The following is a 57,444-nucleotide window of genomic DNA, read 5'->3' as shown; positions in this document are numbered from 1 at the left end:
ATAGCCGGCTGGCCAAGCGATTGCGTCATCATGGCCTGACACGGTTCAGCGACTATCTGGCGCGGCTGTCTCGCCAGCCCGAGGCCCGGGAGTGGGAAGCCTTCACCAACGCGCTGACCACCAACCTCACGGCCTTCTTCCGCGAGATGCACCACTTTCCCCTGCTGGCGGAGCACATACGCAAGGCCAGCGGGCCGGTCAAGGTATGGAGCGCGGCAGCGTCCACGGGCGAGGAACCCTATTCCCTCGCCATGACGCTGCTTGAGAATCTGGGTGCCCGAGCCTCCGAGGCCCGAGTGGTGGCGACCGATATCGATACCGAAGCGCTGACTCGGGCGCGTGCGGGCGTCTATCCGGTAGAGCAAGTCCGCAAGCTCGAAGACGAGCGAGTGAGGCGCTTCTTCCAGAAGGGCAAGGGGACGCACGAAGGGCTGGCGCGAATACGCCCCGAAGTCTCTTCGCTGGTGGAGTTCCTGCCGATGAATTTACTGGCGCCGCAGTGGCCGGTAAAAGGTCCTTTCGATGCCATCTTCTGTCGCAATGTCATGATCTATTTCGACAAGGAGACCCAGGCGCGAATTCTCCAGCGTTTTGCACCACTGCTCAAGCCGGATGGCCTGCTGTTCGCCGGTCATTCGGAGAACTTCTCCTATATCAGCAAGGTATTCCGGCTGCGCGGCCAGACCGTCTATACCCTGGCTTGAGCCCGGGTTGGAGGCCACACGAGGCGATACGAGTCGCTGGCGACAGCGGCTCGTATCGCCTCGTGATTTCGACCGCTCAGTGCATCGATCCCGGCGCAATTCACGATGTTCGTAACGCCAGGATCGGTGTCGTCGGCCGGCAAGCCAAGCCTAAAGTTTTCCTTCGCTTTGTCGATATAGAAGTACATGTTTGCCTGAGCCGATGCGGCTCTCGTTACAGGAGGCCTGGCCTTGGGATCGAACAGGATCAAGGTGCTATGCGTTGACGATTCGGCGCTGATTCGTGATCTGCTCAGCGAGATCATCAACTCGCAGCCGGACATGGAAGTGGTGGCGGTAGCGCCGGACCCTCTCGTCGCACGCGACCTGATCAAGCGCCACAACCCCGATGTGCTGACGCTCGATGTCGAGATGCCGCGCATGGACGGGCTCGATTTTCTCGAGCGGCTCATGCGCCTTCGTCCGATGCCGGTGCTCATGGTCTCGTCACTGACCCAGGCCGGCTCCGAGGTCACATTGCGGGCGCTGGAGCTGGGGGCGTTGGACTTCGTTGCCAAGCCTTCGCTCGGCATACGCAACGGCATGATGGAGTACGCCAACGACATCGCCGAGAAGATCCGTGCCGCCGCCAAGTCTCGCCCGCGTCAGGCGCGGCGGGCGGAGACGCCTGCGCGGGCAACGCTCAAGGCACCGCTGGTGTCGAGCGAGAAGCTGATCATCATCGGGGCTTCCACCGGTGGGACGGAGGCAATTCGCGCGGTGCTCGAGCCGTTGCCGGCCAACAGCCCGGCGATTCTGATCACTCAGCACATGCCTGGCGGTTTCACGCGCTCCTTCGCTGAGCGATTGAACCGGCTCTGCAGCATCACCGTGAAGGAAGCGACCGACGGCGAGCGTGTGCTGCCGGGGCACGCCTACATCGCTCCGGGCGATGCGCATCTCAAGCTGGCGCGTAGTGGGGCAAACTATGTGGCCAAGCTCGACGACGGTCCTCCCGTCAATCGCCATCGCCCCTCGGTCGACGTCCTGTTCCATTCCGCTGCCACCCAGGCGGGTCGCAATGCCATTGGCGTGATACTTACCGGCATGGGCAAGGATGGCGCGGCCGGGCTGCTGGAAATGCGTCAGGCCGGATCGGCCACGCTGGCGCAGGACGAAGCCAGCTGCGTGGTCTTCGGCATGCCGCGTGAAGCCATCGCCGTCGGGGGCGCCGGCGAAGTGATTGGGCTGGACGATATACCGGAGCGTCTGATGGAACTGATCGCGGCCTCCGGCCGGGCGCAGCGAGTCTGACAGGACATCGACAAACGATAACAACCGTCTCCAAACGCGAGGAACGCCACAATGAGCCGGGTCTTACGCAACATCAGCATCCACGCATCCGTGATATCCGCACTGGTCAGTTTCGCCGTGCTGATTGGCGTGGTGTCGCTGCTGTCTGCCATGTCGGAGCGGCAGGCGGGCCGCATCATGGCCGATCTGGACCGTATCAACGTTCAGCAGCTCAACGAGATCAACCGCGCCGATGCGCTGCTCAATGTGGCGCGTGTCAGCCTGGAAATTGCCTCCAATCAGATAATGCTGGGTCGCATGCGCGACGCCAATGGGCAACTCGATATCGCGGCCGACCGGATGGATCGCGCCGAGGCGCGTTTCAACAATTTCGTCGCCGCCCCCAAGTCGGAGCGGGCCCAGGAAATGGCCGATGCACTGGAGCGGGATTTTTCCGCCGTACTGACGCTGGTGCGAGAACAGCACCAGGCGCTCGATCAGCTCGATACGCCGGGATTCGGTCGGCTGCGTGACGCTCTGATCGAGCCCAGCGCGGCGCTGTCGGACAGCATGGCCACGTTCGTCACCTATGGCTTCGACAGCGCCAAGGCCATGACCGCGGACTTCCGTACCCAGGCAGATCGCTTCGAACTCGTGCGTTACGGCGCCCTGGCCTTTGCCGTCGTCGTGCTGCTGCTGGTCTACGTCGGTTTGCGCGCGACCGTGATTCGTCCGCTCAATTCCGCCGTCAAGCACCTCCAGACCATTGCCAAGGCCGACCTGACCGGGCGTATCCCGGAAGGTAGCCGCAACGAGATCGGCAAGCTGTTCAATGCCATGCGCAACATGCAACAGAGCCTGGTGCGCATCGTCGGCCAGGTACGCGACAGCAGTGGCTCGATCCATATCGGCACGCGCGAGATCGCCAGCGGCAATGCCGATCTATCCTCGCGCACCGAGCAGCAAGCGGCTTCGCTGGAAGAGACGGCCTCCAGCATGGAGGAAATCACCGCCACGGTGCGGCAGAACGCCGACAATGCCCGTCAGGCCAGTGGCTTGGCGCTGGACGCCTCCGCCACGGCCGAGCGCGGCGGCGAAGTGGTCGATCGCGTGGTGAAGACCATGGGCGACATCTCGACCAGCTCGCAGAAGATCAGCGATATCACCAGCGTGATCGATTCGATCGCTTTCCAGACCAATATCCTGGCGCTGAACGCCTCGGTGGAGGCGGCGCGTGCCGGCGAGCAGGGGCGTGGCTTCGCTGTGGTGGCCGGTGAGGTACGCAATCTTGCCAGCCGCAGCGCCACCGCCGCCAAGGAGATCAAGGCGCTGATCGATGGTTCCGTGTCGCAAGTAAAGGAAGGGTCGACGCTGGCCGAGCAAGCCGGCGAGACCATGGACGACGTGGTTAAGGCGGTACGGCGGGTCACCGACATCATGGACGAGATCGCCGCGGCCTCGCAGGAGCAGAGCGACGGCATCGAGCAGGTGAGCCAGGCAGTCGGCCAGATGGATCAGGTGACCCAGCAGAACGCCTCCCTGGTGCAGCAGGCGACGGTGGCTGCGGCCTCGCTCGAAGAACAGGCCCGTCGTCTCGAGCAGGCCGTTGCGGTATTCCGCCTGGCGGGGGATGCCGGCCGTGCGACAGCCGTGGACAAACCCACGACGATAACCAAGTCGTCCAAAGGCGCCGTGGCATTGGTCAAGCACAGTGGGGCATCCGCCTCGGCGAAGCCGAACATGTCGGCTACCTCCCCATCGCGTGAGGTGGCCCAGGTCGATCCCAAGCCTCGCCCCAAGCCGCAGCGTGAGCCTGTGGCGGAAGGCGACTGGGAAGAATTTTAAACCATGACGGCAACCGGTTTGCCGTCAGATGAATCATTGCCTGAGAGAGAAGAGGAATCCTGATGGCTGACAAGAACATGAGCTTTCTGGTGGTCGACGATTTTCCCACCATGCGCCGCATCGTGCGAAGCCTGCTCAAGGAACTGGGGTACACCAACGTCGAGGAAGCCGAGGATGGTCAGGAAGCGCTGACCAAGCTGCGCTCCGGTTCCTTCGAATTCGTGGTGTCCGACTGGAACATGCCCAACCTCGACGGCTTGGAGATGCTCAAGCAGATTCGCGCCGATGCCGCACTCAAGGAGTTGCCGGTGCTGATGGTCACGGCCGAGGCCAAGAAGGAGAACATCATCGCGGCCGCCCAGGCGGGCGCCAGCGGTTATGTGGTGAAGCCTTTCACCGCTGCCACGCTGGAAGAGAAGCTCAACAAGATTTTCGAGAAACTGGGCAAGTGACGCAGGCAGGCGAGATCCGCTTGCGGAGGAGATAACAAGATGAGCGCAAATGAGCAGTCCGGCGAGGCTCAGCCGGCCAATGCCGCTGGCGAAGAACTGGTCCAGCGTATCGGTCAGCTGACGCGCATGCTGAGGGAGAGCATGCGCGAACTCGGCCTGGACAAGGAGATCGAGAAGGCGGCGGAGGCGATTCCCGATGCACGGGATCGTCTCAGCTATGTGGCGAGCATGACCGAGCAGGCCGCCGAGCGGGCGCTCAACGCCATCGATCGCGCCCAGCCGCTTCAAGACTCCATCAGCAGCGGCGCCGAGTCGCTGGATAAGCGATGGGCCGAGTGGTTCGCCGAACCCAAGGAGCTCGACGAGGCGCGGGAGCTGGTCAAGGAGACCCGCACCTACCTGGCCGGCGTCCCCGACAAGACTCAAGCAACTCAGAAAGAGCTGCTCGAGATCATGATGGCCCAGGACTTCCAGGACCTGACGGGCCAGGTGATCAAGAAGATGATGGACGTGATCCGCGAGATCGAGCATCAACTGGTGCAGGTGCTGATCGACAACGTCCCCGAAGAGGTCGCGCGCGAGAGCATGCAGCGCAAGGCCAACGATCAGTGGGAGACCGAAGCGCGCCGCCGCGAGGAAAGCCTGCTCAACGGTCCCCAGATCAAGCCGGGAGCCGATGTCATGACGAATCAGGATCAGGTCGATGATCTACTGGATCAGCTCGGCTTCTGAGAAAGGTGGAAGTCCAGACAGGGCCTGCCTGCCTGGGCTCGCCAACTAGTCGATTGCTCTCTTAACGCTTCGCGTCCCTCATTGCTATCTTCTTCCGCGCCGTGGGTCGTGGCCGATAAGGCCACGATCATCGGCGCTTTTTGGCGTATCGCCTCCTCACCGTTGACGCCACAATGGCCACCGTGCAGAAGAGTGTCTGGTAGCCATGGCCGACGAAAGCAGCGATCAGGAAAAGACCGAAGAGGCCACGCCCCGACGGCAGGAGAAGGCACGCGAAGAGGGCCAGGTGGCCCGCTCCCGCGAGCTGACTACCTTCATGCTGTTGTTGGGCGGCGTGGTCGGCATGTGGTCGATGGGAGCATTGCTCTACGATCAGCTCGGCCTGGTCATGGAGCAGGCTTTCCTGTTCGAGAGACGCCAGGCGTTCGAGACCGGCCCCATGCTGATGAACGTGCTCGATCTGGCGAACCACACGTTGCTGACGATGCTGCCGCTGTTTCTGTTGCTGACACTGGTGGCCCTGGTGGCGCCCGCCCTGCTGGGCGGATGGCTGATCTCCGCCAAGTCGCTCAAGCCCCAGCTCTCGAAGCTCAACCCGGCCAAGGGGCTGAAGCGTATGTTCGGCACCCAGGCGCTGGTGGAGTTGTTCAAGGCGGTAGCCAAGTCGATTCTGATCGGCGGCGTCGGTTTGGCCTATCTCTACTTCCACATCGGCGAGTATCTGTCGTTGATGGATCAGCCGACCCGCCAGGCCCTGGCACGCGCCTTGATGATGGCAGCTGAAGCCTGCGGTCTGATGGTGCTGACGCTGCTGGTCGTCATTCTGATCGATGTGCCGTACCAATTGTATAGCCACGCCAAGAAGCTGCGTATGTCCAAGGAAGAGGTCAAGCGCGAGCACAAGGAATCGGAAGGGGACCCGCACGTCAAGGCGCGCATCCGTTCCCAGCAGCAGGCGATGGCGCGTGGCCGAATGATGAGCAAGGTACCCGAGGCCGACGTGATCATTACCAACCCGACCCACTACGCGGTGGCACTGCAGTACGACGAAACGCGCATGGGGGCACCCAGGGTAGTGGCCAAGGGAGCCGACCTGGTGGCGGCCCGCATCCGCGAGCTCGGCCAGGAAGCCGGCGTGCCGTTGCTGCAGGCAGCACCCCTGGCGCGTGCTCTTTATCATCACGTGGATCTCGAAAGCGAGATTCCGTTGGATCTGTATACCGCTGTGGCGGAGGTGCTGGCCTGGGCCTTCCGTCTCAAGCATGTCTCACTAGAGGGGGGAGAGGTGCCGCCAACACCCGAGAACTTGCCCATCCCGCCGGAGCTGGAAGTACCGGCGGCCGATGAGGCCCGTCAATCCGAAGAGCGGGGCCAGACGGCGCCCGGCGGGGCGAGCGAATGAAATCACTGAGCCACTTCATCGGCCGCCGCGACTGGCTGGGCGATGCGCGAATGAAACTGCTGGCCGGTCCGGTCCTGATCATCATGATCCTGGCCATGATGATCGTGCCGTTGCCGCCGTTCGCCCTGGATCTGCTGTTCACCTTCAACATCGCCCTGGCCGTGATGGTGCTGCTGGTCAGCATGTTCACGCAAAAGCCGTTGGATTTCGCCGCCTTCCCGGCGGTCCTGCTCTTTACCACGCTGCTGCGGCTGTCGCTCAACGTGGCATCCACCCGGGTCATCCTGATGGAAGGCCATGCGGGTGGAGACTCCGCGGGCAAGGTGATCGAGGCGTTCGGCGAATTCCTCATCGGTGGCAACTTCGCCGTCGGCCTGGTGGTGTTCCTGATTCTCGTCATCATCAACTTCATGGTCATCACCAAGGGCGCCGGGCGTATCGCCGAAGTGGGGGCGCGCTTCATGCTCGATGCCATGCCGGGCAAGCAGATGGCCATCGATGCCGATCTCAACGCCGGCTTGATCGGCGAAGAGGACGCGCGCCGTCGGCGGAGCGAGGTCGCCCAGGAAGCCGATTTCTACGGCTCGATGGACGGTGCCAGCAAATTCGTTCGCGGCGATGCCATGGCCGGCCTGGTAATCATGGTCGTCAACGTCATCGGCGGCTTGTTGATCGGCATGCTCCAGCACAACATGGGCTTCGGCGATGCCGCCCGCACCTACACGCTGATGACCATCGGTGATGGTCTGGTGGCCCAGATTCCCGCGCTGGTGATCTCCACCGCTGCCGGCGTGACCGTATCCCGAGTCAACACCGACCAGGATGTGGGCCAGCAGATGATCAGTCAGCTGTTCGTCAACCCGCAGGTGCTGGTACTCGCGGCAGTGGTGATGGGGCTGCTGGGCCTGGTGCCCGGCATGCCCAACGTAGTCTTCCTGCTCTTCACTGTGGTGCTGGCGGGACTGGCCTGGATGCTTACGCGCCAGCAGGAGCGTCGCCTGGTGGAAGAGGAGATCAGTGCCGAGCCGACACCTCAGCCAGAAGCGCCCGAGGCGAGCTGGGACGACGTGCAACTGGTGGACACCCTGGGTCTCGAAGTGGGCCATCGTTTGATCCCGCTGGTCGATCAACGTCAAGAGGGTGAGCTGCTGGGTCGCATCAAGAGCGTGCGCAAGAAATTCGCCCAAGAGGTCGGTTTCCTGCCGGCCGTGGTACACATTCGCGACAATCTCGAGCTCGGCGCCAACACCTACGTGATCACACTCAAGGGGGCCGAGATTGGGCGGGCCGAAGCCTTCCCCGGGCAGTGGCTCGCCATCGACCCCGGCCAGGTGACCGGCCAGTTGCAGGGGACGCCGACCTCCGATCCGGCCTTCGGCCTGCCGGCGATCTGGATCGACGCCGGCCAGCGCGAGCATGCCCAGGTCTATGGCTATACGGTGGTCGATGCCGGTACCGTCATCGCCACGCACCTCAATCATCTGCTGCATCGCCACGCCCCCGAGATGCTGGGCCGCCAGGAAGTGCAGAAGCTGCTCGACAAGTTGGGCGACGAACAGAAGTCGCTGGTCGAGGAGGTGGTGCCCAAGGCCATCAGCCTGACCGCCCTGCAGCGCATCCTGCAGAACCTGCTCGATGAGGACGTGTCGATTCGCGACATGCGCACCATTCTGGATACACTGGCCGAGTACGCGCCGCAGCAACAGGATGCCAACGAGCTGACCGCGCTGGTACGCATCGCCCTGGGGCGTGCCATCACCCAGCAGTGGTTCCCCGGCCGCGATTCGCTCCACGTGCTTGGCCTGGATGCGCAGTTGGAACAGGTGTTGCTGCAGGCAATGAACGGTAACGGTGCGCTGGAGCCGGGCCTGGCGGAGACGTTGATGAGCCAGGCGGAGCAGGCCGTGGCTCGCCACGAGGCGAGCGGCGAGCCCCCGGTGATGGTGGTGCAGCACAGCCTACGGCCGCTGCTGGCGCGCTTCCTGCGCCGGCGCATGCGCCACCTGGTGGTCATGTCGCAGGCGGAAGTTCCCGACGATCGCACGCTACGCGTCACGACGCTGGTGGGAGGCCGATAAACGATGAGTGTCATGCGTTTCCTGGGAGTCAACAGTCGTGAAGCCATGCGACAGGTGCGTGAGGCACTGGGCGACGAGGCGTTGATTCTGGCCAACCGACGCACCGATCAGGGGGTCGAGATTCTGGCCATGGCCGAGTCGGCCGCCCCCGCTGCCGGCGAGATGCTTGCAGCACCGCCGCCGGAACCTCCGGCACCGCGAAGGCCAGCGACACCCGACAGCGCCCAGGCCTTCGAGACGATGAGCGCCCAACTGCTCGAAGAGATGCGCGACATGCGCGCGCTGCTTTCGCGTGAGCAAGTGTCCCGCGAGCAGCACCAGCGGCAGGCTCCCGCCGGTACCGGCGACCAGCTGGCCCAAGTGATGCTCGAGGCCGGCTTCGGTGCGGCACTGACCGATGAGGTCGTCGCTGCGCTGCCCGAGGAGCTGGCTACGGCCGGACAAGTGGATGAGCGAGCCATGGCGTGGCTGGAGCGACAGTTGGCCGGTCGCCTCCAGGGCCTCGAGGACGAGGCCGCCTTCATGGACCGCACCGGTATCGTGGCGCTGATCGGACCTACCGGGGTGGGCAAGACGACCACCACCGCCAAGCTGGCGGCGCGCTACGTCATGCGCCACGGCACTCGTCCGGTGGCCCTGGTTACCACCGACAGCTTCCGTATCGGCGCCCATGAGCAGTTGCGCATCTACTCGCGCCTGCTCGACGTGCCGATGTATGCCATGAACGCCGACCAGCCGGTCTCCGACCTGCTCGAGCGAATGCGCGGCAAGTCCTGGATCATCATCGACACGGTCGGTATGAGCCAGCGTGACCATCGCGTGATCGAGCAAGTCGGCCACCTGCGTGGGGAGGACTCGCCGGTTCGGCTGGTGCTGCTGCTCAACGCCGCCAGTCAGCCCGAGACACTGGAAGAGGTGGTAATTCGCTATCGCCAGGCGGCCCAGGCCGCGGGCGGCGAACTGCGTGACTGCATCATCAGCAAGCAGGACGAGGCGGGCCGCCTGGCGCCGGTACTGGATATCGTCATGCGCCATGGCCTGCGCTTGCTTTTCGTCTCCCATGGCCAGCGCGTGCCGGAGGACATGTCGTTGTCCGATCCGGCGACGCTGGTGCATCAAGCGCTTGCCACCCGCGTCGCGTTGCCGGCGGCGCGGCAGGCGACCGAGCCCGCCGGTCGCACGGGCGGCAACCTGCTGGGGCAGGGGCGACGCCTGGCGACAACGCTTCAGGCTCTGCGGCGGCGTCTCGCCGGCTTCGACCGACTCGAGGCGGTATGGGACCTGCTGGGGTTGCCGGACCCGGTCCAGCAGCAGCGGCTGGAGGACTTGCTGGTCGACTACCCCGTGCCCGGCCAAGCCCTGGGCATGCTATGGAGCGAGCGACGCCGTGTCCCCGGCGAGCGCTGGTCGATGCCCGACGTGGCCCTGAGCCCCGAAGGCACCTGGCTGGCGTTACCGCTGCTACAGCACCGTCAGGTGGCGGGGCAGCAGGCTCGGTTGCAGGTGGCGTTGGAGCGACATGACATCAGCGTGCATTTGATGAACGGCCTGCCCGATAGCGAGGCCGGCGAGTGGCTGGAAGAACGCGAAATGACGTGGTGCAGCCAGGTGCGCGGCAGTCAACGCGTGATTCACGGTGGCGAGCGACAGCCTTTGGCCGCGCTGGCGCCGGTCGCGGAAGCGCTGGGTGAAGTGGGGTGTCGCTTCCGCGGCGCGCCCGGCCGACTCAGCCTGGCATCGCTGCCGGTGAGCTTGGTGCTCAAAGGCAGCCCGCGCGAGAGCGAAGGACTATCCGCCCGGGCCTGGTTGGGGCAGGTGCGCGATAGCGAGAGCGGCCGGCCACTGGCCAGGCGCTACTGGCTCGCGCCGGCGCGACTGGGGCGCGAACCGAAGCCTTTGCTGCTGTCCTTGTTGCAGGGCGACGTGCTGGCGCCGCTGACTCGACGTGCCTGGCAACGCCTCGATCCGGCCGACATCGGCGAGCTGCGCCCCGACGTGCGCCTGAGCATGGCCAGCGGACTGGCCACGGTGGCGGCACATCTGGACCTCTCTGAGGACGAAGCGGCCATGGATCTTCGAGCCGAGTTGCTGGGGCTGGGAGGTGGGCGTCGTCGCCGTCGCGATGTCGCCCTGCTGGAGGCGTTAATACAACTGTTCTTGGTGCGCGATGCCATTCGCCACCTTGGCCTTGGCGAAAGGGAGACAGGCTAGATGGGAAGGGATCAGGCTGCTGGCCTGCGCCAGTGGGCATCCGCCACCTCGCAGGAATGCCCCACACACGTAGCCGAAATGCTGATCAAGCTGGCCGGCGAACGGGATACCGGCGAGCGCTCGCCCCGCGAGTCGCGCGAGGTCGCCAAGTCGGTACCGCCCCGGCCCGCGACGACACGGGATATGGGCAAGCCGCCTTCCTCACGGCGTACCCACCAGGGCGTTACGTTGATGGTACTGGGGCTGCCCGGAACGGCCGAGCGCCACACCCTGAAGGTCAGCGAACTGCTGCAGAGCTGGGCTCGCCAGGGCCGGCGCTGGGTGGGCGACCCAGGTGGCTGGCGAGTCGTAGCGCTATCGGTCACGAGTCCGCATCTGGCGGTGCTGGCGACGCAGCAGGCGCACTGGGCGCTGTGGGTCGACGACGATCTCGAAGCGTTCCGACGTGCCTATCGCATTCTCAAGCAGATCGACGAGAGCGGCGGGCCGCGCCGTCTATTGGCGGTTCACCCGCCGGGCGTGGGCCGGCAGGGCCTGTTGGCCAACCTGCAGCACGTGGCGGCGAGCTACTTCGGCATCGAGCTGTTGGTACTGTCGAAATGAAGGTGCTGTCGAGATGAGACGAGCAGCGATCCGGATCTTTCGCATGCTGGGGGCGGGCGCCTGCCTGCTGACCACGATGGCGCATGGCGCCGGCAGTTGGGTAGCGACGGCCCCAGCGCTACAGGCAGCGCTGGTGGAACGGCCGGTAGCATCGGCACCCCTGGCGCCGCCCGATCCCGCGCTAGCCCGCGGGCAAATGATGGGCCAGGTCAGTTGGCAATTCCAGCCGCCCAGCGGCGTCGAGGTCAACGCCGCGCTCTGCCACTTGGGAGGGTGCGTGCGCCTGCCGGCGCCGCGCGGTCATACCGAGGCGTTGGCCGGGCTACCGGCCGATACGACGCTTCATTTTGAATTCTCCCTGCTCGATCGACGCCAGCGCGTCGTAACCCTGCAGGGGTTGCAGGTCATCGTCAATCACGCGCACGATGAAACGCTCCGGAACCGTTGAGCGTGTTCACGTCGGGAAGGGCGCCAGCCGCGAGAGCATGAGCATGTACACAGCACGAGGCAAGATTGAACAGACAGACCTGCTGGAGGAGTACCTGCCGCTGGTGAGGCGACAGGCGCTTTCCATGCAGGTACGCCTCCCGGCCAGCATCGAGCTGGATGACCTCATCCAGGCCGGTACGGTGGGGCTACTCGAAGCCATGGGGCGCTTCGATTCGACTCAGGGGGCTAGTTTTGCCACCTTCGCCAGTCAGCGTATCCGCGGCGCCATGCTCGACGAGCTACGCAGCCGCGACTGGTTGCCGCGTAGCGTCAGACGCAACGCTCGCGCGGTAGACGAGGCCGTCAGACGCCTCGAGCAGCGCCTGGGGCGTTCCGCCGAAGAGCACGAAATAGCCATCGAGTTGGATATCGGACTCGACGAATACCGTCAATTGCTCAACGATACCAACAGCGGCCACCTCCTGCCGTTCGAGGCGCTGATGGACGAGGGGATCGAGCCGGGCATCGAGGATGCAACGCTCGATACGCCCTATCACCAGCTCATCGATGAGCAGAAGCGGCAGCAGCTGGTGGAAGGTATCGAGGCGTTGCCCGAGCGCGAGAAGCTGCTGATGGCGCTGTACTACCAGGAGGAGCTCAACCTGAAGGAGATCGGCGTCGTGCTCGGGGTCACCGAGTCACGGGTGTGCCAGCTGCACAGCCAGGCGGTGAGTCGACTGCGGGCCCGCCTGGCCGAGCAGGAGGAGTGATGTCGCGCATCGCCCTGTAGGTGTCGTCCAGCTATGCAGCCCGGCCTTGTGCCGGGCTGCTTGCGTTTGGGTCTCCACAGGGTGTCGCGTCTGCTCCTGACTACTGCGCTGGGGTTGGAAGGAAATGTCCGAATGTGAATGACTTGGTTTGTCGGGAGGAGTTGATTTTTCAGTCGTAAGTTTCATATCTCTCATCTTGTACCGTTTCTGCATACGGTCTAAAAAGGTAAATCCGTGTATTCTTCCGTAACTTTTGAGGGGGCTTGAAGATGCGGGAGGGAGTGCTGAAATACAGAAGAGAAATCGATGGTCTCAGAGCTGTAGCGGTTATCCCCGTTATTTTATTTCATGCCGGATTTTCCTGGTTTTCCGGTGGCTATATTGGCGTAGATGTTTTCTTTGTCATCAGTGGGTACCTGATCACTTCGCTCATTATTGCTGACTTGGAGAAGGGTGTCTTTTCCATTGCTAGATTTTACGAACGCCGCGCACGTCGTATCCTTCCGGCACTCTTCTTCGTGATGCTATGCTGCATTCCTTTTGCCTGGTTGTGGATGCTTCCCTCGCAGTTTCGGGACTTTTCTCAATCTTTCGTCGCGATCAGTTTTTTTTCTTCAAATATACTGTTCTGGATAAAGTCGGGCTATTTTTCAGCCGCTTCGGAGGAGAAGCCATTGCTTCATACATGGAGCCTGGCGGTCGAGGAGCAGTTTTACCTCTTTTTTCCTCTGCTGCTTCTCGTTGTGTGGCGCCTTGGACGAAATCCCGTTTACTATTTGGTAATCATCATTTCTTCTCTCAGCCTGCTATTGACCGAGTGGGGCTGGCGTTACCAACCCTCAGCCAACTTCTATCTACTTCCATTTCGCGCTTGGGAATTGGGAGCGGGGGCGCTGTGCGCTTTATGGCTCAACGGTCGTTCCCAAGCTTCCAGTTCGGTGCTTTCCATTCTGGGGCTTGGGATGGTCATCTTTCCCGTTTTCTTTTATGACAAGTACGTTCCATTTCCTTCGTTATATGCATTGGTCCCGGTAGTGGGAACGGTTCTGATCATTCTGTTTGGCTCCTCTTCGACTCTCGTGGGGAAATGGCTATCCATGAAGTTTATGGTGGGAGTCGGCCTGATCAGCTTCAGTGCTTATCTTTGGCACCAGCCCCTGCTGGCATTTGCAAGAATTCGCAGTCTGACCCCGCCATCATGGGAAATGATGGCCATCCTCTGCATAGCATCCCTAGGGCTGGCATACATTACCTGGCGCTTCGTCGAGAATCCGTTCAGAAATGGAAGCGTCAGATTCATGAGATCTCGTGCCAAAGTGTTTGCCTTCTCCATAGTGGCGTCTACCGTGTTCTTTGCCTCCGGTGTCTTTGGGCACCTTAGCGGGGGTATACCGCAGCGAGTCCCCGAACAAGCTGCGTTCCTGGCGGCTGAAACGAGCAATACAAACCCTAGAAGGGCGGAATGCCATGCCGAACCCTTGCAGACGGTTCCTGAGTGCACCTATGGAGGACGAGAGTTGGGGGCCATTGTAATTGGCGACAGCCACGCCGCGGCAGTTATCCGCTCAATTCAGTACGCAATGGACGATCCAGACAAGCATGTTCTGGATTGGACACTGGCGAGCTGTCCGACCATTTCAGGCATCAGGAGCCTGGAATCCGGCAATCCGCGGTGTGGCGAGTTTGTTGAGTATGCACTGAACAAAAGTCGGGAGCTGGACCGGGATGTACCCATCTTTATCGTCAACCGCTTATCTTCCTATTTGCTGGGGCCCAATGAACCCTACCTGGCAGATAAGGCAGCGTATCCCGAATATTATCTCAGCCAGCACTTCGAAAGTCGCAGCCAGGCCTATCTCGACGACATGGCTCGAGGAGTTGTCGACACGGCCTGCGAACTGGCCGAGGAGCGCGAAGTGTTCATGTTCCGCCCCTTCCCCGAACTGAAAGTGCACGTGCCGATGCATATGGCCAGATCGTTGTTGTTTTCGGGGCAAGTGCAGAGAGTGCACATTGCAAAGGCTGAGTATCTTGAGCGACATCGAATTGCTCTCGATATCCAGGATCGGGCCGCCGAGGAGTGCGGCATCAAGATCATAGATCCATTGCCTTACCTTTGCACCCAAGAAGGCTGCTGGGGCGATATCGATGGGCAGCCGATTTATTATGACGATGACCACCTCAGCGAATCCGGCGGCAGATCCATCATTCCCGCGATTCGCGTCGCATTTGAAGAAAAAGAAGGTATCGGAAGGCCTGAGCCAAACTCTCCTGCGTCACGGATCATGTCATCCTTTCAGTTGCATTGACAAAAATACAACTTGAACGCAGTAGCCCGCTTGTACCATGGCAAAAAGGAGAGGGCGATGGAGCCCCTCTCCCTTCGAATGCTACCGGAGCTGGCCAACATCGTTCCCGTGACGGCTGTGTCGCTCCCGTCCCACACGATGTGTGTCAAAGGTCGGACATCAACCCCTTGGTGCTCCCCAGCGCCGCCATGTAACAGTTGTGGAGTTGGTCGGCGGGTACCTCGTCGATCGCTTCTTCGACTTGCCGTTCATGGTTCTCGCAAAGCGTCAGCACGGCCCCCAGCGGGCCTTCGCGAAACTTCAGCGCCCGTATGATCGCCAGGCCCAGCGGAAGATGCTCCAGCAGCGTGCTGCGGTCCTCCTCGAGCAGCGCGTCCATCATCGAGAACAGTCCGGTGGTGAAGGCATCCTCGGGATCGAGCGTGGGAAAGGGGGCGGCCAGGTTGCGGCACATGAAAGCGCGAATCAGCGCCATGCGAAGAATGATGCGCGACGAGGGCTGGAGACTGGCCAGAGTCAGGGTCAGAATCAATCGGCGCAGCTCCAGCAGGCCGAGTATCTGTACGGCACGATGCAGGTCGACCACCTTGCCGCCGCGGTTGAAGTAGTTGGAGTTGGCACGCCGCAGTATCGCCACGTGCAGGTGGGGCACCTGAACGACCAGTTCGTGCATGCGGTTGAGGTCGCTATTGTCTTCGTAGAGCGCACGAATCAGGCGAAGCTGAGCGGCACGGTTGCCGTGGCGGCCGCGCGGCGGGGAAGTGATGAAGCTGGGCTTGGCCAGGTAGCGTCCATGGTAATAATCGCAGCCCATCGCCTGGAAGCTTGCCAGTTCTTCGCGGTTGCCGATGTTCTCGACCAGCAACTTGATGTTGCGTGCCGGCAGCCTCTCGAGAGTGGCGTCGTCGAAGTCGTTCGGCGAGTCGAGCAGGATGATGTCGACGCGTCCCAGCATCGCTTCGTGATCCTGTTTGACCAGTTGGCTGGGGGCGATGACCCGATACCCGCGTTCGCGGATGTCGTCCAGCCGCGTCAGCAGGGCCAGGTCTACGGTGCGTGCATCGGCAATACCGAGAGCCAGGCGTGGCGCCGGGGTCGGCAGCAGCTCCGGGCGGTCGAGCCACTCGAGCGGCAAATCGACGAACAGCGACCTATCGCCGAGCAGCCCCCCATCGCCGAGTTCGTAGATGGCGCTGGTCAATGCCCGGGCGGTGGCGGCCATGATGTCCTCGACTTCCGCAGCGCCATCATGGCGGTACACTAGGCGATCCGCGACGTGATGATGGCTGGCGTCATGGATCGGATGTAGGGCGACGGTACAAGGATCGTGATCGACTTGCTCTGACATGCGGTTTGGCTCCCTGCTGGGTGTCGACGCACCCTCTGTGGCTCTTTGCCGAATGATTTTTTCTGAGTAACGTGCCGGGGTGGCCGGGTACGCTTCACAATGCCTGATGCAGCGTATCGAGTGCCGGCTCCAGGCCCGGCGTCAAGCGTTCGAGGCCGGGACGGGCGAGGTCGACGATCGGCTGGAAGGCCATGGTGAACACGAATAGCCCGAGCGGCTATCATGGTACGGCCCATGTCAGGACGTTGTCGTCTTGCTGCGCTTGGCTCAGGCGCTTATCTACGTATCGGCAATATACTCAGGAACTTGAGCGCTCGGTCGCTCTCGATTTGCGAGGTAAAGCCTCGTATTGGTTGATCTGGATCAACTAACGTCCGGCGTCTGTCAGGCACGACTAAAGTGTCGCGTCCCGGCCGCCGATAACCCTGTTAGCCTACGCATGTTTCCGCCCCGAGCGGCCTACTGCGAGGCGAGACTCGACGCCCCGTATCACCAGGAGCCCGAATGAATCCCTCAACCCTTATCGGTATGTTTGCCAGCGTCGTCCTGTTGGTTAGCGTGCTGTTCTTCACCGCCGAGTCACCCCAGAGCTTCATCAACTTGCCTGGGCTTGCCATCGTGCTGGCCGGCACCATGGCGGCGACCTTCATTAGCTATCCGCTCAAGGAAGTGCTGCGTGTGGTACGCCTGGTGGGGCTGGTCTTCCGCCGCGAGAACACCTATACCCGCGACGACATCAAGGAGCTGGTGGATATTTCCCGGCTGTGGTTCAAGGGCGATGTGCGGGCCGTGGAGCGAGCGCTGGAGAAGGCGCGCAACCCCTTCCTGCGCACCGGCATTCAGCTGGTAATAGCGAACACCAAGGAAGAAGAGATCTTCGATCTGCTGCGCTGGCGCATTGCCCGGCTCAAGGCGCGCGAGCACGCCGAAGCCCAGATCTTTCGCACCATGGCGACCTACGCCCCGGCTTTCGGCATGATCGGTACGCTGGTGGGGCTCGTCAATATGCTCGAGGTGATGGAGTCTGGCGACCTGCATGTCATCGGACCGCGTATGGCCGTCGCACTGTTGACCACCTTCTACGGCATCCTGCTCGCCAACCTGGTGTTCAAGCCGATCGCGGTGAAGCTGGAACGGCGTACCGAGGAGCGCCTGATCGCCATGAACATGGTGCTGGAGGGGATTTCTCTGATCACCAAGCGGCGCCTGCCTTCCTTCATCGAGGAAACGCTGCACTCCTTTGTCGCCAATTACCACGACGAGATTCGCGATCCTGAGGTCGTCCCCCGCTCAGTCCCGGGAGGAGAAGAGCAGAATGCTTGATCGCAGCACGCGCGACATGCTGCATCCGCTGGCCTCCCCCGAGGTCGACGGCGAAGGGTGGCTGGTGAGCTACCTCGATGTGCTGACGCTGCTTATCACGCTGTTCGTGCTGTTGCTATCGCTGTCGGGCAACGGGCTGACTCCCCATGGCGAACGACAAGGCGGCACGGCGAGCCAGATCATCACGCCACAGGCCGAGGCAGCGGCGCGTCTGGTCGCCTCGAGCGGGCTCAAGCCTCGCCACGACGGCTTGCAGCCACGCTTCGCAGGGCTCGACATCGAAGGCGTCAGCGTGGCCGAGGGGCAACAGGGCATCACCCTGCGCATCGACGACAACCTGCTGTTCGCCAGCGGGCAGGCGGCGCTGACCGGGCAGGGACGTGAGGTGCTCGGGCATCTGCTCGAGATCCTGCAATCTTTCGATGGGGAGATCTCCGTCGAGGGGCATACCGACGACATTCCGATCGCCACGACGCGTTTTCCTTCCAACTGGGAGCTCTCTTCGGCCCGCGCTATCGCGGTGTTGCGCTACCTGACCGAACTCGGGCTTGGTGCGGAAAGACTCCGTGCCGTGGGCTACGCCGAGACTCGTCCGCTGGAGAGCAATGCGACTGTGCAGGGCCGCGCCTCCAATCGGCGCGTCGAGCTGATGCTACGGCAGCCTCTTGCCGAGGGCTGACGGCTGCCTGCGCAGTCGCCGACGCTGGCATCATCGTGGAAAGTGGCGTCCTCGGCGCAAGGAATTCTCGCCGATCGCAGGATCGGCGGCCTGGTTCAGTGGTCGACTCGGCCCAGCAGAAGGAACTCGATCAGTGCCTTCTGGGCGTGCAGGCGATTGCCGGCTTCCTGCCAGACCACGGCGCGTGGGTCGTCGAGCAGCGTCTCGCTGATCTCCTCGCCGCGGTGGGCCGGCAGGCAATGCAGGAACAGCACGTCTGACTTGGCCCGGTCCAGCATGGTCTCGGTAACCTGGAAATCGGCGAAATCCGCTTCGCGCTTGGCCTGCTCCTCCTCCTGGCCCATCGAGGCCCAGACGTCGGTCGTTACCAGGTCGGCATCGACGACGGCTTCGCTCGGGTCGCGCAGCAGGACGATCCGGTCGCCGGCGGCATCCATGATGTCCTGGCGGGGTTCGTAACCCTCGGGGCAGCAGATATGCAATTGGAAGTCGAACTGGCGGGCGGCGTTGATCCACGAGTGACACATGTTGTTGCCATCGCCGATCCAGACCGCGGTGCGCCCGCGTACGCTGCCGCGCAGCTCGGTCCAGGTCATCACATCGGCAAGCAATTGGCAGGGGTGGTAGTCGTCGGTCAGCGCATTGATCACCGGCACGCCGCTGGCGGCGGCAAAGGTCTCCAGGCCGGCGTGAGAGAAGGTCCGGATCATCACGATGTCGACCATCTCAGAGAGTACGCGTGCGGTATCCCCGATCGGCTCGCCGCGACCGAGCTGGGTGTCCCGCGCGGAGAGAAAAAGTGCGTGACCGCCGAACTGAGCCATGGCCGTCTCGAACGAGACCCGTGTGCGTGTCGAGGATTTCTCGAAGATCATCGCCAGCGTGCGATTGGTGAACGGGGCGTAGGTCGGCCCCTGGGCGCGCAGGCGGTTCTTGATCGTGATGGCGCGTTGGATCAGGTAGTGGAGCTCTTCGGGGCTCAGGTCCAACAGGGTCAGGAAATGGCGTGTCGCCATGGCGATCTCTCCGCGCGAAAAAACCCCCATCCTAGCCAGCCCACGGGGGATGCGCAATGCGCTCGTCATCAGTAGAATGAGGGCATGAGTAAAGGCTGAGCGTCGCGCTCAGGTATTCCGTCCGACGCCCTCGGCACCTACGATCCAACAGGGAGCGCATATGAGCACTACCATCGAGAACATTCAGCGCCAGATCGGTGAAAACCCGATCCTGATCTACATGAAGGGCACGCCTCAACTGCCGCAATGCGGTTTCTCCGCCCAGACCGTGCAGGCCCTGATGTCCTGTGGCGAGCGCTTTGCCTTCGTCAACGTCCTGGACAATCCGGACATTCGCGCCGAACTGCCCAAGTATGCCAACTGGCCGACCTTCCCACAGCTGTGGGTCGAAGGCGAGCTGGTCGGCGGTTGCGATATCGTCACCGAGATGTACCAGAACGGTGAGTTGGAGAAGCTGGTCAAGGAAGCGGCGGCTCGTGCCAAGGCCGACGAGGAGCAGGGCGGCGACGCCTGAGTCCGATTCGTGCAGTGCGGCAAGAAGGCCCGCGGGGATCTTACCCTGCGGGCCTTTTGCCGTCTCGTACCAGAAAATTAGTACTTACGCAGGGTAACCAAATGTGCCACTGGCCCGATTGAAATCGCCTTCTCCTGCTACCACGCTGAACAAGAGGGCGGTAAAGGATGCCCAAGGGTTCGCTAACCAGGGAGGTAGCATGCAGACACCATTGGAAATCAATTATCAACACGTCTCCCGCTCCGAGTGGATCGACGATTACGTGAGATCGCGCGTCGCCAAGCTCGAGCATTTCAACCGCGATATCGTTTCCTGTCGCGTGGTCATCGAACAGACCCAGAATCCGCATCGCACGGGCAACCCCTACCGTGCACTGGTCGAAGTCAACTTGCCCGCCAAGGGCGAACTGGTGGCCGAAAAGAGCGACAAGGTTACCGACCCCCAGATCCAGCTGCGCCCCATCATCCGTGGCGCTTTCGAAGCCATGGAGAAGCAGCTGAAAAAGCAGACGGCCAAGCGTGATGGCAAGGTCAAGCAGCGCTATCATGACGAGCCGATCCCGCCGGTGGCGACGGTAGTGCGTCTATTCGAAACGGACGGCTACGGCTTCATCAAGAGCCTGAGCGGAGAAGAGTTCTACTTCCACAAGAATTCCGTGCTGCACCATGACTTCGACCGGCTGACCGTGGGCACCCGGGTGCGCTTCGAGCCCGAAGAGGGCGAGGAGGGGTTGCAAGCCAGCACGGTGCAGATCATCGACAAGCCGGGGGTCGGCGGGGCGGCCGACGGCGAGGACGATCTCGACATGCCCGCCGGTTGGGAGCAGGACACCAGCCGCTGATCCCGTGCCGTACGCGATGAGTCCAGCAGGGCCTCACAGCTCTTCGAGGCCCTGCTCTCGTTGTGCCAGCGCCCAGCCGCCCAGGTCCTTGTAGCGGTTGACGATGGCGCAGAAGAGTTCGGCAGTGCGCTCGGTGTCGTAGCGTGCCGAGTGCGCCTCCTGATTGTCGAACGGAATGCCCGCGGCCCGACAGGCCCGGGCCAATACCGTCTGGCCGTAGATCAGCCCCGACAGGCTGGCGGTATCGAAGCTGGAGAAGGGGTGGAAGGGGTTGCGCTTGATCCCGCAGCGATTCACGGCGGCATTAAGGAAACCATGGTCGAAGGCGGCATTGTGCCCGACCAGAACCGCTCGGGTGCAGCCATGTGACTTGATCGCCTTGCGCACCGGGCGGAAGATCTCACCCAGCGCTTCCGCCTCGCTGAGCGCGATGCGCTGACGTAGCGGGTCGTCGAGCTTGATACCGGTGAAATCCAGCGCCGACTGTTCCACGTTGGCCCCCGAGAAGGGCTGGACGTGGTAGGCGTAGGTTGCCTCGGGCATCAGGTTGCCTTCGGAATCCATTGTCAACGTCACGGCGGCGATCTCGAGTATGGCGTCACGCTCGGGGTTGAATCCGCCGGTTTCAAGGTCCACCACCACGGGCAAGAAGCTGCGGAATCGCTGGGCCATCATCTCGCGGGCAATCGCCTCGCTCATGCGCCTCTCCTCATAGCGTGCTTCTCCCTCATTGCATATCCCTTCTTGCATAGGTCTTGCATAGGGGCGCCGGCTCGGCTGCGGCAAGCGCAGCCGGGTCGCGCTCTCGTTTTGCAAAAAGTCTAACAGTTTGACCGCGACTCGTCCCGCCGCCGGTATTCGCCGGACGGCAGCCACGCTATACTGCTCGCCTTGTGACGTTTACCTGAGAGGAGCCTCCAATGTCCGATGTCAAGAAGGTCGTGCTTGCCTATTCCGGCGGCCTGGACACGTCCGTCATCGTCAAGTGGTTACAGGAAACCTACCACTGCGAGGTGGTGACCTTTACCGCCGACATCGGTCAGGGCGAGGAAGTCGAGCCGGCGCGCACCAAGGCTCAGGCCCTCGGCGTCAAGGAGATCTACATCGAGGATCTGCGTGAAGAATTCGTGCGCGACTACGTCTACCCGATGTTCCGTGCCAACACCATCTATGAAGGCGAGTATCTGCTGGGTACCTCCATCGCCCGTCCGCTGATCGCCAAGCGCCTGATCGAGATCGCCAACGAAACCGGGGCCGATGCCATCTCCCACGGTGCCACCGGCAAGGGCAACGACCAGGTGCGCTTCGAGATGGGCGCCTACGCGCTCAAGCCCGGGGTCAAGGTGATCGCACCGTGGCGCGAGTGGGACCTGACCTCGCGCGAAAAGCTGATGGCCTATTGCGAGCAGCACGACATTCCCGTCGACTTCTCAAAGAGCAAGAAGAAGTCGCCGTATTCCATGGACGCCAACCTGCTACACATCTCCTACGAAGGCGGTATTCTCGAGGATCCGTGGGCCGAGGCCGAGGAGGACATGTGGCGCTGGAGCGTGTCGCCCGAGGCGGCGCCGGACGAGGCCACCTACGTCGAACTGACCTTCGACCGCGGTGACATCGTTGCCGTCGACGGCAAGGCAATGAAACCCCACGAGGTGCTCGAGACCCTCAACAAGCTGGGCGGCGACAACGGCATCGGCCGTCTCGACATCGTCGAGAACCGCTATGTGGGCATGAAGTCCCGCGGCTGCTACGAGACCCCGGGAGGCACCATCATGCTGCGTGCCCACCGCGCCATCGAGTCGATCACCCTGGATCGCGAAGAGGCTCACCTGAAGGACGAGCTGATGCCCAAGTACGCCAAGGTAATCTACAACGGCTACTGGTGGAGCCCCGAGCGCCGCATGCTGCAAGCCGCCATCGACGAGACCCAGAAGAACGTCAACGGCGTGGTGCGCATGAAGCTCTACAAGGGCAGTGCCACCGTGGTGGGGCGCAAGTCCGAGCAGTCGCTGTTCGACGAGTCGATCGCCACCTTCGAGGACGATGCCGGCGCCTACAATCAGAAGGACGCCGAGGGCTTCATCAAGCTCAACGCCCTGCGCCTGCGCATTGCGGCCGGCAAAGGCCGCCAGCAGAGCTGATCGCCTGTCGATTTACTCCGAGACGCGCCGGCCCCATGGCCGGCGCTCTCGTTTGGAAAGTTCGTGTCGTAGGGGAAGAACATGCTGAAGAAATTCTTGAGTGGTCTGTTCGGCTCTGGTGAGGCCAAGCCGGGCAATGCCAAGGCCGCCGAGCCGGTGGAGTACAACGGCTACCAGATCGTCTCGGAGCCTGCCGAACAGGGCGGCCAGTTCCGCGTAAGCGGCTGGATTCGCAAGCCAGGCAGCGATGGCGAAACCCTCGAGCATCGCTTTGAGCGCTCTGACTTGGTGCCGGGTCGCGAGGCCTGCGACCAATTGATGGTGAGCAAGGCGCAGCGCTTCATCGACCAGATCGGCGATGACATGTTCAAGTCGGGCTGAGCTCTGCTGGATGGTATAGCGTTCAGAAACGCGATACGGCCAGGGCGGCCTCGGCGGCCAGCGGGAAGAAGCGATTGCGAAACGCCTCTTCCTGCCAATCGCTCAGTGATCCTGCAATATGTATCGCACCGCAGGGTCGTCCGTCACGCCCCATGATCGGAACCCCCAGCGCGATCTCCCCGATGAGTATCTCTTCCCGGGCGAGAGCAAAGCCCTGTTCTCTTGCTTCGTGAACCTTGCGCAGGATCTGCTCGGGGTCGGTAAGGGTGCGCTGGGTCAATGGTGTCCGGTCGGAGCGGTCGATGATGTCCTTCACCTCGTTGTCGTCCAGCTTCGACAGGATGGCACGTCCCCCCGAGCTGCAATAGGTCGGTACGCTATGACCCACCAGGGTGGCGAAGAAGGTCTCCCGCTTGCTCTGCATCCTTGCCGCATAGACGACGCGCGTGTCGTCGAAAAGGCTCAGGTCGACCCGTTCCTGGGCGTTTCGTCTCAGCTCGAGCAGCACTGGCGTGGCATGGCGAACAATGGGATTCAGGCTGAGATAGTCCAATGCATGGTCGAGTATGCGGATATCCGGCAGGAAGCCGCGCCCGTCCTTGTCGAGTCTTAGGTAACCCAGCTGTCTCAGCGTATGCACGATGCGCTGGGCAGCGCTGCGGTCGATGTCGGCCGCCTTGGCAATAGCGGCCAGACTCAGGGCGCCGTCAGCGCCATGAAACGCCGATAGCACCTGCATGGCACGCGCAATGGATTGGACGAACAGCGGTTCGCTGCGTTGCGCCTCGGTGAGGATCCTGTCGCCGGGCACCGATTTCAAGACGTCTCGCATTTGCCTTCCTGAAATATCCCTATTTGCGCCAATCGGCATGTCCGACTAGCTTGCTAGTAACGATAAGAAACAATACAGATGTATTGCCATGCGATGCAATGGCTTCTTCAGCGATTCAGCACGCCATCGATTCGTTTGCGGCAAGCTGGCAGTGGCTACGTCGAGCATGCACTCGTCGTGATGCCGAGTGCACAGCTACGCATCGCGTGGTAGGGAGAGCGAACAATAATGACGCTTCGTGTTGCGATCGGCGGATTTCTCCATGAAACCAATACCTTTGCTCCCACCAGGGCGACCTATGCGGATTTCGTTCAAGGCGGCGGCTACATGCCCATGGCTTGCGGCGAGGCGCTGCTGACGGCCTGCCGTGGCATCAATCTCGGCGTTTCGGGGGCGGTGGCCGAGGCTCAGGCATTGGGCTGGGAGCTGCTGCCGTTGTCATGGGCCGGTGCTATCCCTTCCGCCCATGTCACACGCGAAGCCTACGAGCGCATCGTCGAAAGGCTGCTGCAGTGCCTGGACCAGGCGGGGCGGCTCGATGGCGTGCTGCTGGATCTGCATGGCGCCATGGTTTGCGAACACCTCGACGACGGCGAGGGTGAACTGCTTGCCCGCGTTCGCGAATTGGTTGGCCCCGAGGTACCCATCGCCGCCTGCCTGGACCTGCATGGCAACATCACTGCGCGCATGGTGGAGAAGGCCGATGTGCTGGTGGGGTTTCGTACCTACCCTCACGTCGACATGGCCGAGACCGGCCGGCGTACGGCTCGTGCCCTAGGTGAGCTGATGCGCACCGAGATGCCGCTGACCAAGGCTTTTCACCGGCTCGACTATCTGGTCCCTATTCCCTGGCAGACCACCGACCTCGAGCCGGCTGCGGGCCTCTACCGTCTGCTGACGACGCAGGAGCAGGACGAGGTGCTCAGCGTTTCGCTGTTCATGGGCTTCCCCGCCGCCGACTTCCCTGAGTGCGGCCCCTCCGTGGTTGCCTATGCCCGTTCGCAAGCGGCTGCGCAACGGGCAGCGGACCGCATTGCGCAGGCCTATGCCCAGGCTGAAGCGGACTTCGCTGGGTGCGTCTACACGGCGGCAGAAGGCATCGCCGAGGCGCAGCGGCTATTGAGCGAGGGAAGCCGCGGCCCGATCGTGCTGGCCGATACCCAGGACAACCCCGGGGCGGGGGGCGATTCCAATACCACCGGTATGCTGCGTGCCTTGGTCGAGGCCCACGCCCAGGGGGCCGCGCTGGGCCTGCTGGTCGACCCTGACGCCGCGGCGAGCGCACATCGGGCGGGCGAGGGCGCCATGATCGAGGTGGCCCTGGGTGGCACGTCCGGCATTCCCGGGGATAGCCCCTTTCCGGTCACCGCGCAAATTGAGCGACTTTCCGACGGCCGGCTGCTGGCCAGCGGCGATTTCTACGGCGGCGCGCGACTGGACCTGGGGCCATCCGCCTGCCTGCGCATCGGTGATGTGCGCGTTGTGGTCACCTCGCATAAGGCCCAGATGGCCGACCGGGAGATGTTTCGCTTCGTGGGCATAATTCCCGAGGAAGCGAGCCTTCTGGTGGTCAAGAGCTCGACTCACTTTCGTGCCGATTTTGCACCGATTGCCGCGAAGATCCTCATCTGCAAGGCACCGGGCCCAATGCCCTTCAGCCCTGCGGATCTTGCCTGGCGCCGTTTGGCACCGGGTATGCGCCTGAGCCCGCTGGGCAGAAGCTTCCAACCTCCCGAATAGGCGCCGGCAGGTCATCGGGCACTGGCAAAGTACTCCTATAACAACGCACAAGAGGAAGGACGAAAAATGAGCAAACCGATACCAACGAACGCGGGTGCCAAGATCGCGAAGTGGCAAGGGGGGCTGGCCGTGGCGATGGTCGGTGCCTTGTCGCTGCCAGCCATGGCGCAGACCGATGCCGATACCATTACCGCCGTCATGCATTCGGGCCTGCGTGTGCTGGACCCGATCATCACCACGGCGCATATCACCCGCAACCACGGCTACATGATCTATGACGTGCTGCTGGCGTCGGACGAGGAGTTCAACCCCCAGCCTCAGATGGCTGATTGGGAGGTGTCCGACGATGGGCTCGTCTACACCTTTCGGCTGCGCGAGGGTCTGACGTTCCACGACGGCGAGCCGGTAACGGCAGCGGACGTAGTGGCCTCGCTGCAGCGCTGGGGAGAGCGCGACTCGGGTGGCCAGTTGATTTTCGACGTGACCGAGAGCCTCGAGGCGAGCGATGACCGAACCGTTACCTGGACCCTGTCGGAACCCTTCGCGCCTCTCGTCGAAGTGCTGGCCAAGCAGTCGGCCGTGCCGCCCTTCATCATGCCGGCGCGCATCGCCGAGACCTCAGCGGACAGCTCGATCAGCGAGCACATCGGTTCGGGGCCTTTCCGCTTCGTCGAGGAGGAGTACGAGCCCGGCGTTTCCGTCACCTATGAGCGCTTCGAGGATTACGTGCCCCGCGAGGAGGAACCGAGCTGGATGGCGGGGGGCAAGGTGGTGAACGTGGAGCGTGTCGTGTGGACGACGATGCCCGATGCGCAGACCGCAGTGAACGCACTCTCGGCCGGCGAGATCGACTATATCGAACAGGTGCAGGTCGACCTGCTGCCGATACTCGAATCCAACCCCGATGTGGTGGTCGAGACTCGCGATCCGTACGGTTATCAGACCATGGGGCGGCTCAATTTCAAGCACCCCCCCTTCGACGACAAGCAGATTCGCCAGGCGGCGCTGATGGCGCTCAATCAGGAAGACGTGCTGGCAGCGATGATGGGCGACCCCGAACACTACGAGGTGTGCGGCGCCATTTTCGGCTGTAACACGCCGTTGGCCGATGACACGGGATCCGAAACCCTGACCGGCGGCGGCGACCCCGAAGGGGCTCGCCAGCTGCTGGAAGAGGCCGGCTACGACGGCACCCCCGTCGTACTCATGCAGCCGACCGACGTCAGCAGCCTGACCGCCCAGCCGGTGGTGGCTGCGCAAGCGCTGCGTAATGCCGGCTTCGAGGTCGACATGCAGCCCATGGACTGGCAAACCCTGGTCAATCGTCGCGCCAGCATGTCGGCCCCGGACGATGGGGGCTGGAATATCTTCTTCACCAACTGGATGGTTCCCGAGATCACCTCGCCGCTGATCAGCGTGATGCTCAATGGCCGCGGGGAGGAGGGCTGGTTCGGTTGGCCCGAGGACGAACGCCTGGAGGAGTTGCGTGCCGAGTTCATTGCCGCCGAAAGCCTCGAGGAGCAACAGGAGGTGGCGCGCAAGCTGCAGGCGCATACCCTGGACGAAGTCATCTATATCCCCCTTGGCCAGTACAACATGCCCCAGGCGCGACGCGACAATCTCACCGACATGATTCCCTCGCCGGTACCCGTGTTCTGGAACGTTCAGAAGCAGTGAACGGCAGGTGGCGGCGGGCGCATGCCTGCCGTCGCCATACCTTCGTCGATTGCGCACACGACGCGAAGGAGAGTGAGCATGTTGGGTTATATCATCAGGCGGGTGCTGGCGGTCGTACCGGTCATGGTCATCGTGGCGCTGTTCGTGTTCCTGATGCTCAGGCTAACGCCCGGCGATCCCGCGGCTATCCTGGCCGGCGATTCGGCCACGCCCGCTCAGCTCGACCGGATCCGCGAAAACCTGGGACTCAACGAACCCCTGCACACCCAGTTCATCGGCTGGGTGACCCAGATGTTCCGGGGCGATCTGGGCGTTTCGCTGATTTCCAAGACACCGGTCAGCACCATGATTGGCCAGCGCATCTGGCCGACCCTCAACATCGCCGTACTGACCATTACGCTCTCCGTGCTCATCGCCATCCCCATGGGCGTGATCGCCGCGTGGCGGCACCGCAGCTGGGTCGATTATGCGGTGATGACCTTCTCGGTGCTGGGTTTTTCCGTACCGGTATTCGTCATCGGCTACGTCTTCATCCAGATCTTTGCCATCGAGCTGCGCTGGTTCCCCGTGCAGGGTTATATGGCGCCGTCGCGGGATTTTGTGGGCTTCCTGCAGCGAGCGGTGCTGCCGGCATTCACCCTGGCCACCATCTATGTCGCTCTGATTGCGAGGATGACCCGGGCAAGCATGCTCGATGTGCTGGGTGAGGACTACGTGCGCACCGCCCGGGCCAAGGGGCTGCGCGAGAACGTGGTGTTGTTCCGTCACGCCCTGCGCAACGCCGCGGTGCCGATCATGACCATCATCGGCACCGGCTTCGCCTTGCTGATTGCCGGTGTGGTGGTCACGGAGAGTGTGTTCAACATCCCCGGCGTGGGCCGGCTGACCGTGGACGCCATCCTCGCTCGCGACTATCCGGTCATCCAGGCCATGATCCTGCTCACGGCGGGTCTCTACGTGCTGGTGAATCTCGTCATCGATATCTCCTATACGCTCATCGACCCGAGGATTCGTTACTGATGGCTCATGCAACGCAACCCGCCTCGGCGATGCAGGCGCTGCTCGGAGCGTTATCCCTGCCCAGGCGCTGGCGGATCGGCGCTGGGCCCATCATCGCAGCTGTTGTGCTGTTGGTGATCGTGTTATCGGCGCTGTTGGCGCCGCTCTATGTACCCTACGACCCCATGCAGATGAACTCACTGAACCGCCTGCAACCGGCCACTGCCGACCACCTGCTGGGCACCGACCAGTACGGTCGCGATCTTTTCAGCCGCATCATGATCGGCGGCAGGGTGTCGCTGCTGATCGGTGTCGGAGCGGCTGTTTTCAGCGTGCTGGTCGGCTTGCTCATCGGCCTGGTATCGGGCTTCTTTCGCATCGCCGATGCCATCATCATGCGCATCATGGACAGCCTGATGGCGATTCCCGCCATCCTGCTGGCCATCGCCCTGGTGGCGCTCAACGGACCGAGTGTGTGGTCGGTGATCGTTGCCATCACCATTCCGGAGGTACCGCGGGTAGTGCGGCTGGTGCGTTCGGTGGTGCTGGGGGCACGCGAAGAGCCTTACGTAGAGGCAGCGATCGCGCTGGGTAGTGGCATGTTCGGGATCCTCTGGAAACACCTGATGCCCAACACCCTGCCTGCGTTGATTGTTCAGGGCACCTACATTTGCGCCTCGGCGATCCTGACCGAAGCCCTGCTGTCGTTCCTTGGGGCCGGAGTCAGTACCGAGATCCCCACCTGGGGCAACATCATGGCGGAGGGCCGCACCTACTTCCAGGTCAATCCCGGGCTGATCTTCTGGACAGGAGCGGTGCTGTCGCTGTGCATCCTCTCCATCAATCTGCTGGGCGACACGGCGCGTGACATGCTCGATCCCCGACTCAAGAAACGGGAGGCCTGAGATGCAGTTCAAGACAGCGGACCTGAGTGCTGCGCCAGTGGTGCTGAGCATCCGCCAGCTGTCGGTGGGGCTGTCCGGTGAGACGACCAAGGTGCTGGATGCGATCAGCCTGGACGTGCGCGAGGGCGAAACCGCCTGCCTGGTCGGCGAGAGCGGCTCGGGCAAGTCGGTCACCTCGCTGGCCGTGATGGGGCTATTGCAAAAGGGCTCGCTGGAAGTGACCGGCGGCGAAATCGTGCTGGATGGCAACGACCTGCTGAGGTTGACGCCCTCCCAGATGCGCCGGATCCGGGCACAGCGCATTGCGATGATCTTCCAGGAGCCGATGACGGCCCTCAACCCCGTGATGCGGGTGGGCGAGCAGATCGCCGAAGTGCTCAAGACCCATACCGATATGTCTGCCGGCGACTGCAAGGCCAGGGTGCTCGAGATCATGGAGCAGGTGCACCTGCCCGAGGTGCCGCGGATCTATCGCTCCTATCCCCATCAGCTTTCCGGCGGCCAGCGCCAGCGCATCATGATCGCCATGGCGCTGGTGCTGGAGCCCAAGCTGCTGATCGCCGACGAGCCGACCACCGCGCTGGACGTCACCACCCAGGCCCAGATCCTGTCGCTGATCGCCGAACTGCAGGAAAGGCATGGTACGGCGGTACTGTTCATTACCCACGACATGGGCGTGGTTGCCGAAGTGGCCCATACCGTGCACGTGATGCAGCACGGCAGGATCGTCGAACAGGCCCCCGTCGAGTCGTTGCTGCGTCGACCCCGCGAGGACTATACCCGCACGCTGCTGAGCTCCGTGCCGAGCCTGGTGCCGCGCCACGTGCGCGCCGAGAGCAGGCAGCAGGAAGTGCTTGAAGTGCGCGGCATGCGCAAGGTGTACGGCGGCAATGGCTGGTTCTTGCGACGTCCCGGTACGCTGGCGGCGCGGGACATCGACTTCAGCGTGGTGCGTGGGAGGACGTTGGGCATCGTCGGCGAGAGCGGTTCGGGCAAGTCGACTGTCGCCCGCTGCATCATGCGCCTGGTCGATCCCACGGAAGGGGAGGTCCGGGTCGCCGGCATCGAGATCGCCCGTCTGTCGCGCCGGGCGCTGCGTCCGCATCGCAAGCACTTTCAAGTCGTCTTTCAGGACCCGTTTCGCTCGCTGAACCCGCGCTGGACCATTGCCATGAGCCTGACGGAGGGGCCGCTCAACTATGGCATGCGCTATTCCGAGTCGTTTGCTCGCGCCGAAGAAATGATCGAACTGGTCGGGCTGCCCCGTGACTCGCTGCATCGCTACCCGCATCAGTTTTCCGGAGGGCAGCGACAGCGCATCGCCATCGCGCGCGCGATCATGATGCGCCCCGACGTATTGGTGGCTGACGAGGCGGTATCGGCGCTGGATGTGTCGGTCCAGGCCCAGGTGCTGAAGCTGCTTGGCGATATCCAGCAGAAGCTGGGCGTGGCCATTCTGTTCATCACCCATGACCTGCGGGTGGCCGCGCAGATCTGCGATGACGTGATCGTGATGCAGCACGGCGCCATCGTCGAGCAGGGGCCGGCCGCAGCGGTGCTTTCAGCGCCGCGCCACGAATACACGCAGCAGCTGATCAATGCTGCCCCGGGACGGCACTGGGACTTTGCCAATTTCCGTGAACTCGAGACAGCTTGACTGTCATGACCAAGAGGTGAGACATGCCCGTACTGTCGCGGATCGCCGAATATGAAGAGGAATTGGTCGCCATCCGTCACGACCTTCACGCGCACCCCGAACTCGGCTTCGAGGAGTCGCGCACGGCAGGAATCGTGGCGGAGAAACTGCGCAGCTGGGGAGTCGATGAGGTGCATACCGACATCGCCGTTACCGGCGTGGTGGGGGTGCTCAAGGGGCAGGGTGAGGGAGGTTGCATTGGTCTGCGGGCGGATATGGATGCCTTGCCCATCGAGGAAGCCTCCGGTCTGCCTTACGCCTCGCGCCAGGCCGGTCGGATGCACGCCTGCGGCCATGACGGTCATACCACGATCCTGCTTGGAGCGGCGCGTTACCTGGCCGAGACACGCAACTTCTCAGGTACCGTGATCCTGATCTTCCAACCGGCCGAAGAGGGGCTGGGTGGGGCGAGGCGGATGCTGGCCGAAGGACTTTTCAAGCGTTTCCCCTGCGACGAGGTCTATGGTCTGCACAACGATCCGCTAAGCGAACCGGGCCAGGTGACGATCACGCCCGGCCCGGCGATGGCGGGTGCCACCTTTTTCGACATCAAGGTGAAGGGCGTGGGCAGTCATGCCGCCATGCCGCATCAGTCCGAGGATCCCATCGTCATCGCCACGCAACTGGTGCAGCAACTTCAGGCGGTAGTCAGCCGCAATGCGCCGCCCACCAGCCCGCTGGTGCTCTCGGTCACACAGTTCCATGCCGGCTCCGCCTACAATGTCATCCCCGAAACCGCCACGCTGGCGGGCACGATCCGCTATTTCGACGACAGCCTCTGCGAGCAGGTGCATGAACGTATCCACCGGCTCTGTCGTGGGCTGGAGCAGGCTCATGACGTCAGCATCAGCGTCGAGCTGCGCAATATCTTCAACGTTCTCGTCAATGATCCCAAGTGCTCGCAGGCCTATCTCGACGCGGCGAGAGAGGTCGTCGGCGATGGCCAGGCCGAGCTGGTCGATAGGCTGGTCACCGGCAGCGAGGATTTCGCCGATATGCTCCAGGTGGTGCCCGGTGCCTACTGCTGGGTGGGGCATGCGGGTTCGATTCCCCTGCACAATCCCGGCTACGTCCTCGACGACGGCATTCTGCCGGTCGGTGCCAGCATCATGGCGCGGATGGTGGAGCGGCGCCTGCCGCGCTGAAGCCCGAGAGCCGCGCCATTCACCGTTGCGCCGCCAGCCGGTGCACGACCGACTGCAACGACAAGGATTCGTATGGCCATTACCGTCTATCCCGCGCGGCACATTCATACCATGAATCCATCACAGCCGAGCGGCGGCTGTCTGGCCGTCAAGGACGGCCGTGTGCTGAGCTTGGCGCCGCTCGACGAGATCAGGGCGTTCGGGGATGTCGTCGTCGACGAGCGCTTCGCTGATAAGGTATTGATGCCTGGCTTTGTCGAAGGTCACAGCCACGCTCTAGAGGGCGTGATCTGGGATTACCTCTATCTGGGCTGGTTCGACAAGGTGGCGCCCGATGGGCAGCAATGGCCTGGCGTGCGCGACGCCGAGTCGATCCAGCAGCGCCTGGCCGAGAATCTGCAGCGGCATCCCTCCGGCCAGCCCCTGATAGCCTGGGGTTTCGACCCGATCTATTTTGCCGGAACCCGACTCGACAAACGGCTTCTCGATGCGGTCAGCAGCGAGGTGCCCATCGTCGTCATGCATGCGAGCCTGCACGTCATGACGGTCAATTCAGCCGTGATACGCGCTGCCGAGATTGCTTCGAAGCGGGTCGATGGCATCGTGCGCAACGGGGCCGGTGAGTGTAGCGGCGAGTTGCAGGAGATGCCGGCCATGCATCTGGTCTTCGACCTTTACGGCATCGACCTCTTCGAAGAAGCGAGCAGGCCGCACGCCCTGAAGCAGTATGCACGTGCCGCAAGGCGTGAGGGCATTACCACCATCACCGATCTGCTCAATCCGCTGAGCGAAAGCGCCATCGAAGCCATGCGCGAGACGACAGTGGCCGACGATTTTCCGGTGCGCCTGGTGCCGGCCCTCAATGCCCTGGCCTGGGAACCGGAGGCGGGCAGCGAGCGGGTCAGGCTGGCCATGCAGAGCAATCATGACAAACTGCGCTTCGGCATCGTCAAGCTCGTTACCGACGGCGCCATCCAGAACTTCACTGCACGACTGATGTGGCCCGGCTACCTGGAGGTGGAAGGAAACGGGGTCTGGAACGCACCGCCCGAAACCTTCCATCACATGGTGCAGCATTACCACCAGGCCGGTCTGCAGTTGCATATTCACACCAACGGCGATGAAGCGGTCGAGATCATTCTCGATGCGCTGGAAGAGGCTCTGACCCTGTGGCCGAGGCCGGACCATCGCCACACCTTGCAGCATGTCCAACTGATCCGTCAGAACCAGCTCTACCGCGCCAGGGCGCTGGGCGCCTGCCTGAACATCTTCGCCAACCATATCTACTACTGGGGGGACATTCACCGTACCCGCACGCTCGGCTTCGACCGCTGCCAGCGTCTCGAGCCCACGGCTAGCGCCGACCGGCTGGGTATCACCTTCGGCATTCATTGCGATGCGCCGGTGACGCCGCTTTCGCCGTTGTTCACCGCGCATTGTGCGCACACGCGACAGACCGCATCCGGCGACATACTGGGCACTGCCGAGACCATCAGCCGAGCCCGGGCCCTGGAAGCGATCACCCTGGGGGCAGCCCGCACGCTGCACATGGACCATTGCATCGGCAGTCTCGAGCCGGGCAAGTGGGCCGACGTGGCAGTGCTCGATAACGACCCACTCGACCCTGCACTGCCGCTCTCTGCAGTGAAGGTGCACGCCACCCTGCTGGCAGGAGTGCCCACGCGGTGAGCGGTCAGGTCGTGCCGGGCATTGCGGTGCACCTGCTGTGCGGCTTCCTCGGCAGTGGCAAGACGACACGCATCAATACGCTGATTCGTCGCGGCGAACTCCACGATGCCCTGTTCCTGGTCAATGACTTCGGCAGCCTGAACATCGACGCCGAGCTGATCGAGTCGAGCGAAGGAGGTGTGCTGCGGCTGAGCAATGGCTGTGCCTGCTGTGGAATCTCCGGCAATCTCTCGGCCCAGCTCAGCGGCGTCAGGCGCTGGCAGCGTCCGCCACGGCAACTGGTATTCGAGGCGAGTGGCGTCGCCCGTCCGCGCCCTCTGATGCAGCTGTTCGATGCTGCCGGCGGCTACCGCCTGGATAGGGTCGAGCTGCTGGTGGACCTGTCCGCGCTCGACAACCTGCTTCGCGACGCTAGCGTAAGCGATATCGTTGCGGCACAGCTCGGCGACATCGATGACATGCTGATCAATCGCTGGCAGGCCATGACGAACGCCGCCTGTCAGGAAGAGATACGGCGTATCACTGAATGGAACTCAGGCGCCAGGTTGCAATGGCTCGAACCCTTGGAAGACAGCGGCGCCCCGCGAGCTGGCGCAACGGCGGTTGGGGGGCCCAGCTTCCCGGTCGATGCCGGAACGGAACTGGTGACTCGTTCGGTTGGCTTGTCGGGGCCGCTGGACTGCGAGCGCCTGCTGCTGCTGCTCGACGCGGCGCGTCCGGTACTGCTGAGAGCGAAGGGATTCCTCAGGAGCCGGGATGCGCCGGAAATCGCGCAGCTACTGCAGTGGACCCCGGGTCAGGCTCGTCTGACCGTCCAGCAGGGAGACAAGCCTGCAATGCTGGTATTGATCGGTAAGGGGGAGCGCAACCTGGAGCGCCTGGCGGCTCTGATCGAGACGGAGGTGACTCTGGCGGGGTCGGCGTAGTCCCTTGGCCCAAGTGCCTCGCCATTCTTCTCTCGTTACACTCTCCTCAAACGGGGCGAGTTGATGGGAGATACCATGCGCCTGTTGCACCGTGCCTCGCCGTGGCGGTCTTTGTTCGCCGCCGATCGTCTGCCGGACCCGACAACGCTGCCGCCGCTGCTCTCGCCCCTGCGCGAAGCGCTGATCGAACTCGGACCATCTCCCTCCCTGGCGAAGGCGCATGCCTGGCAGGGGCGGCTGGACGCGGCGCTGCAGCGCCTCGCCCTTCCGGCCTGGCGCGCCAGCCAGCTGATCAGCGATCACAACGTTTGGCTGTACCGGCGTGCCATCCAGCTCTCGCTCAACGAGATGCGGGCGCAGGGATGGGGTGAGCCGCCCGTAGCGTTCTGTGTGCTGCTGCTCGGCTCCGGCGGCCGCCACGAGAGCCTGCTCGGCCCCGATCAGGACAACGCCATGATCGTGGCCGACTATCCCGATGCCCGCCATACCGAGATCGACGGCTTCTTCCAGTCGCTGGGCGAACGTTTCACCGACCGCCTCGACGAGGGCGGCATCCCGCTCTGCCATGGCCATGTGATGGCGCGCTGGCCGATGTGGCGCAAGCGGCTCTCCGAATGGCGCGAGCAGCTCTCGCTGTGGACCCAGGAGCGTCGGGTCAAGCGAGTGCAGCAGAGCAATATTCTGCTCGACTTCCATGCCGTCCATGGTGACGCCGGGCTGGCCGAGGCGCTGTCGCACCATGTCGAATGGCTAATGCCCCGCGCGGGCCTGTTTCTCGACGAGATGGCGACGCTGCTCGATGAGCTGCCGGTGGCGCTGGATCGTTTCGGTCGTCTGGCACCGAGCGACGAAGGGGCGCCTCACGACGATGCGCTCAACCTCAAGCGCCAGGGGGTGCTGCCGCTGGTCAATGCGGTACGCCTGCTGGCGCTGCGTCATGGCGTGCGCGAGATGGAGACGCGCTTGCGGCTCCCTGCACTGGTGTCGAAAGAGGCGCTCTCGGCGAGGCAGGCGAGGGCGGGGCGGATGGCGCTGGATCGACTCCAGGAGAGACTGCTGTTGGCGCAGCAGGCGAGCCTCAAGGCGGGCCGAGGCGCCGACGGATGGATCGACCTCGCCCGGCTCGAGGATGACGAGCGGCTGCTGCTGCGCCACGACCTGCAAACCGTGCGCGGGCTGGTCAGGCTGGCGCAGGAAAGGCGCTAACGCCGGGCCCGGACGCTGGCCGTAAGCCTCAGACAACGTCCGGAGCTCGCGGCAGCTCCATCACCAGGCAGGCACCCTTGAGGAACGGCGCCTCCTCGACCCATAGACGACCACCCAGGTGGGCGACGATACCGCGGCTGATCGGCAGCCCAAGGCCGCTACCCCGAGGGCGACCCGTGGCCTTGCCGCTGCCGCCGTGGCGCTTGATCTGGTGGAACTTCTCGAAGACCCGCTCGCGCTCGTCCGCGGCGATACCGGGTCCGTTGTCCTCGACGCTCAGACGGTAGCCCTCCTTGTGCCGGGCCAGGTGCAGGCGGACGCACGGGGCCTCGTCATCGGCGAACTTGCCGGCGTTGTCCAGCAGATTGATGACCACCTGCTCGAGTCGGTCGGGATCGCCGATCACCGGTGCTTCGTCGAGTGGGATGTCGACCTCGAGCGCCACGCCGCGGTCTTCCTGCAATCGATGCACGGCGTCGACGCTCTGACGGGTCAGAGCCACCAGGTCGAGGCGCTGAGGATTGAGCGTCAGGCGCCCGCTTTCCAGGCGGGCCAGATCGAGGATCTCCTCGATCAACCGCGAAAGCCGCTGGCTCTCGAGCACCACCACATCCAGAAAGTGAACGCGCTTCTCCTCCGGCAGGTCACGGCTATCGCGAAGGATCTCGGCGAACGCGCGGATCGAGGTCAGCGGTGTCCGCAGCTCGTGGCTGACCATGGCGACGAATTCGTCCTTGAGGCGGTCCAGCTCACGCAGTCGCTCGTTGGCGGCGCGCAGCTCCTCGCCGATACGCGCCAGCTCCTCCGATTTCTGTTCCAGCCGGCGGTTGTACTCCAGGGTCTGGGAGGTCGTGTCGAGAATGCTGAGAATCGCTTCGCGGTCAAGCGCTTCGCCACGCACCACCGAATTGATCAGCACTCGAGCCGATGCACTGCCCAAGGCACCTGAAAGCGCCTGCTCCGCGCGGGCGATGAGCGCCGGTGGGGCGGGATCGCCGTCGGTGGGGGCATCGCGACGGTCGGCCAGGATGCGGGACGTGGTGAGCGTGCCGAGATAGCGGTTGAGCAGGCTTTGCAGCTCGCCCCAGGTGGTCTGGCCGCGCCAGAGCGAGGTGTGCTGCAGGCCAGGGTTCATCGCTTCGGTGAAAAGCGCCGCCTGGGTCTGTTCGACCGGGCTCTGACGCGTGAACAGCGAAACCCCCACCAGCAGGCCGAGGTTGGCCATCAGGCTCCATAGCAGCGCATGGCTGTAGATGTCGAAGCCCTCCAGGCCGAACAGGGCGTAAGGGCGCAGCCAGCCCAGACCCAGCGGGCCCTCGCTGAGGAAACTGGCATCGATCCAGCCCGACTGGGCGAAGCCCGGCACCAGCAGCGTGTAGCACCAGGTGGCGAAGCCGGCCAGCAAGCCCAGTGTGGCGGCCACGCGGGTCGCCCCACGCCAGTACATGCCGATCAGCATGGCTGGGGCGAACTGAGTGACGCCGACGAACGACACCAGGCCGATCGTCACCAGGCTGTAGGAATCGCCGATCAGCGCATGGTAGAGATAGCCCAGCAGCAGGATCAGCACGATCGCCACGCGACGTATGCCCAACAACCAGCGGGCCAGCTCGCCCTGCGAACTCAGGTGCAACCGCCGGGAGCGCAGCAGCAGCGGCATCATCAGCTGGTTGCTGACCATGGTGGAGAGGGCGATGGTCTCGACGATCACCATGCCGGTGGCGGCCGAGAGCCCCCCGATAAACACCAGCAGCGGGATGCCCTCGAGCCCGGCGGCGAGCGGCAGGGTCAGCACGAAGCTGTCGGGGTCGCCGTCCCCGGCCAGCAGCAGGCCGGCCATGGCGATGGGGATCACGAACAGGTTGATTGCCACCAGGTAGAGCGGAAACAGCCAGCTGGCGCGCTTGAGGTGGCGTTCATCGACGTTCTCCACCACCAGTACCTGAAACTGGCGAGGCAGCGTCAGGAAGGCGAGGAAGGCGAGCAGCAGGGTGCCGACCCAGCCGACGGCACCGCCCGGCACCGCGTCGAGACTCAGGGCGCCGGCCAGCTCGGGGCGCTCGGCGACCTGACGGAACAGATCGGCAGGGCCATTGAACAGGACGAACACGACGAACACGCCGACGGTCAAGAAGGCCACCAGCTTGATCAGCGACTCGAAGGCGATCGCCGCCACCATGCCCTCGTGGCGCTCGCTGGCGTCCAGATGTCGAGTACCGAACAGGATGATGAAAACGGCGAGCACCAGGGCCACCCAAAACGACTTGTCAGACCAGAAACTCTCATCGGCGAGGCGGAACTCCGCCGTGGCGGGATAGTTGACCAGCACCGCGTGGCTCAAAGTGATCGCCTTGAGCTGCAGGGCGATATAGGGCGTGACGCCGATCAGCGCGATCAAGGCCACCAGCGCGCCGAGGCTCGAACTCTTGCCGTAGCGGGCGCTGATGAAGTCGGCGATGGAGGTGATGCGCTGGGTGCTGGCAATGCGCACCATCTTGCGTATGAGCAGCGGTGCCAGCAGCATCGCCAGCGTCGGCCCGAGATAGATTAGTAGGAAGCTGGGACCGAACTCGGCGGCGCGGCCCACGCTGCCGTAGAAGGTCCAGGCGGTGCAATAGACGGCGATCGACAGGGCATAGACGGTGGGGGAGCCGATCACCGAGCGGCCCTGTTCGGCGCGCCGATCGCCCCAGGCGGCGATCACGAACAGCAGCGCGAGGTAGCCGAAGGCGGCCGTCAGCACTACCGAATCGGTTCTCATCGACTCACTCGTCCCCTTGGCCGCGTTCCATCAGCCAGGCGGCCAGGGCGATCGTCGAGATCCATGCCGCGAACAAGTAGAGAGACAGCCACGAAACCGAGCCGGTCGAGCTTCGATCGAAGACCACGACCAGCGGCGGCGAGAAGAGCAGCGCCGCGAGGCAGACGAGGGCGACCAGCCTGGCACGGACGGTGGCGCCGTTCATGTACACGCGTCCTCCCGGTCGAAGGCGGTCGCCTGCAGCGCCAATGCTTCTTCCAAGGTCTCGATGCCACGCGCTTCGAGCCGCGGCACCAGCGCCAGCCAGAGCTCGGCGGTCACGCGGGCATCGCCCAGAGCGGTGTGCCGGGTGCCGGGAGGAAAGCTCAGGTCATAGCGTTCGGCCAGGGTATCCAGATCGTGGCCGTCGAGACTCTCGTCCAGCGCGCGCGAGAGCAGGAGCGTATCGAGCACCGGCATGTCCAGCGTCACGCCGGCGCCGGTCGGCTGCAGGGCGAGCAGGTCGAAGGCGGCATTGTGGGCGAGAATCACCGCGTCGCCGATATAGTCGCGAAAGCGGGGCAGGATCACCGACAGCGGCGGAGCGCCGGCCACGTCGTCGTCGGTGATGCCATGGATCGCCGTGCTGGCCGGGGGAATCGGCTTGCCGGGGTCGATGCGCACATCGAAGGTATCGTTGGCCAGCAGCCGGGCGTTGACGATGCGGCAGGCGCCCAGGCTGACCACGGCGTCGCCTCTGCGTAGCTCCAGGCCGGTGGTCTCGGTATCGAAGGCGACCACCTCCAGTGCACGCAGCGGCTGACGAGCCAGCTCGGCGTCGGGCGGCGGCAACTCGGCGATACCGAAGTCGTGGAACTCAGGACGTGGCGGCAGCCGAGCGGGCGGTGCGCCGACCCGTTCCACCGACGGCAGCGGCAGCCGCAGACGGGAGTGTGCGCCGTCGGGGTCGGCCAGGCTCCAGGCATCGCTGGCGTGCTGGCGCAGCAGATCGCCGACGCGTGGCGACAGCGGCAGGGCCTCGAGCCGCCGTTCGCACCAGATGGCCAGCTCGCTCTGGGGCAGCGGCGAGCCGGGCCAGATCAGGTCGAGATAGACACGGCGGTTGCCGAGCAGCATCTCACCCTCGAAGTCGACATCGCCGGCATGTTCGTGCAGGCGCTCGAGCAGGGTGTCGAGCAGTGTCAGCAGCGCGGGCGCATCGCCCTTGAACCAGGCCGGCATGCCGATGGGCGTCACCGCGATTCGGCGATTGGCGAGGCGCTCGTTGAGGGACCGCCACAGGTCGTTGGACCATAGCGGTACCAGGCGTTCACCCTGCTGCTGCATGTCCTCGAGCAGTTGGCCGAAGCGCTCGATCTCTTCGCCGAGCGCCAGGCTCTCCTCGCCGATCACGGCTTCCAGGCGCCGCTGCAACGTATCGTCGATATGCTTGGCATGGCGCACGCTGCCCAAGGCTTCGGCAGCACTGCTCAAGCTGGCGCCGTGGCGACGCAGCGCCGGCAAACGCTCGGCCAGGCCGGCGCGGGCCCCCATCTCGTTGGTCCAGGTGGCGGTGGCATCGGTCAGGGTCAGCAGGGTTTCGCCGTGGCTGTTGGGGACACGGCGCATCACGCCATGCAGCCAACGCTCGTCACAGGGGATCAGCAGCTCGCGCGGCGAGCCGTCGACGGGAAGTTGACTCAGCATATCCTGCAGGCTGGCGACCGGCAGCAGGGTATCGAGGCGCTTGCCGAGACCGAGCCCGGTATGGCCCTCGAACAAGGTCTCGGCCGCCTGGTTGAACAGCAGCAGGCGGCGATGGTGATCGCAGAGCAGCAGCGGGGTATCGAGCACCTGCAGCAGCGTTTCCAGCTCCTGGCGAATGCGCGCCGCGCTGCGTGCACCTTCGGCATGGGCGGTGGCGAGGCGCTGACGGTCGCTGCGCCAGGCCTCGCGCACGCGCATGAGGTCGGGGCCGAGGCCGCGCAACCAGCCCTCGGGGGGGTAGTCGTCACGCGCGTCGGGGTTGGCCACCAGGCGTGCCAGTTGAACCTGGAGGTGGCGCAGCGGGGTGAACAGCATGCGCTCGAGCAACAGGCCCACGAGGAAGATGGTGCCGCCGCCGGAAAAGCAGCCCAGCCACAGCACCAGGCGCGCCATGCCTTGGGGCTGGAACAGGCTATCCAGCCAGGCGGCGAAGACCGCACCGCCCAGCAGGCTGATGCCGCTCAGCAGCAGCCAGAGACCGATCAAGCGTTGGCGCTTGGGCAGCTTGCCCCGAAACATCAGGCATCCTCGACCAGCAGGGATTTGACTTTCTCGACCAGCGCCTGGGTGGAGAAGGGCTTGGTCACGTAATCGTCGGCGCCCAGTGCCAACCCCTTTTCGCGCTCCACTTCGCGCCCGTGAGCGGTCAGCATGACGATCGGCAGTCGGGCGTAGCGGGGGTGCTGTCGCAATTGCTCCAGTACATCGAACCCGCTGATGCCGGGCAGGCTGATATCGAGCAGGATCAAGTCGGGCGGTGCCGCTTCGACTTGCGCCAAGGCGGTTTCGCCGTCCTCTGCCGTCTCTACGTCAAAACCGGCCTGCTGCATCAGGAACTCCAGCGACAGGACGATGTTGGGTTCATCGTCCACCACCAGCACCTTGGCCATTCAAGATTCCTCGTCGCGCGTTATATGTTGTTATCGATCAGTCTAGTGCGCATGGGTAACGCGGCAAAGACGACCTTGGCCCAAGTCCTCCGCCGTCTCATCAGGGTAGAGGCGTATCGCTAGGTTTGCCTCGGCATGCAAGTGACGTGACCGGAGTCTTACGGTGCGACTTTAGTAGCAAATGCTTGTAGGAAGCTCTTGATGGCATGGACTTGTCCTCTCGCGCTGTCCATCCTTGGCCGGGCGGCGCTACCGTGCCGCCAACCGTGGCTCTGCCGGCGACCCTGATGCATGGCGCGTCGAGCGGGTGGAGCCTGACTTGCGAAACATGCGAGCCAACAAGAACAAAAGGCGCGATTCCTTACCAAGGAGCTGACCCGAATGAGTGCCATCATCCTGCTGATTCTCGGCCTTGGTGGAATGGCGGCGGGCTACTTTATCTACTCCCGCTTCATTGCCACCAAGATCTATCGTCTGGACCCCGATTTCCGTACACCTGCCCACGAGTACGAGGACGGCGTCGACTTCGTGCCGACCAATCGCTTCGTGCTCTGGGGGCACCACTTCACCTCGGTGGCCGGGGCGGCGCCCATCGTGGGCCCGGCCATCGCCGTCATCTGGGGTTGGTTGCCGGCCTTCCTGTGGGTCGTGCTGGGCACCGTGTTCTTTGCCGGCATTCACGATTCCGGGGCGATCTGGGCCAGCGTGCGCAACAAGGCCAAGTCGGTCGGGGCGCTGACCGGCGACGTGGTGGGCGGCCGCGCCCGCGGCATCTTCATGATCGTTATCTTCCTGGTGCTGCTGATGGTCAATGCGGTATTCGCGGTGGTCATCGCCGGGCTGATGATGAATTTCTCCAGCGCCGTGGTACCGGTATGGGGCGCGATCCTGGTCGCTCTCATTATCGGCCAGCTCATCTATCGCCGTATCCTCAGTTTGTCGGTGGTGTCGATCCTCGGTGTCATCGCCCTCTATGCCTTGATCTTCATCGGACCCTCGGTACCGATCCAGATGCCGGCCGAGGTGGGCGGTCTCTCCGGCAACGCCGTATGGATCCTAATCCTGTTCGCTTATGCTGCCATCGCGTCCATGCTGCCGGTGTGGGTGCTGCTGCAGCCGCGCGACTACATCAACGGCCTGCAGCTGTTCATCGGTTTGATCGTTCTCTATGGGGCCATCGTCTTCCTCAACCCGACCGTGGTGGCGCCGATGATCAACGGCGACCTGCCGGCGGGGACCCCGTCGATGTTGCCGCTGCTGTTCGTCACCATCGCCTGCGGCGCCATTTCCGGCTTCCATGGCCTGGTCTCCTCCGGCACCACCTCCAAGCAGCTCGACCGTGAGCCCGACGCGCGTTTCGTCGGCTACTTCGGCGCCGTGGGCGAAGGCATGCTGGCGCTGGCCGCGATACTAGCCGCCACCGCCGGCTTCGCCTCCTTCGCCGATTGGCAGGCGGTTTACACCGCATTTGGTGCCGGTGGCGTCAACGCCTTCGTCGAGGGTGGAGCCTTCATGATCCACAACGGCCTGGGACTGCCCGAAGCCACCGCCGCCACCATGCTTACCGTGATGGCCGCACTGTTCGCCGGGACTACCATGGATACCGGCCTGCGTCTGCAGCGCTACATCTTCCAGGAGTGGGGCGAGATCTATAATCAGAAATGGATGACCAAGAACGTGCCGGCCACGCTGCTGGCGGTGGGCAGCTGTCTGCTGCTGGCCTTCGGCGCGGGCGGTGCCGGCGGTACCGGCGGCATGATCATCTGGCCGCTGTTCGGTACCACCAACCAACTGCTGGCGGGCCTGACCTTGCTCGTGGTTACGGTGATGCTGGTGAGGCTGCGCCGGCCCATGTGGTATACCCTTGCGCCGCTGTGTTTCCTGCTGGTCATGACCATTGCCGCGCTGCTCATCCAATTGCGCACCTTCTTCACCGAAGGCAACTACTTCCTGCTGTTACTGGATATCGTGGTACTGATCGCGGCGATCCTGGTTGCCATGGAGTGCGCGTCGGCGCTGAAGCGCTCACGAGCGGAAATGGCCCGGCAGGAGTGATGCCTGCCTGGAGGTAAAGATGCACGACGACCACGACAAGGGTCGTGAGCCTCGCCTCGAACGGGTACGGGCCTGGCTCAGCCAGGCCCGCTTCTTCGCCGAGGAGGTCTACTCCGCACGCTACCGGGGCGCCATCGCCCGGGCGAGACGAGACGAGGACGACCTGTTCATGCTGCTGGTGTTCTCCGAAATGATGGGCGTGCCCAATCCCGCGGCCTATTACACACTGGAGTTGCAGCCGCTGTTGCTCGAGCGCTTCCATGACTGGCACCGACGCATGGGCATGGAGCGCTCGCCCTTGGATCATTTCCGTTGCTGTTAAAACTTGGGTGAAAACTATAAGCCAAGTAAGGGGTTGGAATGAGGAATCTCTTGGATAAGCGTCTGCTCTGGGTGGGCGGCAAGGGTGGAGTGGGCAAGACTACGGTGGCGGCGGCGCTTGCCGTGCTGGCCGCGCGTCGGGAGCGGCGCGTGCTGATCGTCTCCACCGACCCGGCCCACAGCCTGGGAGATGTCTTCGACCGCGAGCTGGGCGATGCACCGCGGCGCCTGCTGCCCAACCTCGATGCCATGGAGATCGACCCGGATGCCGAGGTCGAGGCGCACCTGGCCCGGGTCACCGAGCAGATGCGCCGCTACGCCGCGCCGGAAATGATGCAGGAGCTCGAGCGACAGATGCGTCTGACCCGACAGTCGCCGGGCACACAGGAAGCCGCACTGCTGGAGCGCCTGTCGCGTATCGTGGTCGACGACGAGGCGCCGTACGACCTGGTGATCTTCGACACCGCGCCCACCGGTCACACCCTGCGACTGCTGACGTTGCCCGAGGCAATGGCTGCCTGGACCGACGGTCTGCTGGCGCATAACCGCAAGTCCGAAGAGCTGGGCAAGGTCCTCTCGCATCTTACGCCCAAGCGTGGACGAGACGTGGCCACGCCCTTCGACGATCCCGGCGAGGACCCGCTGGCCGAGCTGGACGACCGCACCCGCGACGTGGCGCGCACCCTGATGGATCGCCGCCGTCTGTTCCATCGTGCAAGGCGGCGTATCGAGAACGCATCCGAGACCGGCTTTCTCTTCGTGCTGACGCCCGAGCGGCTGCCTATCCTCGAGACCGTGCGTGCCGTGGAGGCGCTGGAAGCGGCCAAGGTGCCGGTGACGGGCACGCTGGTCAATCGCGTCATACCGGAGGATGCCGATGGCGACTTCCTGCGTGCTCGTCGCGAACAGGAGGCGACCTATCTGGCGCGCATCGACGAGCAGCTCGCACATCTTCCGCGACCGCGACTACCTTGGCTGCCCACCGACGTGCAGGGCATCGAGACCCTGGATGCGCTAGCGACTCGCCTCGATACCCTGGGCTTCTAAGGCAAAGCGGGTCTTCAAGGCAGCAGTGACCGTAACGACATGAACGCCCGCCCCAGCCACTCGTTGAGGGCTCGGGTGCTCTGGTTGAGATGATAGGCCCGGGGTAACCAGGCTTCGAGCCCTTCAGGGGGAGGGCTGGTGAACTCGGTGGGGGCGGGGACCACGGCCAGCCCCGCGGCCTCGAATTCCGCCACCGCGCGTGGCAGATGCCACGCCTGCGATACCAGCGCTACGCTATCGATGCCGTCGGCGCGCAGCATCTCGGCGCTGAAGCGGGCATTCTCGGCGGTGCTGCGGCTCTCTCCCTCCAGCCAGCGTACCTTCACGTCGAATACATCGCGCAGCGCCGCCGCCATCAAGCTCGCCTCGGCGGTCTCCTCGCCATGCACCCGGCCGCCGCTGACCAGTATCGGCAGCTCGGTGCGACGATGCAGGTAGGTGCCGTAGGCGAGACGTCGCCACGTGGCGTTCGCCGGCGCGTCGCCCCAGCCGAATTCTGGCGAGACGTAATCGCGGCCGCCGCCGAGAATCACGATGGCTTCGGCGCGGGCTACCTGGGCGGGCGCGGGGGTGGCGTAGGGCTCGAGCCCCTGACGCAGGGCGTGGCTGGCCATGGGCGTGGCGAGCAACAGCAGGCCGAGCAGGCCCAGCATGACCAGCAATGCCCCTAACAAGCGACGCGGACTGAGGGCCAGACCCAGCACGACCAGCAACACGTTCAGCGTCGGCGGCAACAGCAGGAGTTTCAGTACGTTCATGATTCGCCCCGATCGGTTGCGCCGAGCAGTTCCAGTCGGCGGCTGGGCCAATGCACCACGGCCTTGCGGGAGTGCATTTGCTTGGCGAGGTCGGGGCAGTCGCGTCCGATGACGCGAGCCGCGAAATCCGACAGGAAGCGCGACTTCATCTCCGCACGGGCGCGATCCACGCCGACCGTGGAGTAGGGGGTCGAGGCCAGCAACAGGAAGCCGTCGTCGGGGATGCGCCCCGCGTGCATGTTGGCCTCGATGATGGCGGCAGCGGTGCCGATGGGCTCCGAGAGATCGGGGCTATAAGGACCCACGATCAACGCGGTGTTGGGCAAGTGCAGGAAATCGAAACCGCGCCCGATACAGATGACCCATTCACGATGCTCGATATCCAACGCGCGGGCCGTACCGCGCAGCGCCTCGACGTGATGCAGGTTGCCTTCGAGCAGTGGAAGCAGATCTCGACGTATGTCAGCGGGCATGTCGGGGCATAGCGTGGCGATACGACGATCGAGTTCGTCGGCGCGGTCAGGCGTCAGCTCGCTCATGTCGAGAGTGGCATCGGTTTCGCCGTGGACGATCAGCGCGTCCCGGTCGGTCTCGAAGCCGCAAACCAGCGGATAGACGTGACGTTGCTCACGCCCGAATATCCGCTCGGCCTGGCGGCGGATCTCCTGGGCGTGAGCGAGGGCGGCCGATGTATCGCAGCCGAAGCCGGCGCAGCCGCGGCTGCGTTCGCCGCGCGAGAAATGATAGCTGATGATCAGCAGCACGCCGTTGCCGGCACGAATCGCCTCGTCGACGGCATCAGTGAGCATCTCGCCGAGATAGGGCCAACCCAGGTGAAAGATGCCGCCCAGGTTGCGAAAGGGGGTGATGATGCCGAGCGGAGTCCGAGTGGCATGGGGCAGGTGGATCCGCCCGTCCATGCATTTCATGGCCAGGATTCGGGTCGGGTGGGTGGCCAGATAGCGCTCCCGGGCCAGCCACGCCGAGGGGCTGCAGAAGGTGTCGGCATGCTCCCGCGATAGCGCCAGCAGCGCCTCGATGCGCTCATCGATGGGGCGATCATGGAGTGGCATGGTGCGGCTCTGGTTGTTGTTGTATTGCCGTATCGTCTATCACCGTGCGCGAATATGCAAAACCACCCTTCGTCGTAGCGTCGGCACCCTCCCTTAGAGGTCGACCTTATCCTTGTATTCACACAGATCTTCGATCACGCAGCTGCCGCAGCGAGGTCGGCGCGCCAGGCAAGTGTAGCGACCGTGCAGAATCAGCCAATGATGGGCATCGCGGCGAAATTCCCTGGGCACAAGACGCAGCAACTTCTGCTCCACCTCGTTCACGTTCTTGCCCGGCGCGATCCGTGTGCGATTGGAGACGCGGAAAATATGCGTATCCACCGCAATGGTGGGTTCACCGAAGGCGGTATTTAGGATCACGTTGGCAGTCTTGCGCCCCACGCCCGGTAGCGCTTCCAGCGCGGTGCGGCTGCGCGGAACCTCACCATCGTGCTCTTCGACCAGAATGCGGCAGGTCTTCATCAGGTTCTCTGCCTTGGTATTGTAGAGGCCGATGGTCTTGATATGCGACTTGAGCGTGTCGAGGCCGAGATCGAGGATCGCCTGGGGCGTGTTGGCCACCGGGAACAGGCGGGCGGTGGCCTTGTTCACGCCCACGTCGGTCGCCTGGGCGGAGAGCAGCACGGCGGTGAGCAGCTCGAAGGGAGTGCTCCAGTTCAGCTCGGTGGTCGGCTCGGGATTGTTCGCTCGAAGCCGGGCAAAGATCTCGTGGCGTTTCAGGGCGTTCATGTCTCTCCGGGACTCATCGCGGCTGGGAGGCGGCCAGGGCGTCGCGCGCTTCGTCGAGCAGGGCGCTCGCTTGTGCAAGCTGGGTCTCGGCCTGATGTTCGGCGGCGGCGTCATCGCGCCGGCGAGCGCTTACGAGCTGCGAGTGGGCACGCTTGACCGCCTGCTCGGCCGCCTTCACGGCCATCTGACGCTGGCGCTGCTGTAACGCGGGGGCTGTCGTGGTCATGCCTTGTGGAGTGCGTGTGTTCTGCCGAATCAGGCGCCTCTGTCGCTCCAGTCGCTTCTCCCGCGCTTCGCGTGCCAGGCGTCGCTGGCGTGCCTCGAAGCGTTGCCGCCCGAGCCGAGCGCGTTGAGAGAGGTAGTCCTCTCGCTCGGCTTCGCTGTCGGCGGCCTGCCAGGAGGGGTGGGGGATCAGGTCGATGCAGTCGACGGGGCAGGGCGTCACGCAGAGTTCGCAGCCGGTGCACTCGGCGCTGATCACGGTGTGCATCTGCTTGCTCGCCCCGAGAATGGCGTCCACCGGGCAGGCCTGGATGCACTTGGTACACCCGATGCACTCCGCCTCGCGGATGACGGCGGCCAGCGGCACCTGGGCCGGCTGCTCCAGGGGCAGCGAGGGCCGCCCGGTCAATTCGGCGAGCCGCTCGACGGTCGCCTCTCCGCCGGGCGGGCAGCGGTTGATGGCTTCGCCGCTGGCGATGGCCTCGGCATAGGGGCGGCAGCCAGGATGACCGCACTTGCCGCACTGTGTCTGCGGCAATAGCGCGTCGATGGCGTCGATCAGCGTGGGATGGCCCGTCACATGGACTCCTGTTGGGCTCGGTTGCTGCGTCAGCGTGGCTGAAAGCGCTTCATTATACGCTGCTGCTCGCACCGGGGCATCCCTGGTTCCGGGTGGGCTTATTCCTGGATCACGCCGTCACCGGCCGGGTGGTGGGCGTGGATACGGTTGCGGCCGCCCTCCTTGGCGCGATAGAGCGCCTGGTCGGCGGCGCGCATGATGTCGGCCGGCGTCGATAACTGGCCGGGGACGTGAGCGGCCACGCCGATGCTGACCGTGACGTGACGGCTGGTCGGAGAACTGGCGTGGGGCAAGGCAAGATTGCTCACCGCCCGCAGCAGAGCTTCGGCATGCGCCACGGCGGTATCGAGCGAGGTATTCGGCAGTAAAACGCTGAACTCCTCGCCGCCGGTGCGGGCTACGAGGAAGCCGTAGACGCTCAGCTTCTCTTCCATGCACTCGGCCAGTGCCACCAGACAGGCATCTCCGGCCTGATGGCCATAATGGTCGTTGTAGAGCTTGAAGTGATCGATGTCGATCATCATGGCCGCCACGCGGCTGTGCAGGGGAGAGCCGTCTAGTTGCTCTTCGAGCCGTTCGTCGAACAGGCGGCGATTGGCGATGCCGGTCAGCGGATCGTGCTGAGTCATCTCCAGCAGCAGAGCGGACTGCTGCTTGTGATGAGCCAGCAGGTTACGGAATTCACGCGCCAGGGTGCCGATCTCGTCGCGACGCACCAACAGGCCGTCGGGCATCGTAGGCGGGGCGGCGTCGTGGTGCAGGCGCTGGGTATAGCGTGAAAACTGGCGCAGCGGCGCCAGTATCATGCGCTCGAGCAGCCACAGCACCACCAGCAGGGTCATTATCAGTACGCCACTGGTCCAGTACAGGGCGAAACGAAAGGTCTCCAGGCTGGCCTGGTAGCGCTGGCGCGGCAGCAGGGCGTCGATGCGCACGGCTCGGCTGGCGGGGACGGCGGCAACGCTGCGGCTGGCGGCCATATGGGTGGGCGAGACGCGTTCGAGTCGTTCGCGGGGAACGCTACCCGCAACGACGGTATCGAGCGCGAGATCGATACCCGTAGTATCGCGTAGCTGCTCGATCCAGGGCTCGGAGAGCGGTCGTATCATGGCCAGCCAGCCGGCCGGCGGCGCTTCTTCCCGGTTCTGGTAGATCGGCGAGAGGGCACCCATGGCCAGCTGGGGCAGCGACAGCAGCCAGGTATGTGTGGCTTCCTCGAGCCCACTATCGATCCGCTCACGAATGAATTGAACGGCGGGAGTTGCCCAATGGCAGGGAGGTTCCAGGCCGGGGCAGGAGGTGAACTCGCCTTCCTCGTCAAAACCCACTACCCAGTAAGGTTCGTATCTGTCATCGAGGAAAAACATTAGCTGCAGATCGAGGGTCTCTAGGGTGTCTTCGTAGAGGTTGGAGTCGACATATTCGGGACGCTTGCCACGGACGAAGTCATAGGTGTCGTCCCAGTAGGCCCAATCTTCCACCAGTCGTCGCATGTGGCCGAGCTCGCTGTCCAGGGCGCGTTCTGCGCGGTCGAGTTCGTCACTGGCGAATGCTTCCTCGTCCTCGAGCAGAATCGGCATGATCTGGAGGCGTGCGACCAGTACCAGGGCCAGCAGGGCCAGGCACAGCACCCCGAATAAGGCGAAAAAGAAGCGGTGCCTCAGCGAAGTCAAGGCTAGGATCATGTGCGAGGCTCGCCTACGTCGTTAGCGATTTAAACAGGAGTGCTTGAAGTCGCTATCGGCCGCAGGCGTCCAAACTTGAATGAAATCAGCGTTTATCTAACGCGCTGCCCGGGCTCGGCACCGGAATCGGGTGACAGTAGATAGATGCTGCCATCATCACCTGCTGCCAGCACCATGCCTTCCGAAACGCCGAATCGCATCTTGCGAGGCGCCAGGTTGGCGACCATTACCGTCAGTCGCCCTTCGAGCGCTTCGGGTGCATAGGCCGAGCGGATGCCGGCAAAGACGTTGCGGGTCTCGCCGCCGAGATCGAGCGTCAGTTGGAGCAGCTTGTCGGCCCCCTCGACATACTCGGCCTTGGCAATGCGGGCGATACGTAGATCGACCTTGGCGAAATCGTCGAAGGCGATCGTCTCGCCAATGGGATCGCGGGCAAGCGGCCCCTTGGCCGCGTCCTTGAGTTTCTGCTCTTCCACCAGATCCTCCTTCGATGCCTCGATCATGGCATCGATCTTGTCACGCTCGACGCGGGTCATCAGCGGCTTGAATTTAGCGATCGCATGATCGAGCAGCACCTCCTGGCGGCTGTGCCAATCCAGCGAGCCGAGCTCGAGGAAATGGCGTGCCTGCTCGGCCATGACCGGCACCACCGGCGCCAGGTAGACCATCAACTGCCGGAACAGGTTGATGCCCACCGAGCAGATTTCCAGCACTTCACTTTCGCGGCCTTCCTGCTTGACCAGCACCCACGGCTCCTTGTCGGCGATATAGGTGTTGGCTTCGTCGGCGAGTTCCATGATCTTGCGCACCGCGCGTCCGAACTCACGCGCTTCGAAATCCTCGGCGATGGCATCGCCGGCGGCGACGAAACGCGCCACCAGCTCGGGTTCGGCACAATGGGCCGAGAGCCGGCCATCGCCCAGCTTCTTGACGAAGCCGGCGCAGCGGCTGGCGATGTTGACCACCTTGCCCACCAGGTCGGCGTTGACCCGCGCGGCGAAATCCTCGAGGTTGAGATCGAGGTCGTCGACCCGCGAGGTGAGCTTGGCGGCAAAGTAGTAGCGCAGATACTCTGGGTTGAGGAACTCGGCGTAAGTGGCCGCCTTGATGAAAGTGCCGCGCGACTTCGACATCTTGGCACCGTTGACGGTGACGAAGCCGTGGCAGTTCACCGCCGTTGGAGTACGAAAGTCGGCGCCATGCAACATGGCCGGCCAGAACAAGGCATGGAAGTAGACGATGTCCTTGCCGATGAAGTGATAGACCTCGGCGTCGGAATCCTTGCGCCAGTAGGCATCGAAATCGATGCCGGTGCGCTCGCACAGGTTCTTGAAACTGGCCAGGTAGCCGATCGGCGCGTCGAGCCAGACATAGAAATATTTGCCCGGTGCGTCGGGGATCTCGAAGCCGAAGTAGGGCGCATCGCGGGAGATGTCCCACTCGTTGAGGCCGGACTCGAACCACTCCTGCAACTTGTTGCCGATCTGCGCCTGCACATGGCCGCCACGGGTCCACTGCTTGAGGAAATCGGCGAAGTCCGGCAGCTTGAAGAAATAGTGGGTGGAACTGCGCACCTCCGGCGTGGCACCGGAGATCGCCGAGACCGGGTCGATCAGTTCCGCAGGCGTATAGGTGGCACCGCACGCCTCGCAGTTGTCGCCGTACTGGTCGGCGGTCTTGCATTTGGGGCAAGTTCCCTTGATGAAACGGTCGGCGAGGAACAGTCCCTTGACCGGATCGTACATCTGCTCGATGTCGCGGGTGGCGATGTGTCCCCGATCGCGGAGCCGGGTATAGAACAGCTCGCTGAAATAGCGGTTCTCTTCGGAGTGAGTCGAGTGGTAGTTGTCGAACGCCACGCCGAAGGTGGCGAAATCCGCCTGGTGCTCCTTCGAGACGCGATCGATCAAGGCCTCGGAGCTGATCCCTTCCTGCTCGGCGCGCAGCATGATGGCGGTGCCATGGGCATCGTCGGCACATACGTAGTGGCATTCGTGGCCGCGGCTCTTCTGGAAGCGTACCCAGATATCGGTCTGGATGTACTCCAGCAGATGACCGAGGTGGATCGAGCCGTTGGCGTAGGGCAGGGCGCTGGTGACCAGGATCTTGCGCGAGGCGCTTGAGGTGTTCGACATATCGGCTCTGGAATTCCCAAGAAAAACAGACCCTCGATTGTAGCCCTGTTGGCGCTCGACTGCACCCGATCGAGCATTGCGCACTTCGGCGATGCTCGCTTGGCATGTGTACCGTGACGAGTGGGCTACGCTGACGGAACGCGATCGGCGAGGAACTGGGCATGGAAGGGAGGTGTCGACTCAGGCGCAGACGATGGATGCCCTGGCTACTCGCGGTCGTGCTGGCGCTGACGGGCTGTGCCACCGGACTTACCCAGCAAGAGCGACATAAGATCGATGCCAGCACCTATGTCGTTACCGGCGCCTCCAGCGGAATCGGCCGGCAGGTGGCGCTCGAGCTGGCACGATACGGGGCCAACGTAGTACTCGCCGCACGGCGTACCGAGTTGCTCGAGCAGGTCGCGGGCGAAGTGCGCTCGACGGGAGGCGAAGCATTGGCGGTGACCACGGACGTCAGCGATCCGCAGGACGTCACGAGACTGGCCGAGCTGGCTGTGGAGCGCTTCGGGCGCATCGACGTCTGGATCAACAATGCAGGAGTGACCGCCGTCGGTCGCTTTCGGGATATCCCGGTCGAGGATCACGCTCGGTTGGTCGATGTGAACCTCAAGGGCGTGATCTACGGTAGCCATGTCGCGCTTCGCCAGTTCGACGCCCAGGGAGGCGGAACCCTGGTCAATATCGGGTCGCTGCTCAGTCAGGTGCCACTGGCCAATCAGGCTTCCTATTCCGCCTCCAAGGCGGCCATCCTGAGCCTTGGGCGCGCGATCAACGAAGAGCTGCGACTGGACGGGGCGGATGACGATATACGGGTCGTGACGATACTGCCCTGGGCCGTGGATACGCCCATCTGGGAGCATGCCGCGAACTACAGCGGCCGCGATCCGCGGCTGAGACCGATGGACGAACCGGAGCGAGTGGCCAGGATCATCGTCGAGGCTTCGCTTGGGAGCCGTGCGGAGGTGGCCGTCGGCTGGAAGGCGCGGGGCGTCCGCCTGGTGAATCGCGCCTTCCCGGGAATCACCAGGTGGGCGGCGGCAAACGTCTACCAATCGCAGCTGAACGATGCGTCGGCGGAGCCGGTAACGCAGGGTGCGCTTCACGAACCCATGCCCCAAGCGGGGGATGGCCGATAACGGGAATGGCCAATAAGGAGGCATGCTTGGATCCGATCTTCTTCGACACGTTACACGCGCTGCTGCGCACGGCAGTGTTGGGTGTGCTGGGCTACGCCAGCCTGGTGTACCTGTTGCGCATTTCCGGCCGGCGCACGCTATCGAAGATGAATGCCTTCGATCTGGTCGTTACCGTGGCGCTGGGTTCGGTACTCGCCACCGTGATGCTCAGCAAGGACGTGACGCTGCTGCAGGGTGTCCTGGCTTTCGCCCTGCTGGTCGGCATGCAGTTTCTGGTGACCTGGACCAGCGTGCGTACGCGCTGGGTCAGGCAAGTGGTGACCGGCGAGCCGGCCCTGCTGTTCTTGCGTGGCGATTATCTTCCCGTCGCCATGCGCAAGTCGCGCGTGACCGAGGACGAAGTACGCGCGGCGATTCGGGCGTCTGGTGTGTCGGCACTGAGCGAAGTGGAGGCCGTCGTGCTGGAAACCGATGGCTCCTTCAGTGTCGTGAAAAATGCCGCGGGGAACGAAGGGACGAGCCTCGAGGGCGTAAAACGGCCCGGGTCGTGAGACGTTGCTCCGTCCTTCGAAGGTGGGTGTAGGCGATTAGTAGGGCGAGTCGTGAAAAATAGACTGACTGGCAGAGCCCGGTCGACTTGCTTAGACTGGGGCTACTGTCGTGGGCCGTCAAAGGATTTGACCACGCACGACAGACTCTCCGCATCGTCCGTTACGCATCATCCGACAAACGAACGTATGCTTTCGAGGATGATTCGATGAAACTGTCCAAAGCGAAACTGTCCAGAACTCTTCCGCTGCTGATGGTGGCTGCGCTGATCGCCGGCTGCGGCAGCAACGCACTTACACCGCGCTACACCAGTGAGAACCCCGAAATCTTGCGCATCGGCAACGATCGTCCGGCCGACCCCGAGCGTACCGTGGAGGATCTCGGTTCTTACTGCGTCGAGGTCACCGAAACCTGGGAGTCGCACGGCACCACTCCCGACGGCCAGACGCTGTGGGCCAAGAATACCAGCCGAGCCGTAGTGCCCTGCGACTGACGCGGTACCACCCGGCCCACGCTGAGCGTGGGCCGGCTAGCGTAGCAGACGCGACGAACGATATTTGCCATGGGCCCTACTCCTGAGCCTGTGAAGTCTTACCCGAGCACTTGCTGGCTTGGACGGGGATGGAACGATCCTTTCGAGGCAGGAGCGCTGTCGGATCTCGCCGCCTGGGTCTACATTGGAACGTGAGCCCGCCAAGGAAGGAGAGCCGTCATGCCATATTCGCGTGCCGCTATCACGTCCCGGCTTGATGCCATTGCCCTCTTCTGCGCTCCGTTTTCCAGTTGCCGTCTGAAGGACGACCCACGGCTGGGACGCGCACTGCTGTTGACGCTAGGGCTGGCGACGGCCAGCACCACGAGCCTCGCTCATGCCGATGAGCAAGCGGCGGGTGTCAGCGAGGCGGAAGAACTCGAACACCCCAGCGAACACCTGCGGGTCACCGAATTTCCGGGCGGGCTGGTCGAGGCCGACATCGAGACCTGGAACGAGCTCGTGCCCGAAGTCGAGCAGATCGAGATCCCGGCGTCGGCCGACGATGCCGAACAGCCCGCGCTGTACTACGACTCCGGCTCGGAGGAGGCGAAACCGCTGCTGCTGGTGCTCCATAGCTGGAGTACCGATTACCTGCAGAATATCGATATTCCGCTGGGCCAGTTTGCCGTCGCCAACGATTGGGTCTTCATGCATCCCGATTTTCGCGGTCAGAACGATGGACGCCCCGAGTCGACCGCCTCCGATCTGGCCATTTCCGATATGGAGGATGCCCTCGATTACGCCCGCGATAATGCCAATGTCGACGAAGCGCGTATCTATCTGCTGGGATATTCCGGTGGCGCGATGAATGCGCTGCATCTCGCCAGTCGACATCCCGACGTCTTTGCCGGCGTTTCGGTATGGGTACCCGTCTACGATCTCGTCAACTGGTATCAGTGGAACGACGAGCGCGGCGAGAAGTACGCGGGGGAGATTGCTGACGCCTGCGGCGGCGTGCCGGAAGAGGGCAGCGAGGCGCATGAAGAGTGCCTCAAGCGCAGCCCGGTGGAGCACGTGCCCGATGTGGCCGGTGAGCTTCGCATTCTCATTGCCCATGGCATCGGCGATGAAACCGTTCCGCCATCTCAGGCGTTGCGGGCCTTCAACGATCTGGCCGCCGAGGAGGATCGCATATCCCAGGAACAGATCGACCAACTCATGGAGGATCGTGAAGTGCCTGAGGGGCTGCGTGAACGTTCGACTCACGGCGACCGTGAGTTCCCCCATTTCGCCGAGGCCGATGCCTCGGTGCTGCTGCACCTCCAGTCCGGCCCTGCCGAGCTCGTCTTGTTCGAGGGTGAGCACGATATGCTCTATCGGCCCGGCTTGGCATGGTTGGCCCGTCAGGAGCGTTGAGTCGTATTTCGTAGACCCAACCAAGGATCGCTGTACATGCTCTATCGTTACCTCACGTACCGCCCGTTCCGGGCGGTGACCTTGTTCGCCTCCCTATCCCTCGTGACCGCCCTCTGGGCGACGGCCGCCTCGGCGGCAGACGACTGGTCGGAAGTCACCGATCCGCTGCCCGGCGAGCCGAGAATCATCGGTCATCACGGCGGCGCCTGCCTGGTGGGCGCCGAGCAGTTGCCCGCCGATGGCGTTGGCTATCAGGCCGTCGACATGAAGCGCAACCGACACTACGGCCACCCCGTGCTCGTCGACTATATCGAGGATCTAGGACGCCGAGTCGATGCCGCCGGTTTCGGCCCGGTTCTGGTGGGAGACATGGCGCAACCGCGTGGAGGGCCGATGCCGTACGGACACGTCAGCCACCAGAGCGGGCTGGATGTCGATATCTGGTTTCGTCTCGATCTGCCACTGCTGGATCACAGTCAGCGCGAGGGCATCGATCAGCCGATCCTGGTCGATTCCCGTACCCAGAGGCTTGATGGCCGCTGGAGCGATCGCCACGCCGAGCTTATCCGCCTGGCTGCGGACGACTCCCGGGTATCGCGGATATTCGTCGACGCTGCGGTCAAGCGGGACCTCTGCGAGCGCGAATGGGATGACCGCTCATGGCTGCGTCGGGTGCGCCCTTGGCACTCCCATGACGAGCACCTGCATGTCCGGCTGCGCTGTCCGCCGGGTGCCGACGAATGCGTCGATCAGGCAGAGCCGCCTCCTGGCGAAGGCTGCCGGGCCATCGTCCCGACACCGCGGCCCGAGACCTACCCGAGCCCGAGCCGGACCCTGCCGCAAGCATGCCGGGCGGTGCTGAGGGAATAGGCCCAAGCCAGGCCGCCCGGTGAGGCGGTAGCGACGACAGCGCTCTGCGCGCCGGGTAACATGTAGCGGTTGACCGGTGGGGAGAGAGGCGAGGGTGGAGCAGCGGGGATTCGTGCTGACGCGGCACTGGCAGGATACGCCGAAGGGTACCGAGGTCACCTTCTGGCTGGCGACCGATACCGGTCCGTGCCATGTGCGCCTGCCCATGCAGCCTTCGGTCGCCTTCGTTCCCGTCGAACAACGGGTACAGGCCGAGACGCTGCTTCTAGGCGAGCGCGATGTGGAATTGCGTCCGCTCGATCTGCAGGATTTTCACCAGCGCCCGATACTCGGCCTGTACTGCAGGCAGCATCGCCAGCTGATGCGGATCGAGCGTCGCCTGCGTGAAGCGGGGGTCGAGGTCTACGAGGCCGACGTGCGTCCGCCGGAGCGCTACCTGATGGAACGCTTCATTACCGCGCCGGTAGCGTTCACGGGCGAGACGCGGGCGGATGGCATGCTGGGCGAGGCGCAGCTCAAGCCCGCGCCGGACTACCGGCCGCCGCTTACGCTCTGCTCGCTGGACATCGAGACGGACGAGCGGGGCGAGCTCTACTCGATCGCACTGCAGGGTTGCGGCCAGCGTCAGGTCTACATGCTGGGGCCGGCGAACGGGCAAGGCGGTGACGCGGATCGTGCGCGCGACTTTATCCTCGACTACTGTGCGGATTGCGTTGAGTTGCTGGAACGCATCAATGCCTGGTTTGCCCGGTACGACCCAGACGTCATCGTGGGCTGGAATCTGGTGCAGTTCGACCTGCGGCTGCTGCAGCGGCACGCCGAACGACTGGGTGTGCCGCTACTGCTCGGTCGAGGTGGCGAGCCGCTGGGGCTGCGGGCGCACGCAAGCAGCGCCAATCATCTTTTCGCCTCGGCCCCGGGGCGGCTTATCGTCGACGGGATCGAGGCGCTGCGTCAGGCAGCCTGGCGCTTCTCTTCCTTCAGCCTGGAGAATGTCGCCCAGGAGCTGCTCGGGGAAGGCAAGGCCATCGACAACCCTTACCAGCGTATGGACGAGATCAATCGCATGTTCGCCGAGGACAAGCCGGCGCTGGCCCGCTACAACCTCAAGGACTGCGAACTCGTCCTGCG

50 protein-coding genes (2 of these 50 cut by a window edge) are annotated in these 57,444 nt (G+C 63.6%); 36 read left to right on the top strand and 14 right to left on the bottom strand.

Annotated features, from left to right (window positions below; translation table 11 throughout):
* From CYJ07_RS11365 to CYJ07_RS11310, 12 genes are all read left to right on the top strand, one after another.
* Nucleotides 1-704: the 3' portion of a CheR family methyltransferase gene (locus tag CYJ07_RS11365; protein WP_104203812.1), read on the top strand. The gene continues 163 nt to the left of window position 1, outside the view; the window shows 704 of its 867 coding nt (coding positions 164-867); its start codon lies beyond the left edge, outside the window; it ends in the stop codon at nt 702-704.
* Between the two features lie 231 nt (nt 705-935).
* Nucleotides 936-1,997 (top strand): protein-glutamate methylesterase/protein-glutamine glutaminase, encoded by a 1,062-nt coding sequence (locus tag CYJ07_RS11360; RefSeq protein ID WP_104203811.1) that lies wholly within the window; start codon nt 936-938, stop codon nt 1,995-1,997.
* Nucleotides 1,998-2,048: 51 nt separating this feature from the next.
* On the top strand, nt 2,049-3,821 hold the full coding sequence (locus CYJ07_RS11355; protein WP_104203810.1) for a methyl-accepting chemotaxis protein: 1,773 nt from the start codon (nt 2,049-2,051) through the stop codon (nt 3,819-3,821).
* A 62-nt stretch (nt 3,822-3,883) separates the two neighbouring features.
* Nucleotides 3,884-4,273 (top strand): chemotaxis response regulator CheY, encoded by a 390-nt coding sequence (gene cheY / locus CYJ07_RS11350; RefSeq protein WP_104203809.1) that lies wholly within the window; start codon nt 3,884-3,886, stop codon nt 4,271-4,273.
* Between the two features lie 39 nt (nt 4,274-4,312).
* Nucleotides 4,313-5,005, top strand: a complete 693-nt coding sequence (gene cheZ / locus CYJ07_RS11345; protein WP_104203808.1) for a protein phosphatase CheZ — start codon at nt 4,313-4,315, stop codon at nt 5,003-5,005.
* Nucleotides 5,006-5,210: 205 nt separating this feature from the next.
* On the top strand, nt 5,211-6,407 hold the full coding sequence (gene flhB, locus CYJ07_RS11340) for a flagellar biosynthesis protein FlhB (RefSeq protein ID WP_104203807.1): 1,197 nt from the start codon (nt 5,211-5,213) through the stop codon (nt 6,405-6,407).
* The gene (gene flhA, locus CYJ07_RS11335; RefSeq protein WP_104203806.1) at nt 6,404-8,485 is read left to right on the top strand and encodes a flagellar biosynthesis protein FlhA; all 2,082 of its coding nucleotides are present in this window, start codon (nt 6,404-6,406) and stop codon (nt 8,483-8,485) included. Before flhB ends, flhA begins: the two co-directional genes overlap by 4 nt.
* Nucleotides 8,486-8,497: 12 nt before the next feature.
* Nucleotides 8,498-10,696, top strand: coding sequence for a flagellar biosynthesis GTPase FlhF (gene flhF, locus CYJ07_RS11330; RefSeq protein WP_104203805.1), 2,199 nt, complete (start codon nt 8,498-8,500; stop codon nt 10,694-10,696).
* The gene (locus CYJ07_RS20465; RefSeq protein ID WP_197038327.1) at nt 10,697-11,299 is read left to right on the top strand and encodes a hypothetical protein; all 603 of its coding nucleotides are present in this window, start codon (nt 10,697-10,699) and stop codon (nt 11,297-11,299) included. It begins immediately after the preceding gene.
* Between the two features lie 13 nt (nt 11,300-11,312).
* Nucleotides 11,313-11,747: a flagellar protein FlhE gene (locus CYJ07_RS11320; RefSeq protein ID WP_104203804.1), complete on the top strand. Its 435-nt coding sequence runs from the start codon at nt 11,313-11,315 to the stop codon at nt 11,745-11,747.
* Between the two features lie 43 nt (nt 11,748-11,790).
* Complete coding sequence (locus CYJ07_RS11315) at nt 11,791-12,498, top strand: RNA polymerase sigma factor FliA (RefSeq protein WP_104203803.1); 708 nt, start codon at nt 11,791-11,793, stop codon at nt 12,496-12,498.
* A gap of 269 nt (nt 12,499-12,767) precedes the next feature.
* Complete coding sequence (locus tag CYJ07_RS11310; protein WP_104203802.1) at nt 12,768-14,807, top strand: acyltransferase family protein; 2,040 nt, start codon at nt 12,768-12,770, stop codon at nt 14,805-14,807.
* Nucleotides 14,808-14,952: 145 nt separating this feature from the next.
* On the opposite strand, the gene CYJ07_RS11305 is transcribed toward CYJ07_RS11310, so the two are convergent.
* A complete protein-coding gene (locus CYJ07_RS11305; RefSeq protein ID WP_104203801.1) occupies nt 14,953-16,155 on the bottom strand; it encodes an EAL and HDOD domain-containing protein in 1,203 nt (400 codons plus the stop codon).
* A gap of 504 nt (nt 16,156-16,659) precedes the next feature.
* On the opposite strand from CYJ07_RS11305, the gene CYJ07_RS11300 reads away from it, so the two are divergent.
* Nucleotides 16,660-17,478, top strand: coding sequence for a motility protein A (locus tag CYJ07_RS11300; RefSeq protein WP_104203800.1), 819 nt, complete (start codon nt 16,660-16,662; stop codon nt 17,476-17,478).
* On the top strand, nt 17,471-18,157 hold the full coding sequence (locus CYJ07_RS11295; protein ID WP_104203799.1) for an OmpA/MotB family protein: 687 nt from the start codon (nt 17,471-17,473) through the stop codon (nt 18,155-18,157). Before CYJ07_RS11300 ends, CYJ07_RS11295 begins: the two co-directional genes overlap by 8 nt.
* A gap of 95 nt (nt 18,158-18,252) precedes the next feature.
* Here the strand turns inward: CYJ07_RS11295 and argF are convergent, their stop codons facing one another.
* Nucleotides 18,253-19,173 (bottom strand): ornithine carbamoyltransferase, encoded by a 921-nt coding sequence (gene argF, locus CYJ07_RS11290; RefSeq protein WP_104203824.1) that lies wholly within the window; start codon nt 19,171-19,173, stop codon nt 18,253-18,255.
* Nucleotides 19,174-19,333: 160 nt separating this feature from the next.
* On the opposite strand from argF, the gene CYJ07_RS11285 reads away from it, so the two are divergent.
* Nucleotides 19,334-19,687: a Grx4 family monothiol glutaredoxin gene (locus tag CYJ07_RS11285; RefSeq protein WP_104203798.1), complete on the top strand. Its 354-nt coding sequence runs from the start codon at nt 19,334-19,336 to the stop codon at nt 19,685-19,687.
* A 199-nt stretch (nt 19,688-19,886) separates the two neighbouring features.
* Nucleotides 19,887-20,528, top strand: a complete 642-nt coding sequence (locus CYJ07_RS11280) for an HPF/RaiA family ribosome-associated protein (protein WP_197038326.1) — start codon at nt 19,887-19,889, stop codon at nt 20,526-20,528.
* A gap of 33 nt (nt 20,529-20,561) precedes the next feature.
* On the opposite strand, the gene rnt is transcribed toward CYJ07_RS11280, so the two are convergent.
* Nucleotides 20,562-21,227 (bottom strand): ribonuclease T, encoded by a 666-nt coding sequence (rnt, locus tag CYJ07_RS11275; protein WP_104203797.1) that lies wholly within the window; start codon nt 21,225-21,227, stop codon nt 20,562-20,564.
* A gap of 221 nt (nt 21,228-21,448) precedes the next feature.
* Between rnt and CYJ07_RS11270 the strand changes: the two genes are divergently transcribed.
* Together CYJ07_RS11270 and CYJ07_RS11265 are read left to right on the top strand one after the other, a co-directional pair.
* Complete coding sequence (locus CYJ07_RS11270; RefSeq protein ID WP_104203796.1) at nt 21,449-22,669, top strand: argininosuccinate synthase; 1,221 nt, start codon at nt 21,449-21,451, stop codon at nt 22,667-22,669.
* Nucleotides 22,670-22,750: 81 nt separating this feature from the next.
* Nucleotides 22,751-23,050 (top strand): HlyU family transcriptional regulator, encoded by a 300-nt coding sequence (locus tag CYJ07_RS11265; RefSeq protein WP_104203795.1) that lies wholly within the window; start codon nt 22,751-22,753, stop codon nt 23,048-23,050.
* A 22-nt stretch (nt 23,051-23,072) separates the two neighbouring features.
* Here CYJ07_RS11265 and CYJ07_RS11260 read toward each other — a convergent pair whose 3' ends face one another.
* Complete coding sequence (locus CYJ07_RS11260; RefSeq protein WP_104203794.1) at nt 23,073-23,882, bottom strand: IclR family transcriptional regulator; 810 nt, start codon at nt 23,880-23,882, stop codon at nt 23,073-23,075.
* 228 nt (nt 23,883-24,110) lie between these two features.
* On the opposite strand from CYJ07_RS11260, the gene CYJ07_RS11255 reads away from it, so the two are divergent.
* The 9 genes from CYJ07_RS11255 (at nt 24,111) to CYJ07_RS11215 (ending at nt 35,865) form a co-directional block, all read left to right on the top strand.
* Complete coding sequence (locus tag CYJ07_RS11255; RefSeq protein ID WP_104203793.1) at nt 24,111-25,622, top strand: M81 family metallopeptidase; 1,512 nt, start codon at nt 24,111-24,113, stop codon at nt 25,620-25,622.
* A 66-nt stretch (nt 25,623-25,688) separates the two neighbouring features.
* A complete protein-coding gene (locus tag CYJ07_RS11250; protein WP_104203792.1) occupies nt 25,689-27,299 on the top strand; it encodes an ABC transporter substrate-binding protein in 1,611 nt (536 codons plus the stop codon).
* Between the two features lie 78 nt (nt 27,300-27,377).
* On the top strand, nt 27,378-28,319 hold the full coding sequence (locus CYJ07_RS11245) for an ABC transporter permease (protein WP_104203791.1): 942 nt from the start codon (nt 27,378-27,380) through the stop codon (nt 28,317-28,319).
* Nucleotides 28,319-29,203, top strand: a complete 885-nt coding sequence (locus tag CYJ07_RS11240; RefSeq protein WP_104203790.1) for an ABC transporter permease — start codon at nt 28,319-28,321, stop codon at nt 29,201-29,203. Before CYJ07_RS11245 ends, CYJ07_RS11240 begins: the two co-directional genes overlap by 1 nt.
* Before the next feature lies 1 nt (nt 29,204).
* The gene (locus tag CYJ07_RS11235; RefSeq protein WP_104203789.1) at nt 29,205-30,860 is read left to right on the top strand and encodes an ABC transporter ATP-binding protein; all 1,656 of its coding nucleotides are present in this window, start codon (nt 29,205-29,207) and stop codon (nt 30,858-30,860) included.
* 23 nt (nt 30,861-30,883) lie between these two features.
* Complete coding sequence (locus CYJ07_RS11230) at nt 30,884-32,044, top strand: M20 aminoacylase family protein (protein WP_104203788.1); 1,161 nt, start codon at nt 30,884-30,886, stop codon at nt 32,042-32,044.
* A 72-nt stretch (nt 32,045-32,116) separates the two neighbouring features.
* Nucleotides 32,117-33,733: an amidohydrolase gene (locus tag CYJ07_RS11225; protein WP_104203787.1), complete on the top strand. Its 1,617-nt coding sequence runs from the start codon at nt 32,117-32,119 to the stop codon at nt 33,731-33,733.
* Nucleotides 33,730-34,659, top strand: coding sequence for a CobW family GTP-binding protein (locus CYJ07_RS11220; protein WP_104203786.1), 930 nt, complete (start codon nt 33,730-33,732; stop codon nt 34,657-34,659). Before CYJ07_RS11225 ends, CYJ07_RS11220 begins: the two co-directional genes overlap by 4 nt.
* Before the next feature lie 75 nt (nt 34,660-34,734).
* Complete coding sequence (locus tag CYJ07_RS11215) at nt 34,735-35,865, top strand: DUF294 nucleotidyltransferase-like domain-containing protein (RefSeq protein WP_104203785.1); 1,131 nt, start codon at nt 34,735-34,737, stop codon at nt 35,863-35,865.
* Nucleotides 35,866-35,893: 28 nt separating this feature from the next.
* Here the strand turns inward: CYJ07_RS11215 and CYJ07_RS11210 are convergent, their stop codons facing one another.
* The 4 genes from CYJ07_RS11210 to CYJ07_RS11195 are packed head-to-tail and all read right to left on the bottom strand — an operon-like array spanning nt 35,894 to nt 41,262.
* The gene (locus tag CYJ07_RS11210) at nt 35,894-38,626 is read right to left on the bottom strand and encodes a sensor histidine kinase (RefSeq protein WP_104203784.1); all 2,733 of its coding nucleotides are present in this window, start codon (nt 38,624-38,626) and stop codon (nt 35,894-35,896) included.
* A gap of 4 nt (nt 38,627-38,630) precedes the next feature.
* A complete protein-coding gene (locus CYJ07_RS11205; RefSeq protein ID WP_104203783.1) occupies nt 38,631-38,831 on the bottom strand; it encodes a hypothetical protein in 201 nt (66 codons plus the stop codon).
* Complete coding sequence (locus tag CYJ07_RS11200) at nt 38,828-40,891, bottom strand: 3'-5' exonuclease (protein ID WP_104203782.1); 2,064 nt, start codon at nt 40,889-40,891, stop codon at nt 38,828-38,830. The genes CYJ07_RS11205 and CYJ07_RS11200 overlap by 4 nt, the downstream gene beginning before the upstream one ends.
* Complete coding sequence (locus CYJ07_RS11195; RefSeq protein WP_104203781.1) at nt 40,891-41,262, bottom strand: response regulator transcription factor; 372 nt, start codon at nt 41,260-41,262, stop codon at nt 40,891-40,893. Before CYJ07_RS11195 ends, CYJ07_RS11200 begins: the two co-directional genes overlap by 1 nt.
* Before the next feature lie 381 nt (nt 41,263-41,643).
* Between CYJ07_RS11195 and CYJ07_RS11190 the strand changes: the two genes are divergently transcribed.
* The 3 genes from CYJ07_RS11190 to CYJ07_RS11180 are packed head-to-tail and all read left to right on the top strand — an operon-like array spanning nt 41,644 to nt 44,685.
* A complete protein-coding gene (locus CYJ07_RS11190; protein WP_104203780.1) occupies nt 41,644-43,317 on the top strand; it encodes a carbon starvation CstA family protein in 1,674 nt (557 codons plus the stop codon).
* A 19-nt stretch (nt 43,318-43,336) separates the two neighbouring features.
* The gene (locus CYJ07_RS11185) at nt 43,337-43,639 is read left to right on the top strand and encodes a cory-CC-star protein (RefSeq protein WP_104203779.1); all 303 of its coding nucleotides are present in this window, start codon (nt 43,337-43,339) and stop codon (nt 43,637-43,639) included.
* 38 nt (nt 43,640-43,677) lie between these two features.
* On the top strand, nt 43,678-44,685 hold the full coding sequence (locus CYJ07_RS11180) for an ArsA family ATPase (RefSeq protein WP_104203778.1): 1,008 nt from the start codon (nt 43,678-43,680) through the stop codon (nt 44,683-44,685).
* A 14-nt stretch (nt 44,686-44,699) separates the two neighbouring features.
* Here the strand turns inward: CYJ07_RS11180 and CYJ07_RS11175 are convergent, their stop codons facing one another.
* The 6 genes from CYJ07_RS11175 to metG form a co-directional block, all read right to left on the bottom strand.
* A complete protein-coding gene (locus CYJ07_RS11175; RefSeq protein ID WP_104203777.1) occupies nt 44,700-45,443 on the bottom strand; it encodes a YdcF family protein in 744 nt (247 codons plus the stop codon).
* Nucleotides 45,440-46,516 (bottom strand): carboxysome shell carbonic anhydrase domain-containg protein, encoded by a 1,077-nt coding sequence (locus tag CYJ07_RS11170; protein WP_104203776.1) that lies wholly within the window; start codon nt 46,514-46,516, stop codon nt 45,440-45,442. Before CYJ07_RS11170 ends, CYJ07_RS11175 begins: the two co-directional genes overlap by 4 nt.
* A 93-nt stretch (nt 46,517-46,609) precedes the next feature.
* On the bottom strand, nt 46,610-47,245 hold the full coding sequence (gene nth / locus CYJ07_RS11165; RefSeq protein ID WP_104203775.1) for an endonuclease III: 636 nt from the start codon (nt 47,243-47,245) through the stop codon (nt 46,610-46,612).
* A gap of 13 nt (nt 47,246-47,258) precedes the next feature.
* Nucleotides 47,259-48,047, bottom strand: coding sequence for an electron transport complex subunit RsxB (gene rsxB / locus CYJ07_RS11160; RefSeq protein WP_104203774.1), 789 nt, complete (start codon nt 48,045-48,047; stop codon nt 47,259-47,261).
* Between the two features lie 98 nt (nt 48,048-48,145).
* Nucleotides 48,146-49,732 (bottom strand): diguanylate cyclase domain-containing protein, encoded by a 1,587-nt coding sequence (locus CYJ07_RS11155; protein ID WP_104203773.1) that lies wholly within the window; start codon nt 49,730-49,732, stop codon nt 48,146-48,148.
* 92 nt (nt 49,733-49,824) lie between these two features.
* On the bottom strand, nt 49,825-51,867 hold the full coding sequence (gene metG / locus CYJ07_RS11150; protein WP_104203772.1) for a methionine--tRNA ligase: 2,043 nt from the start codon (nt 51,865-51,867) through the stop codon (nt 49,825-49,827).
* Between the two features lie 197 nt (nt 51,868-52,064).
* Between metG and CYJ07_RS11145 the strand changes: the two genes are divergently transcribed.
* From CYJ07_RS11145 to CYJ07_RS11120, 6 genes are all read left to right on the top strand, one after another.
* The gene (locus CYJ07_RS11145) at nt 52,065-53,003 is read left to right on the top strand and encodes an SDR family NAD(P)-dependent oxidoreductase (RefSeq protein WP_197038325.1); all 939 of its coding nucleotides are present in this window, start codon (nt 52,065-52,067) and stop codon (nt 53,001-53,003) included.
* A 26-nt stretch (nt 53,004-53,029) separates the two neighbouring features.
* On the top strand, nt 53,030-53,554 hold the full coding sequence (locus CYJ07_RS11140; protein ID WP_104203770.1) for a DUF421 domain-containing protein: 525 nt from the start codon (nt 53,030-53,032) through the stop codon (nt 53,552-53,554).
* A gap of 206 nt (nt 53,555-53,760) precedes the next feature.
* Nucleotides 53,761-54,045 (top strand): hypothetical protein, encoded by a 285-nt coding sequence (locus CYJ07_RS11135; RefSeq protein WP_104203769.1) that lies wholly within the window; start codon nt 53,761-53,763, stop codon nt 54,043-54,045.
* A gap of 219 nt (nt 54,046-54,264) precedes the next feature.
* Nucleotides 54,265-55,443, top strand: coding sequence for an alpha/beta hydrolase family protein (locus tag CYJ07_RS11130; protein WP_104203768.1), 1,179 nt, complete (start codon nt 54,265-54,267; stop codon nt 55,441-55,443).
* 36 nt (nt 55,444-55,479) lie between these two features.
* On the top strand, nt 55,480-56,313 hold the full coding sequence (mepA, locus tag CYJ07_RS11125; RefSeq protein WP_104203767.1) for a penicillin-insensitive murein endopeptidase: 834 nt from the start codon (nt 55,480-55,482) through the stop codon (nt 56,311-56,313).
* A 94-nt stretch (nt 56,314-56,407) separates the two neighbouring features.
* Nucleotides 56,408-57,444, top strand: the 5' portion of a protein-coding gene (locus tag CYJ07_RS11120) for a DNA polymerase II (RefSeq protein ID WP_104203766.1). Its footprint extends 1,342 nt past the window's final position; only the first 1,037 of its 2,379 coding nucleotides appear in the window; the start codon lies at nt 56,408-56,410; its stop codon lies off the right edge, out of view.

Source organism: Billgrantia saliphila (assembly GCF_002930105.1).
In the GTDB taxonomy this organism is placed as follows: domain Bacteria; phylum Pseudomonadota; class Gammaproteobacteria; order Pseudomonadales; family Halomonadaceae; genus Halomonas; species Halomonas saliphila.
This window is presented reverse-complemented; position numbering and strand designations above follow the sequence as displayed.

Bases quoted from the DNA above. Each gene is read 5' to 3' on its own strand.
- mepA (WP_104203767.1), top strand. From the start codon at position 55,480: ATGCTCTATCGTTACCTCACGTACCGCCCGTTCCGGGCGGTGACCTTG.
- CYJ07_RS11200 (WP_104203782.1), bottom strand. From the start codon at position 40,891: ATGTTTCGGGGCAAGCTGCCCAAGCGCCAACGCTTGATCGGTCTCTGG.
- CYJ07_RS11355 (WP_104203810.1), top strand. From the start codon at position 2,049: ATGAGCCGGGTCTTACGCAACATCAGCATCCACGCATCCGTGATATCC.
- CYJ07_RS11230 (WP_104203788.1), top strand. From the start codon at position 30,884: ATGCCCGTACTGTCGCGGATCGCCGAATATGAAGAGGAATTGGTCGCC.
- CYJ07_RS11180 (WP_104203778.1), top strand. From the start codon at position 43,678: ATGAGGAATCTCTTGGATAAGCGTCTGCTCTGGGTGGGCGGCAAGGGT.
- CYJ07_RS20465 (WP_197038327.1), top strand. From the start codon at position 10,697: ATGGGAAGGGATCAGGCTGCTGGCCTGCGCCAGTGGGCATCCGCCACC.
- CYJ07_RS11250 (WP_104203792.1), top strand. From the start codon at position 25,689: ATGAGCAAACCGATACCAACGAACGCGGGTGCCAAGATCGCGAAGTGG.
- CYJ07_RS11270 (WP_104203796.1), top strand. From the start codon at position 21,449: ATGTCCGATGTCAAGAAGGTCGTGCTTGCCTATTCCGGCGGCCTGGAC.
- CYJ07_RS11210 (WP_104203784.1), bottom strand. From the start codon at position 38,626: ATGAGAACCGATTCGGTAGTGCTGACGGCCGCCTTCGGCTACCTCGCG.
- CYJ07_RS11265 (WP_104203795.1), top strand. From the start codon at position 22,751: ATGCTGAAGAAATTCTTGAGTGGTCTGTTCGGCTCTGGTGAGGCCAAG.
- CYJ07_RS11205 (WP_104203783.1), bottom strand. From the start codon at position 38,831: ATGAACGGCGCCACCGTCCGTGCCAGGCTGGTCGCCCTCGTCTGCCTC.
- metG (WP_104203772.1), bottom strand. From the start codon at position 51,867: ATGTCGAACACCTCAAGCGCCTCGCGCAAGATCCTGGTCACCAGCGCC.
- CYJ07_RS11215 (WP_104203785.1), top strand. From the start codon at position 34,735: ATGCGCCTGTTGCACCGTGCCTCGCCGTGGCGGTCTTTGTTCGCCGCC.
- CYJ07_RS11175 (WP_104203777.1), bottom strand. From the start codon at position 45,443: ATGAACGTACTGAAACTCCTGCTGTTGCCGCCGACGCTGAACGTGTTG.
- CYJ07_RS11155 (WP_104203773.1), bottom strand. From the start codon at position 49,732: ATGATCCTAGCCTTGACTTCGCTGAGGCACCGCTTCTTTTTCGCCTTA.
- CYJ07_RS11310 (WP_104203802.1), top strand. From the start codon at position 12,768: ATGCGGGAGGGAGTGCTGAAATACAGAAGAGAAATCGATGGTCTCAGA.
- CYJ07_RS11260 (WP_104203794.1), bottom strand. From the start codon at position 23,882: ATGCGAGACGTCTTGAAATCGGTGCCCGGCGACAGGATCCTCACCGAG.
- CYJ07_RS11320 (WP_104203804.1), top strand. From the start codon at position 11,313: ATGAGACGAGCAGCGATCCGGATCTTTCGCATGCTGGGGGCGGGCGCC.
- CYJ07_RS11235 (WP_104203789.1), top strand. From the start codon at position 29,205: ATGCAGTTCAAGACAGCGGACCTGAGTGCTGCGCCAGTGGTGCTGAGC.
- CYJ07_RS11315 (WP_104203803.1), top strand. From the start codon at position 11,791: ATGTACACAGCACGAGGCAAGATTGAACAGACAGACCTGCTGGAGGAG.
- CYJ07_RS11295 (WP_104203799.1), top strand. From the start codon at position 17,471: ATGCTTGATCGCAGCACGCGCGACATGCTGCATCCGCTGGCCTCCCCC.
- CYJ07_RS11280 (WP_197038326.1), top strand. From the start codon at position 19,887: ATGCAGACACCATTGGAAATCAATTATCAACACGTCTCCCGCTCCGAG.
- flhA (WP_104203806.1), top strand. From the start codon at position 6,404: ATGAAATCACTGAGCCACTTCATCGGCCGCCGCGACTGGCTGGGCGAT.
- CYJ07_RS11245 (WP_104203791.1), top strand. From the start codon at position 27,378: ATGTTGGGTTATATCATCAGGCGGGTGCTGGCGGTCGTACCGGTCATG.
- flhB (WP_104203807.1), top strand. From the start codon at position 5,211: ATGGCCGACGAAAGCAGCGATCAGGAAAAGACCGAAGAGGCCACGCCC.
- CYJ07_RS11285 (WP_104203798.1), top strand. From the start codon at position 19,334: ATGAGCACTACCATCGAGAACATTCAGCGCCAGATCGGTGAAAACCCG.
- CYJ07_RS11145 (WP_197038325.1), top strand. From the start codon at position 52,065: ATGCCCTGGCTACTCGCGGTCGTGCTGGCGCTGACGGGCTGTGCCACC.
- CYJ07_RS11305 (WP_104203801.1), bottom strand. From the start codon at position 16,155: ATGTCAGAGCAAGTCGATCACGATCCTTGTACCGTCGCCCTACATCCG.
- CYJ07_RS11130 (WP_104203768.1), top strand. From the start codon at position 54,265: ATGCCATATTCGCGTGCCGCTATCACGTCCCGGCTTGATGCCATTGCC.
- CYJ07_RS11190 (WP_104203780.1), top strand. From the start codon at position 41,644: ATGAGTGCCATCATCCTGCTGATTCTCGGCCTTGGTGGAATGGCGGCG.
- CYJ07_RS11135 (WP_104203769.1), top strand. From the start codon at position 53,761: ATGAAACTGTCCAAAGCGAAACTGTCCAGAACTCTTCCGCTGCTGATG.
- CYJ07_RS11195 (WP_104203781.1), bottom strand. From the start codon at position 41,262: ATGGCCAAGGTGCTGGTGGTGGACGATGAACCCAACATCGTCCTGTCG.
- argF (WP_104203824.1), bottom strand. From the start codon at position 19,173: ATGGCGACACGCCATTTCCTGACCCTGTTGGACCTGAGCCCCGAAGAG.
- CYJ07_RS11300 (WP_104203800.1), top strand. From the start codon at position 16,660: ATGAATCCCTCAACCCTTATCGGTATGTTTGCCAGCGTCGTCCTGTTG.
- CYJ07_RS11225 (WP_104203787.1), top strand. From the start codon at position 32,117: ATGGCCATTACCGTCTATCCCGCGCGGCACATTCATACCATGAATCCA.
- rnt (WP_104203797.1), bottom strand. From the start codon at position 21,227: ATGAGCGAGGCGATTGCCCGCGAGATGATGGCCCAGCGATTCCGCAGC.
- cheY (WP_104203809.1), top strand. From the start codon at position 3,884: ATGGCTGACAAGAACATGAGCTTTCTGGTGGTCGACGATTTTCCCACC.
- cheZ (WP_104203808.1), top strand. From the start codon at position 4,313: ATGAGCGCAAATGAGCAGTCCGGCGAGGCTCAGCCGGCCAATGCCGCT.
- CYJ07_RS11240 (WP_104203790.1), top strand. From the start codon at position 28,319: ATGGCTCATGCAACGCAACCCGCCTCGGCGATGCAGGCGCTGCTCGGA.
- flhF (WP_104203805.1), top strand. From the start codon at position 8,498: ATGCGTTTCCTGGGAGTCAACAGTCGTGAAGCCATGCGACAGGTGCGT.
- CYJ07_RS11185 (WP_104203779.1), top strand. From the start codon at position 43,337: ATGCACGACGACCACGACAAGGGTCGTGAGCCTCGCCTCGAACGGGTA.
- CYJ07_RS11255 (WP_104203793.1), top strand. From the start codon at position 24,111: ATGACGCTTCGTGTTGCGATCGGCGGATTTCTCCATGAAACCAATACC.
- nth (WP_104203775.1), bottom strand. From the start codon at position 47,245: ATGAACGCCCTGAAACGCCACGAGATCTTTGCCCGGCTTCGAGCGAAC.
- CYJ07_RS11170 (WP_104203776.1), bottom strand. From the start codon at position 46,516: ATGCCACTCCATGATCGCCCCATCGATGAGCGCATCGAGGCGCTGCTG.